Here is a 56,786-nt window from a genome sequence, read left to right as displayed (position 1 = left end):
GGACAAGGCGCTGGCCGACGGCGCGGCGACGCCCGCGGGCGAGCTGCCGCCCCTGTGGGACGGCGCCGCCGGCCCGCGGATCGCCCGGGTCGTGGCCGCGTGGCTCAAGGGGGACAACCTGTCTCCGGCCGCGCAGGGCACTCGGGGCGAATAACCCCACAAACCCGGACAAGGGGTACGGCGCAGCCGTACCATCGACTGACCCCGCGAAGCGATAGGCGAGCACCATGGCCGAAACCCCAGAAGAGCCGACCTACCAGCGGCTCGGTCCCGTCAACTGGCTCCCGGAGGAGCGCAAGCTCATCGAGCGCTACGAGGCCGACATCAGGGAGCTGCGGCGACGGCTGGAGATCGCCGAGGCCAAGGCCGCCTACGCCGGATGGAAGCTGGAGGCCACGCAGGCCAAGCGGACGTTCAAGCTGGGCGAGGCCCTCGGCGCCAAGAGCCCGGGGCAGATCATCAAGGCCGTCCGCTCGCACGACAAGGCGCCTAAGGCGCCCGAGCAGGCGGTGACCGAGATCATCGAGCAGGCGGGCAAGCGCCCGCCGCTGGTCGACGTGCCCGCGATCAAGTGGCCGGCGGGCCCGGTGAACCGCCCCGACCTGCGCGTGGCCGTGATCCTGGACGACTTCTCCCGGATGGCCTTCCGCTACGAGTGGGACCAGATCGAGTTCGGACTCAAGGACTGGCCGGAGATCTTCGCCGAGAAGCGGCCCGACCTGCTGTTCTGCGAGTCGGCCTGGCACGGCAACCAGGGCCGCTGGCGCTACCAGATGACCGGCACCAACGCTCCCAAGGACCCGCTGCGGGACCTGGTGGCCTGGTGCAAGCAGGAGGGCATCCCCACGGTCTTCTGGAACAAGGAGGACCCGCCGAACTTCGACTTCTTCATCGACACGGCCAAGCTGTTCGACTACGTGTTCACCTGCGACGGCGACATGCTGCCGAAATATCGGGAAACACTGGGACACGACCGGGTGGACGTGCTGCAGTTCGCCGCCCAGCCCCGCGTGCACAACCCGATCCAGCAGAAGCAGGGCCGCCTGCACGACGTGGTCTTCGCCGGCATGTACTTCCGCGACAAGCACCCCGAGCGCCGCGAGCAGATGGAGACCGTCCTCGACCCGGTACGCGAGCTGGGCCTGCACATCTTCGCCCGCAACGGCGAGGTGGACGAGAAGTACGCCTGGCCGGAGAAGTACCGCCCGCACATCGTCGGCGAACTCCCCTACGACCAGATGCTGGCCGCGTACCGCATGTACAAGGTCTTCCTCAACGTCAACTCCGTGCTCGACTCCCCGACCATGTGCGCGCGCCGCGTCTTCGAGCTGTCGGCCTGCTCCACCCCGGTCGTCACCGGCTGGTCACGCGCGATCGAGGAGACGTTCGGCGAGCTGATCCCGATCGCCCGCGAGCCGATCGAGTCCTACAACCAGGTGCTGCACCTCATCAACAGCCCCGAGCTGCGCGCCCGCATGGGCCACCTGGCCATGCGGGAGGTGTTCGACAAGCACCTGTTCTCCCACCGCGTCGACCAGCTGCTGCGGCTGCTGGGCCGCCCGGTCAGCGCCCGGGAGCGCTCGATCTCGGTCGTGCTGCCCACCAACCGCGCCTCGCAGATCGAGCACGCGATCTCCTCGGTGGCCAAGCAGATCCACCGCCCGCTGCAGCTCGTGATGGTGCTGCACGGCCTCGACATCGACCCCGTCGTCGTGGCCGACAAGGCGCGCATGGCGGGCATCAGTGACGTGACCGTGCTGCCGGCCGCCGCTGAGCTGTCGCTCGGCGCGTGCATGAACCTCGGCATCGCGGCCGCCGAGGGCGAGCTGATCGCCAAGATGGACGACGACAACCTGTACGGCGAGCACTACCTGTCCGACCTGGCCCGCGCCTTCGACTACACCGACGCCCAGCTCGTCGGCAAGGGCGCGCACTACAGCTACTTCGAGGGCTCCAACACCACGATGCTCCGCCTGCCCGGCCTGGAGCACCGCTACTCCTTCCTCGTCCAGGGCGGCACGTTCCTGGGCAAGGCCGAGATGTTCCGCGCCTACCCCTTCGCCGACATCACCCGCGGCGAGGACACCCACCTGGTCCGCCGCCTGAAGGAGGACGGCGTCAAGATCTACTCGGCCGACCGCTTCAACTTCGTCTACTGGCGCAGCGCCGACGCCAGCATGCACACCTGGCAGGCCGACCACATCAAGCTGACCCGCAACGCCCAGTTCTCCTTCGTCGGCCACCCCGGCCCGCACGTGCTCATCTGAGTCATCTGAGCACCTGGCGGATCATCACCGCCAGGCAGAACACCCCGAGCACCAGCCCCCACACCACGTCGGTGACGTAGTGCATGCCCCGGTAGAGCCGGGAGGCCGCCACGATCAGCGGCAGCCCGGCGCCCATCGCCCACACCAGCCCGGACAGCACCCGGTGCCCGTGCAGATGGATCGCCAGCAGGACGGCCAGGCCGCCGTAGAAGCAGACGGCGGCGCTGACGTGCCCGGACGGCCAGCTGCTCGTCGGCGGCGCGGCGTCCAGGCGCGCCACCGGCGGACGGCTCCTGGCCACGAGCGCGCTGGTCGCCAGGAACACCAGCGACTGCGACCAGACGGCCGCGACCAGGAACACCGACTCCCGCCAGCGCTCCGTCGCCAGCCGGAACCCGATCACCGCCAGCGCGGTGAGCACCACGATGACCGGGGTGTCGGACAGGCTGCTGCCGATGCGGGTGGCCTGATCCAGGAGCGGCACGCGCTCGGCGGCGATGTCCGCCATGACGCCGGGCTCGGCCCAGTCGGAACGCTCGACCAGTTCCCCCAGCGCGAACGTCGCCGCCGTCATCAGCGACAGCCACACGACGGCCGGCCATAACCGGGTTACCACGTCACGCACGTCGCACCCCCTCCGGTTCCACGCCTTCGACCAGCGGCTCGGCGGGCTCCTTCCCCATGTCGCGGCGCCAGCCCTCGAACGCCGCCGTCGTGGCGGCGACCACCAGCAGGCCGAGCAGCACCCCGCCCACCGCATCACTGACCCAGTGCACGCCGAGCGCCACGCGCGTGGCGGCCACCGACACCGCGAGGAACGCCCCGATCCCCCACGCCAGCGCCTTGCCCGCCCCGCGCAGCCGAGGCAGGAGCAGCAGCACGAGTACCCCGGCGCCGAGCGTGGCGGTCAGCGCGTGCCCGGAGGGGAACGCCTCGCCGGGCGCGGTCGAGACCGGGTCGGGCAGCTCCGGCCTGATCCGGCCGATGACGATCTTCAGCAGCAGGCCGAGCACCCCGCCCGCGGTGATCGTGACCATCGCCCAGACCGCCGGCCGGGTGGCGCCCCGCCAGGCCAGCCACGCCGCGGCCGTGATCACCGCCAGCCGCCACGGCCAGGGACCGAACACGTCCGTCCAGGTCAGCATCCACCGGGTCAGCTCCGGGTTGGCCGTGGCGACGGCGTGCAGGCCGTACGCGGTGGCTCGGTCGAGGTGCCACAGCGGCGGGAAGGCCGCCTCGACCAGCAGGGCCAGCGCGGCGAAGAGCGCACCCGCGCAGAGGGCGACGACGACGGCGAGCGTGAGCCTGAGACCGAGCCGGGGCATCAGAAGTCCTTGGTACGGCGCAGCCGCGGCGGCCGGCCGTCCGGATCGACGACGAGACGGTAGAGGGGCATCGCCAGCGCCTTGCTCACCCGCCCCAGATCGGGACGGCCATGGCGGCGCAGGCGGCCCGGCGGGCGCGGGCCGCGCCGGTCGTTCTCGTGCCAGGCGTCCAGACGCGCGGCGGACTCGGCGAACGCGTCGAAGGCCGCCTTCGGATCGCACAGGTCGAGCACGTCGTCCTCGTCGCGGTCCAGATGCTCGGCGGCCAGCGTGAGGCGCAGGTCGCGGGCGAAACGCCGCGCGCCGGCGGGCGGGCGCGGGTCGTGCTCCTCGTCGACCACCGCGCAGCTCAGCTCGGAGTCGAACGTCCAGGAGCGCAGGTTGACGTTGTCGGAGCCGATCGTGGCCCAGACGTCGTCCACCACGCAGACCTTCGCGTGCACGTAGACGGGCGTGCTCTCGTGGTTTTCCAGGTCGTAGACGGCGATGCGGCCGTCCCCCGCGCGCGTCAGCCGGTCCAGCGCCTCCGCGCGGCCGATCAGGCTGGCCGGGCCGGCCAGCCAGCCGTCCTGGTCGGGGTGGCGCGGCACCACGATGATCATGTGAAGGCCGGGTTCGCGCTCCAGCGCCTCGGCGAACGGTTCGATGACCTCCGTGGACCACAGGTACTGGTCCTCCAGGTAGACCAGCGAACGCGCGCGGGCCAGGACCTTGAGGTAGGCCCGCGCCACGCTACGCTCGCCCTCCGGCGCGAACGGCAGGGCGTTGCGCAGATGCGGGTAGGTCCGCAGCAGTTGCACCGCGTGGGTGCCCGCGGGCTCCGGCGGCGGGCCCGGCTCGGGCAGCGGGGGCGCGTTGTCCATGCTGCTCAGGCGGTCGCGCAGGCGCCTGAGCGGGTGGCGGGTCTCCGGCGCCGGATCCTCCCAGCGCTCGCAGAAGACCTTCTCCACCTCGGCCACCGCCGGGCCGCTGATCGCCGCCTGGGCGTCGTGCCAGGGCGGGCGCGCGCCGTACGCGCCGGGCATCGGGGTGGCCTGCGGGTCGCCCCGGTGGGTGGCGTCGTCGCGGCGGCTGTGGCACAGGTCGATGCCGCCGACGAAGGCCACGTCCCGTCGCGGGTCGCGGTCGTGGCGCAGGATGACGAACTTCTGGTGGTGGGAGCCGCCGTGCCGTACGCGGGTGTCGAGAAGGCACTGGCCGCCGGCGGCCTCGACCCGCTCGCCCAGGTGGCGGTTCTCCTCGGCGCTGAAGCGCAGGAAGTCCAGGTGCGAACGCCAGATGAGACCCCGGACCAGCGCGCCCCTCTCCGCCGCCGCGGCCATCGCGCTCGCGATGGCCGGCCCGTCCTCGGCCAGGCGCTCGTCCGGGTCGCCACGCCAGTCGGCGAACAGCAGCAGGTCGTCGCGGCCCAGGGCGGCCAGGCGGTCCCGGAGTTCGGCGAAGTAGGTGGCGCCGTGGATGAGCGGGCGGACGAGGTTGCCCCGGGTCCAGGCTCCGAGCTTGGTCCCGGGGTTCCCGCGTTCGTCCTCGGTGAGGAACCAGTCGTCGAGTCTCATGTCCGGCGCCAGCGCGACTCCCCGAAGCAGTAGCCGGCGAACAGCAGCAGCCCGAGCGCGACCACCACGAGCAGCCACGGGCCGGCCGGGGTCTTGGCGAAGGCCCTGAGCGTGCCGTCGATGCCGCTGACCTTGTCGGGGTCGAAGGTGAGCGCCGCCTGGACCACGAAGATCCCGGCCAGTCCGGCGATCAGTCCGCGGGCGACGTATCCGGCGAAGCCCAGGCGGTCCATGACCTTGCGGGCGCGCGGCGGCATCCGGCCGATGTCCAGTTCCTCGCGGAACTTCTTCTTGACACCCTGGTACACCCAGTACGCGCCCAGCGCGACCAACCCGAGCCCGATGGCGGTGACGATGACCGCCCCGGCGGGCAGCGCGAGCAGGTCGCCGGTGACGTCCTGCGACTTCTTGTCCTCCGACTTCGCGCTCCCGGACAGCAGCACGGTCAGCAGCGTGAAGACGATGAACACGTACACCGCCACCCTGCCTGCCGACTCGGCGCGGTCCAGGGCCTTCCTGCTGCCGAAGAACACCTCCGACAACTGCCAGAGCGCCAGCGCGGCGAAGCCGACGACCATGATCCATAGGATCACGGCCCCGAAGGGCAGGTCGGCCATCATGCCGATGGCGCCATTCTTGTCGGCCTCCCGGTCGCCGTCGCCCAGTGCGATCTGGACGGCGAGCACTCCGATCAGGCCATAGAGCACGCCACGGCAGGCGAGCCCGATGCGGGCCAGCCGTACCATGGCGGGACTGTCGGCCGCTTGGCGGGCCGCGGCCTCTGCCTGGCTCACCGTTCCTCCTGAGGGTCGTTGAGACCCCCAAGTGCCCGGAAAAATCCCGCTTAGACCTCGTTGACGGCCTCCGCCGCGTGCCAGCTCGCCAGAAACCTCAGCGCCTCCTCGGTACGCGAGCCCGGTTCGGCCAGGTAGGTGACCAGAACCTGGTCGCCCTGCTCGCCCGGCCGCAGGCTGTCGTAGTCGAGCACCAGTTCGCCGGCGAGCGGGTGGTCAAGGATGTTGCGCCCGGCCGAGCGCTCCCGGACCTCGTGCTCGGCCCACAGGCGGCGGAAGTCCGCGCTCCTGACCGACAGCTCGCCCACCAGCGCGGCCAGCTCCCGGTCGCCGGGATGGCGGCCCGCGTCCAGCCGCAGGAACGCCACCGTCTCGCGGGCCTTGTGCTCCCAGTCGCGGAACAGGGTCCTGGTGTGCTCGTCGAGGAAGACCAGGCGGGCGCAGTTCAACGGGCCGTCCGGCGGAGTGGGCCGATTCCAGAACAGCAGGGCGGCCAGCCGGTTGCAGGCCAGCATGTCGGTCCTGCGGCCCATGACGAAGGCGGGGATGTCGGGCATGGAGTCGAGCACCCGCCTGAGTGTGGGACGAACCCGCTCCACCGGGGCCTTCACCGCCTTGCCGCTCGCCGGACGGGCGAGGTCGTGCAGGTGGGCGCGTTCGATGTCGTCCAGGCCGAGCACGCGGGCCACGGCGTTCAGCACCTCGGCGGAGACGTTGCCCGCCCGCCCCTGCTCCAGCCGGACGTAGTACGGCACGCTGACCCCGGCGAGCACTGCGACCTCTTCCCTGCGCAGCCCGGCCACCCGGCGGCGCTCGCCGTACGTGGGCAGGCCGGCGTCGGAGGGCCGCACCCTGGCGCGGCGCGATCGCAGGAACTCCCCGAGGTCATTGGCCATGACCCCATTGTCGGACATTTCCCCGCGCGGCGCCTGACCCTGCGAGTACCACCCTCGGCGCTGTCCTGGTTACCCCATCGGCGTCCTCCCAGGATGAGAGCCATGGACAACCGCATCGCCGTCGTCACCGGCGCCTCATCGGGCATCGGCGCCGCCGTAGCCGTCGAACTCGCCGAGCGGGGCGCCCGGGTCGCGCTCGTGGCCCGCAGGAAGGAGCGCGTCGAAGCGCTCCGCGACCAGATCGGCGACCGGGCCCTCGCCGTGGCCGCCGACGTGAGCGACCCCGCCGAGGTCGAGGCCGCCAGGAGCCGCATCGCCGAAGAACTGGGCCGGGCCGACCTCGTCGTCAACGCCGCCGGAATCCTCCTCCCCGGCCTGCTCGACACACCGGGACCGGATACGCCTCTGGAGTGGCGGCGCCAGCTCGACGTGAACGTCGCCGGTCTGCTCCACGTCTTCCGCGCGTTCCTGCCCGACCTCCAGGCCGCCGCCGACGCGGGCAGGCCCGCCGACCTGGTGAACATCTCCTCGATCGCGGCCGCCAGGATCGAGCCGGGCGCGGCGGTCTACGCGGCCACCAAGGCCGCGGTCAGCCACCTGTCACGAAATTTCCGGAACGAGCTGGCACCCAGGAACATCCGCGTCACCAACCTCGAACCCGGCGTCGTCGTCACCGAACTGCTGTCCGCCTCCGAGCTGGGAACGGCCTGGCTGGAGGACATGAAGACGAAGATCGACCCGCTGGCCGCCGCCGACCTGGCGGAGGTCGTGGCCTTCGCGGTCAGCCGCCCGATCCACGTGAGCCTCCCGGAGATCACCGTGGTGCCGACCCGCCAGGTGTAGATCTTCTATGTACATGCATATTCTGTATGTGCATGTACAATGGGGTTCCGCACGGAGGGAGGCGCCTGATGGCGACGGACGACGACGACATGTGGGTGGGCGTGATCCGCCTGCACGCCAGGGTCGAACACGAGGTGGCCGCCGCCCTGCAGAAGCACGGCCTCGGCCTGTCGGAGTACCGGGCGCTGTGCCACCTGTCGCTCGCCGACGGCGGCTCCCTGCGCATGCAGGAACTGTCCGACCTGCTGGGCCTCAACCAGAGCTCGGTGACGCGCCTGGTGGGCCGCCTGGAGAACAGCGGCCTGAGCCGCCGCGACTTCTGCGACCAGGACCGGCGGGGCGTCTACACCCTCATCACCGACGAGGGCCGCGCCAGGAAGGACGGCGCCGCCCCGACCTACGAGGAAACCCTCACCGCCGCCCTGGACAGAGCCGCCAAGGAGGGCCTGGCCGACACCGTCACCGCCCTGCGCGCCTCCATGCACCGCACCACCTGAGCTCCCGGGGCGTCAGGAGACGGGCCTGATCGAGCGCAGTTCGGCGAGCAGATCCCTGACCACCGAAGATCCGCCCAGCTCGCGGGTGGTCACGTACCCCACCCGCCGCAGCGGCGCCCCCTCCCCGAGCTCCGCCGTGGCCACGTTCGGCGGCGCCCCCACGGCCGACAGCCGGGGCACGATGGCCGCCCCCAGCCCGTGCCCGACCATCGACATCGCCACCCCGTCGTCCTCGACCGTGATGTCGCCGGGCGGGATCCACGCCTGCGCCGCCAGCCACCGCCTGGTCTCGCCGGAGCAGTTCTCGTGCCAGTCGATCATCGGCAGCGCGCGCGGGTCCGGGTGCCCCGACGGATGGGCCAGCACGTACGGCTCCGCGTACAGCTCCTTGCCGACCAGGCCGTCCACGTACACCGGCAGCGACACCACCCCTACGTCCGCGCGCCCGTCGGCGACCTCCCCCGCGATCCCCCGCCCGAGGTCGGGCACGATCCGCACGTCCACGGTCACCCGCGGGTGCCGCCGCCCGAACCGCACCAGCACCCCGGGCAGGAGATGGAAGGCCGCGCTTCTGAAGGCGGCCAGCCGGATGGTCCCGGTGGCCTCGCCGTGGGCCGCGGTGTGGGTGTCGGTCCGCATGACCTCCATGAGCCGCAGGATGCGCCGCGCGTGGCCGACCGCCGCCGACCCCGCCGCGGTGGCCGTGGCCCCGCCGCGCCCGCGCCGGAACAGCACCGCGCCCATCTTCCGCTCGGCCGCGCGCAGGGCGTGCGAGACCGCCGACTGCGTGAGGCCGAGCCGCACGCCTGCCCCCGACACGCTGCCCTCGCCGTCCACGGCGACGAGCACGCGGAGCTCGGCCGCGCTCAGATCGTTCACGGCGGCGACAACATATGAAGGACGTTCATACATTCCGCCACTCCCGCGAACACCACCTGCTGGCTACGCGGACGGCCCTCTCCTAACGTCGAGGCCATGAGAGCGATGCGTGCGGAACGGCGTGGCGGACCCGAGGTGCTGACCCTGGCCGAGATCCCCGACCCGGTGCCGGGCCCCGGCCAGACTTTGGTGGACGTCGAGGCGGCGGGCGTGAACTTCGCCGACCTCGGCCGGCTGAGCGGCAGCTACCAGCCACCCGAGCTGCCGTTCGTGCCGGGCGGCGAGGTGGTGGGCCGTACGCCGGACGGACGCCGGGTGCTCGCCTTCGCCGGCGCCGCGTTCGCGTCGAAGGCGCTGGTGACGGAGCGGGTGGAGATCCCCGACGACATGGAGGCGGGCGCCGCGCTGGCCCTGCTGGTGCAGGGGCTGACCGCCTGGCACCTCCTGCGTACGGCCGCGCGGCTGGTGCCCGGCGAGAGCGTCGTGGTCAACGCGGCGGCCGGCGGAGTGGGCCACCTGACGGTCCAGCTGGCCAAGGAGTTCGGCGCCGGCCGGGTGATCGGCACGGCGTCCACGAAGGAGAAGCGCGAGCTGGTCATGGGGTTCGGCGCGGACGCGGCCGTCGACGGCGAGGCGGACGGCTACGCCGACCGGGTGCTCGCGGCCAACGACGGCGGCCCGGTGGACATGGTCCTGGACGCGGTGGGCGGCCCGGTCTTCGACGCGGCGCTCGGCGCGCTGGCCCCGTTCGGCCGCCTGATCGCGTACGGGACGTCGAGCGGCGTGGACCCGTCGCCGATCGATCCCGGCCGGCTGGCCCAGCACAACGTCTCGGTGGGCGGCTACTGGCTCGGCGCCCATCTCCGCCTGCCCGGGAGCACCGCCGCGCGACCTCTGCCCGAGCTGATCGCCCTGACCGCCGCCGGCCGCCTGCGACCGCTGACCGGCGGGGAGTACGAGCTGGAGCGGGCCGGGCAGGCGCTGGCCGACCTGGCGGCCCGCCGTACCGTGGGGAAGGTGGTTCTCAGGCCGTGATCCTGGCCAGCTTCTCGTCGGCCAGGCGGGCGAGCTCGTTCAGCCCCTCCTTCTTCACCTTGGTGCCGATGACCAGCAGGCTGGTGACCACGCCCTTCCTGGCGATCACCATCGCGGAGATCTGGGCGGCCTTGCCGTCGCTGACCGCGGTGGTGACGAAGGCGTGCGAGCGTTCGCCGCGCGCGGGCATCTTGAGCGTGACGGTCCTGTAGGTGACCTTGGCGCCGGCGACCTCGGCCCGGTACTTCGCGCACCGCGCGGGCACCGGCTCCGGGAAGGTGTCGGTGGCCACGATGGCCTGGGTGATGGAGCCGTCCTTGGAGGAGTAGGCGACGACGGCCGCGGGCGCTCCGCCCAGCTCGGCCGGGTCGAGCTGCCCGACCCCGGCGCAGTCCGGCTCGGACACCTTGGCCTCCTTGAGGGCGGCCATGCCCTGCTTGGTGGCCTTGAGCGAGCCGTACGCGCCGGTCTCGGGGCCGTAGGCGACGCTCATGCCGTTCGGCGCGGACAGCAGCCCCGCGCCGAGCCTGGCCGCGTCGACGGGCTTCTTCGCGGAAGGGGAAGGGCCGGCGGCCTGCCCGCTGGAGCAGCCGACGCTGACCGCCATGATGAGAAATATTCCGGAAAAAGCCTTGTGCATGAATTCCCCAATTCGCATCAGCGGCATTTTTCATCACGCTAGACGAATCGGAGCACGCGTTTTCCGACGTTGACGGAACGCCCCGCCTTTACGGTTTCACGGGCTTTTGTGGTTTTTCTTCGCTTCCATTGGGCGTCGCTCCGTTGAGAATGGCGCGGGCCAGCCCCAGCCCGGTGCCGCCCAGCGTGAGCGCCTTGGCCAGGAGCTCCTCGACGCCCTGCGCGCCGTTGAGCACCACCATGTGGTCCACGTTGCCGAACGCCTGGGCGCCCGCCTGCACCACCTCCGGCCAGCGCTCGGCCAGCTGCTGGGCGATGACGGCCTCCTGGTTGTCGGCGAGCGCCTCGGCGCGCGCCCTGATGGCCGCCGCCTCCGCCAGGCCCTTGGCCTGCTCGGCCTCCGCCTCGGCCAGGCCCAGCGCCCTGGCCGCCTCGGCCTGGGCCAGGCCGCGCGCCTTGGCCGCCGCGGCCTCCGCCTCGCCGGCGACCCTGGTGGCCGCGCCCGCGGCCTCTCCGCGCAGCCGTACCGACTCCGCGTCCGCCGCGGCGGCCTGCTTGACCTGGGAGGCCTGGGCCACGGCGCGCAGCTCGGTCTCCCTGGCCTCGGCCTCGGCCTGGGCGATGCGGGCGTCGCGTTCGGCCTGGGAGAGCGTGACCGTCTCGTACGCCTTGGCGTCGGCGGGCTTGCGTACCTTCGACTGCAGACGCTGCTCGGACAGCTGGGCCTCCAGCTCGGCGGCCCTGGTCTCCTGGACGACCACCTCCTGGCGGGCGCTCGCCTCCGACAGCGGCCCCGCCTGGCGGGAGGTCGCCTGGGCGCGGTCGATCTCGGCCTGGTAGGAGGCCTGCTTGATCTGGGCGTCGCGCCAGGCCGCCGCCTTGTTGGCCGCGGCGACCTGCTCGGCCTCGGTGGCCTCCTGGTCGCGCTGCGCCTCGGCGATGCGGGCGCTGGCGGCGATCTTGGCGGCGTGCGGCTTGCCGAGGTTGGCGATGTAGCCGGTCTCGTCGTCGATCTCCTGGATCTGCAGCGAGTCGACGATCAGGCCCAGCTTGCTCATCTCGTCTGCGGCCGAGGCCCTGGTCTCGCTGGTCAGGCGCTCGCGGTTGAGGATGAGGTCCTCGACGGTGAGGCCGCCGATGATCGAGCGCAGGTGGCCGGTGAACAGCTCGTGGATCGCGCCCGTCATGAAGTCCTGCTGGTCGAGGAAGCGCCGGGCGGCGTTGGCGATGGAGGTGAGGTCATCGCCGACCTTGTAGATGACCACGCCCCTGATGTGGACGGGGATGCCCTGCTGGGTGACGCAGGAGACCTGGAGGTTGGCGGATCTGGTGTCGAGGCGCAGGCGCCTGGCGGTCTGGAAGCCGGGCAGCACCGCCGTACCCTTGCCGGTGATGATCTTGAAGCCTAACGAGTCGAGAGCGTCGCCGCGGCGACGGGCGCCGAGGCCCGAGATGATCAGCGCCTCGTTCGGCTCCGCGACCCGCCAGACGGCCTTGAACAGCAGGATGATGACGACGACTGCGACGAGGATCCCCCCGCCGGCGATGAAGAACTCAGGGGACATCGGGCCTCCCTAGACCAGTGCGCGAGCCACGTAGACCGTGCGCGGCGGGAAGTACTCCACCACCACCACGATCGTCCCGACCGGGAATTCCTCGTCGGCCACGCTCGGATGGGCGTAGAAGGCCTCGACGCCGCCCCTTACCTGGACCATCACCTCGCCGACCAGACCCGGGCCGATCCTCCCCGTGACCCGTCCCTGCTTGCCGACCATCGGTCTCCCCCCGTCGGTGATATTCCGGACGGTACTCCAATCAGGCATTCGCGGTAATAGGCGACGCAAAATGTTCCTCCAGGGGCTGCGCGCCTTAGAGCGGTATTTACCGCCCGTAGTGATGATCGCGCCCATGAGTGACATCAACCCCCGCAGGGCACACGAGCTCGGGATGGGACGGCGCATATCGCGCCGGGACTTCTTCGACGGCGTGGCGATGGCCGCGGGGGTGGCGGCGCTCGGCGCCGCGGCGGGCTGCGGGCCGCGTTCCGGTGAACCGGGCGTCATCGGCACCCCCGAGCTCCAGGTCCCGACCGACGTGAAGTTCCCGCCCACGCTCACCGGCCTGCAGGGCAACACCGCGCAGGCGCTCAGCGTGCCGCACGCCCTGCGCGACGACCGCTTCTGGGAGTACGCCGGCACGCCCGAGTTCACCGGCGAGAACTACGACCTCGTTGTGGTCGGCGGCGGCATCAGCGGAGTCAGCGCCGCCTTCGAATGGCTGCGGGCCAACCCCAGTGCGCGCATCCTCATCCTGGACAACCACGACGAGATCGGCGGCCACGCGCGCCGCAACGAGTTCACCCCGCAGGCCCGCAAGGGCCCGCTCATCGGCTACGGCGGCTCGCAGTCGATCGAGGCCCCCTCCGTCTGGACGCCCGAGGGCAAGAACCTCCTGCGGCAGCTCGGCGTCAAGGTCGAGAAGTTCGAGAAGTACTTCGACCAGAAGCTCTACACCAACCTCAAGATGTACGACAGCGTCATGTGCGACCGGGAGACCTTCCCGGTGGAGCGGCTGGTCAAGTACACGCCGGGGATCAAGGCCGAGGAGTGGATCGCCCAGCTCCCGGTGGCCGCGCAGGCGAAGAAGGACCTGCTGCGCCTGTACAAGAACCCGCCCGACTGGTTCCCCGGCATGTCGCAGGCCGAGAAGGAACGCAGGCTCGCCGACCTGACGTACTCGCGGTTCCTGCTGGAGGTGTGCAAGGTCCACCCGGACGCGGAGCTGTTCCTGCGCACGCAGTCCAGCGACGAATGGGCCTACAGCACGCAGGCCTTCGGGGCGATCGACGCCTGGGGCAGCGCGGAGGAGTGGGACTTCCCCGGCTTCCAGGGCTTGAAGCTCGACGCCGGCAAACCCTCCAAGTTCAACTCCCCCAGCATGATCAAGGAATGGGACGCCGACGACGCGTACATCTACCACTTCCCCGAGGGCAACCAGGCGCTCGTGAGGATGATGGTCGGCCGGATGATCCCCGGCTTCGCCAGCGCGACCGGCATGGACGACATCACCACCGCCTCCTTCGACTACGGCAAGCTCGACCTGCCCTCGAACCGGGTGCGCTTCCGGCTGTCCAGCCCGGTGGTGACGGCGTCCAACGACGGCGACCCCGACACCGCGACCACCGCCACCGTGGGCTACTTCGACGGCCACCAGATCAAGACCGTGCGCGCCGGCGCCGTCGTCATGGCCTGCTGGAACATGGTCATCCCCTACCTGGTCCCGTCGCTGCCGCCCGCGCAGAAGCAGGCCATGCACCAGGCGGTCAAGATGCCGCTGCTCTACGCGATGGTGCAGCTGCGCAACTGGGAGGCCTGGCGGAAGGTCGGCATCAACCACACCAGGTGGACCGGCGCCTACTGGTGCGTCTCCGAGCTCGACTACCCGGTCAGCATGCCCGGCTACGAGTGCCCGAAGGACCCCTCCCAGCCGATCAACGTGCACATGATCGCCACGCCGTGCGTGTCGACGATGGGCCCGGGCGAGGGCGCGATCGCCGGCCGCCACAACCTGCTCAAGACGGACTTCTCCTTCTTCGAGTACACGATCCGCGACCAGTTGGCCAGGCTCCTCGGCGCCGGCGGCTTCGACCCCGGCAAGGACATCGAGGCGATCACCGTCAACCGCTGGGGCCACGGCTACGCCCCCGAGTACTGCCGCCCCTGGAACGCCTTCTACCCCGAGGGTCCCTTCCCCGCCGAGACCGCGCGCAGGCGGCACGGCCGGATCGCGATCGCCAACTCCGACTCGATCCCGGCCGCCTACGCCGACGCCGCCGTCACCGCCGCCTACCGAGCCGTCGCGGAGCTGTCCACATGAGACCCTGGCTGAAGATCTTCCTCATCGGGCTGGCGCTGTGGGCCGCGTCCGTCCTGGTCACGATCTGGACGGAGAACTCCAACCTCCTCCCCACCGTGGTGCTGCTCGGCAGCTTCCTGGTGCCGGTGACGTTCGTGGTCTGGGCCTACACGCGGGAGCGCTCGTCGGAGGTGACCGTCGAGCTGCTGTTCAAGGCGTTCGTGATCGGCGGCGTCCTCGGTGTGCTCGGCGCCTCGATCCTGGAGAGCTACCTCCAGCCGTCGCTGGTCATGTACGCCGGCGTCGGCCTCATCGAGGAGGGCGTCAAGCTGGCGGCCCTGATGCTGCTGACCCGCGGCCTGCGCCGGCACGACGTCTGGGACGGCGTCGTGCTCGGCGCCACGGTCGGCTTCGGCTTCGCCGCCTTCGAGAGCGCCGGATACGCCTTCAACGCGTTGTTCACCCGCGAGGGCATCTCGGTGGCACAGCTGGTGGAGACCGAGATCCTGCGGGGCGTGCTCGCGCCCGTCGGCCACGGCCTGTGGACCGCGATCGTCGGTGGCGTGCTGTTCTCGGCGGGCGGCAGGCTGGCCGGCAAGGTGATCCTGGCGTACCTGGGCGTCTCCCTTCTCCACGCGCTCTGGGACTCGATGAGCGGGCTGGCGATCGCGATCACGCTGCTGCTGACCGGGCAGCCGTGGCAGTTCCAGCTGATCCGCATCGGGAAGGTGCCCGGCGTCACCGACGGGCAGATCCATCTCTACACGGTGCTGAACTGGGGCGGGCTGATCGTCATCTCGGCCCTCGCGTTGCTCTGGCTGCGCTCGATCAGCCGCCGAGAGCGCTGAGGCTGGCCGTCCAGAGCCGCTCGGCCAGGTCGTGGTCGGCCCTGCCGCGGGCCGGCTTCTCCTTGACGTAGTAGCGGCCCGGCTCGCCCGCGGACGTGGCCAGGTGGACCAGCGTGCGCGCGCCCGTCGCCGGCGGCTTGGCCATGCCGGGGACCGCCAGGTAGAGGCGCATCAGCAGCGTGTCGCCGGCGAAGCCGGTGCGGATGACGCCCGGGTGGAAGCAGGTCGCGTGCACCCCGCGGGCGGCCAGCGCCTGGGTGAAGAGCATGTTGGCCTGCTTGGTGTCGCCGTACTGCATCCACGCGTTCCACCGGCGCCGCTCCCTGCTGAGGTCGCCGGGATCCAGGCGGCCGGTGCCGGCCGCCATGGACGTCGTCGTGACCACCTTGTCAACCCGGTCGGTCAGAGAATGGGTCAACAGGAACGGCGCGAGATGGTTGACCTGAACCATCAGCTCATGGCCGTCTCCTGTCACTTGACGCCGCTTGCTGAGCACCCCGGCGTTGTTGGCCAGCACGTCGATGCGCTCGTAGCGCTCGCGCAGCACCCCGGCCAGCCGCCGCACGTCGTCGAGCGCGGCGAAATCGCAGGTCAGGACCTCGGCCTTGGGGCCGGTCAACCCGTCGGCCACGGCCTTGAGCCGGGCCGCGTCGCGGCCCACGAGCACGACCTCGTGCCCGAGGGCCGACAGCCGCCCTGCCGCGGCGGCTCCGATCCCGGCACTGGCCCCAGTTATCACGGTAATCATCGTGTTCCTCCCACTGCGCCGGAACCTTATTAGGTGCTAGTCTCCTGTGCGATCTTCCGGAGGTGTATTTACACAAAGTGTGGATATACGCCTCGACCCCGAGGTTGGAACATGGGCTCCCGAAACCGGTCAATTCGGTTCAAGATCTTCTTATTGCTGCTGCTCCCCCTGCTGTCTTTGAGCGCGCTCTGGGGGTTCGTCCTCAACCTCACCGTCGGTGACGGACAGAACCTTCTTCGGGCCAACACCCTGTACCAGACGATCGGCGTGACCTCCACCGATCTAGGGCTCCAGCTTCAGTCGGAACGTACGCGCTCCGTCGCCGCGGCCACCACGCGCAAGCTCACCGAGGACCTGGGCGAGCAGCGGGCCCGCACCGACACCTCCGTCAGCCGGTTCCAGAAGGCCGCCGTGGAAGCCGGCGACGCCGTCACCGAGGAGATGCGCCCCACCCTCGACGCCCTCAACACCGAACTCGCCCGGCTGGGGTCCATCCGCAGCGACATCGACACCGGCAACAGCTCCCGGCTGAGCGGCATGAACGAGTACAACCGGGTGCTGGACGCGCTGTTCCGCCTCTACGACCACCTCGTCACCGTGCCCGACCTCGCCCTGTTCCAGCAGGCCTCCTCCCTGCAGTCCATGGGCAACGCCCGCGAGCTCATCGCCAGGGAACAGGCTCTCGTCGGCGGCGCCGTGATCAGCGGTGACCTCAGCCCAGCCGAGGTCACCGCCATGACCGAGTACGTGGCCTCCCGCAAGTTCATGCACGCGCGCGGGCTGGCCGGGCTCGACGTGTCGCTGCGGCAGCCGTACGAGGAGGTGTTCGGCGGGGAGGCGTTCCTGAACTTCAGCGCCGCCGAGCTGAGCGTGGTCAAGACCGGCCGACCCCCGGACAACGCCGACGAGTGGAACACCGCGGTCACCAAGCTCGCCGACCAGCTCGACAAGATCGGCGCCTCCGCCACCGGGGTCATCGCCGAGCGCGCCACCGACGGCGCCACCGCGATCATCGTGCGCATCGCGCTCGCCGGCGGCGTCGGGCTCGTCGCCGTCATCGCCTCCATCCTCATCTCCGTGCGCTTCGGCCGCCGCCTCGCCGCCGAGCTCGCCGGCCTGCGCACCGCCGCCCTCGACCTGGCAGAGGTACGGCTCCCGCGCCTGGTCCAAAGGCTGCGCGACGGCGACGAGATCGACGTGAAGAAGGAGGCCAAGCCGCTCAAGGTCAGCGGCTCGGCCGAGATCACCGACGTCGCCAGCGCCTTCGGCTCGGTGCAGCGCACCGCGGTGGAGGCCGCCGTCGGCCAGGCGACCGTCCGCCAGGGCGTCAGCCAGGTCTTCCTCAACCTCGCCCGGCGCAAGCAGGGCCTGCTCCACCGCCAGCTCTCCCTGCTGGACGCCATGCAGCGCCGTACACACGACCCCGACCGGCTCGATGAGCTGTTCCGCCTCGACCACCTGACCACCCGCATGCGCCGGCACGCGGAGGGCCTGATCATCCTGTCGGGCGCCGCCCCCGGCCGCGCCTGGCGCAAGCCGGTGCCGGTGCTCGACATCGTGCGCGCCGCCATCGCCGAGGTCGAGGACTACGCGCGGATCAACGTCGAGGCCATGCCCGGCGCCGCCCTCGACGGCGGCGCCGCGGCCGACCTCACCCACCTCGTGGCCGAGCTGGTCGAGAACGCCAGCATCTACTCCTCGCCGGAGACCGCCGTGCAGGTGCGCGGCGACCTGGTCAGCAACGGCTACGTGCTGGAGGTCGAGGACCGCGGGCTCGGCCTCAGCCCCCAGGAGTACGCCGAGATCAACGCCCGGCTGGCCGACCCGCCCGAGTTCGACCTGGCCGACAGCGACCGGCTCGGACTGTTCGTCGTGGCGAGGCTGGCAGAGCGCCACGGGCTGCAGGTGACGCTGCGCGCCTCCCCCTTCAGCGGCACCACCGCGATCGTGCTCATCCCGAAGCGGCTCGTCACCGAGCGGGAGGCGCTGCCTCCCGCGCCGGACGAGGAGCCGATCGAGCTGCCGAGCCGTTCGAGCAAGAGGCCCAAACCACTCGCCGTGGTGGGCCAGCCGAACGACGGCCTGCCCAGGCGGGTACGGCAGGCCAACCTGCCCGCCCAGCTCAGCAAGCCGCCGGATCCACCGCCGCCGCCCACAACTGAACGCTCTCCCGACGAGGTACGCGACCTATTCTCCGCGTTCCAGCGGGGAACCCAGCGCGCCCGAGAAGAAGCAGACAACGAGGGGGACGACTCATGAGCACGCCCATCACGAACACCGGGGAGCTCAACTGGCTCCTCGACGACCTGGCGACCAGGGTCGCAGCCGTCAGGCAGGCCGTGATCCTGTCCACCGACGGCCTCGCGGTCGGCCACTCCAAGGGCCTGACCCGCGAGGACGCCGAGCATCTGGCCGCCGTGGCGTCGGGTTTCCACAGCCTGGCCCGCGGCACCGGCCGCCACTTCGAGGGTGGCGACGTGCGCCAGACCATCGTGGAGATGGAGCAGGCGTTCCTGTTCGTCACCGCCGCCGGCCAGGGCACCTGCCTGGCCGTGATGGCCGAGGCGAACGTGGACGTCGGCCACATCGCCTACGAGATGGCGATGCTGGTCAAACGGGTCGGGCAGCACATCACGACCAACCCCCGATCGGGCCTGTCATGACGATGTGGATGGACGACGAGGCCGGGCCGCTGGTCCGTCCTTACGCTCTGACCCGGGGCAGGACGCGGTCCGCCTCGGGTGAGACGCTCGACCTGATCGCCATGGTGAGCTCCGTGGGCGATCCGCCGGGCGGTCTCGGCCCCGAGCAACTCGCCATCCTGCGGGCAGCGCGCTCGCCGATCTCGGTCGCCGACGTCGCCGTCGAGCTCGACCTGCCGGTCGGCGTCGTCCGCGTGCTGCTGAGCGACCTGCACGACCACGGACTCATCTCGGTGACCGCTCCCAACGCGGCGGGGCCGCGGCCCAGTGAGCGACTTCTCAAGGAAGTGATCAATGGACTCCGAGCTCTCTGACGACCCCGTAGCGCTCAAGATCCTCATCGCGGGCGGCTTCGGCGTCGGCAAGACCACCTTGGTCGGCTCGATCAGCGAGATCAAGCCGCTGCGGACCGAGGAGGTGCTGTCCGACATCGGCATCGGGGTGGACGACCTCGACGGGGTCGAGACCAAGACGACCACCACCGTTGCCATGGACTTCGGGCGCATCACGATCAGGGAGGGACTGGTCGTCTACCTGTTCGGCACGCCCGGCCAGGAGCGGTTCTGGTTCATGTGGGACGAGCTCTCCCACGGCGCCCTGGGCGCGGTCGTCATCGCCGACACCCGGCGGCTGACCGACTGCTTCCCCTCGGTGGACTACTTCGAGCAGCGCGGCACGCCGTTCGTGGTCGCCGTCAACTGCTTCGACGGCGCCTCCAGGCACAGCGTCGAGGACGTGCGCGTCGCGCTGGACCTGGACGACGACGTGCCGGTGCTGCTCTGTGACGTGCGGCGGCGGGCGTCCGCCAAGGAGGTCATGGTCTCCCTGGTGGAGCACTCTCTGCGCACGCTGACCGCCGCCGGCTAGAGGTGCGGCGGTCCGGTGTACGGGAAGCCGGGCAGCAGGTCGGTGTGCGGCCCGATCCCGTCCCCCTGGATCTGGCCGTTGCTGACCAGCTGCAGGCGGATGTCGGTGACGTCGTCGTCGAGCCGCCTGCCGTTCGGGTAGCGGGCGGGCTTGGAGCGGTCGAAGCGCAGCACGTCGGGCAGGACCGCCTCCAGGGCCTTGGCGGCCTCTTCTGAGGTGTAGCCGCCGGTGTGCTCCAGGACCTTGACCCACGTGTCCCGATATTTCCGGACGTCGTCCACGGGCTCGCCGGCGTTGTACGCGTCCTTGGCGTCCTCGGCGTTGAAATACGCCGTGAGCGACGGATGGGCGCCCCGGTCCACCGAGACCCACCGCCCGTCCCGTTCGACGACCACGCGGCCCCACAGGCCGATCAGCGGCTCTTCTCCGAGCACCCGGTCGGGCATCTCCATCGCGATGCTGATCACGTTGTTGCCGGCCATGGTGTCGTTGCCGGTCCACGTGAAGTCGTTGCCGATGCCTTCGAGGTCGGCGAAGAACGGGTCGCTGCGCAGGCCCACCGAGAGCGTGAGCCAGCCCTCCCTGACGATGATCGGGTCGGGGCCGAAGCTCACGTCCACGTCGCGGACGACCACCTCGCCGCTCGCGTGGTGCTCCCCGGCCCGCTCGCCGGTGGCGTGGTAGAGGGTGACCTTCTGGCCGCCCTGGGCGTCCGGCTCCGAGAAGACGAAGCTGAACGCCACGTCGGGCCGGTTGTCCCCGTCGGTGTCCACGTTGAGCCGGTAGACGGCACCCGGGTACGGGTGGGGCCCTGCCGACGGGTCGAAGCCGAAGGAGTTCACATCCATGATCAACACGGTGTGCTCCCGCCGGTCCGGCGACTGGAACGCGAACAGGTCAGTGAGGTCGAGACGGGCGTCCCCCGCGGGCGGGCGCAGGTTGGGGCCGCTCAGATGATGTGACATGCCCCGCTCGTTCCCGGGCGCGCCTCTGGGTTATCCCAGGATTCCTACAAGGCCTTGAGGCCGCTGATGACCTCTCTGAGCAGGTTCTCCGTCGGAGAGCCCACCTTGCCGAGCGGCTGGCGTACCTGGACCAGCCCGTAGTCGATCAGATCGCCCAGCAGCACCCGCACCACGCCGACCGGCAGGCCCAGTTCTGCCGCGACCTCGGCCACCGGCGCGCCCCGCCGCTGGGAGATCTGACCCAGAAGCCTGCGGTGCTGCGTGCTCAGCTCCGCCTGCGCGGGCGCGGGCAGCCCGGTCGCCGCCACGGTCGCCAGCAGGTCGAGAGCCGCCGAAGAGGAACGCGTGCGGCCGCGGGCCACCGCGTACGGCCGCACCACCGGCCCGGCCTCCTCATCCACCCACTCGTCCTCGCGACTCACGATTCAGATCCCCCATCCTTCTCGCTGTCCTGGCGTCCGCGCTGCCAGCCTGACTGCAGCGAGGAGAGCAGCGCCCTCGTCTCCTCGGGCGAGCGTTCCTCTGTCTGTTCCTGCTTTACCCGTTGCGGAAGGTTTGCCTGCCTCGTACGGCGGGGCAGTTCCGCGTTCTTGGTCGTGGTCCGCGTACGGCGCGGCAACCCGGTCTCGGTCGTGCGCACCACCGAGACGGAGACCGACTCCAGCTCCGGCGGCGCGTCGGCCACCGTGGGCAGCGGCTCGATCAGCACCGACGGCAGGAGCACGATCGCCGTCGTGCCGCCGTAGGGAGAGGGCTTGAGCGTGACCACCGCGCCGTGCCTGGCCGCGAGCATGCCCACGACCGCGAAGCCGAGCCGCTCGGTCTGCGACGGGTCGAACTCCTGCGGCCTGGCCAGCCGCTCGTTCACCGCCGACCTGGCCTCCTCGGACATGCCCAGGCCGCGGTCCTCGATCTCGACGGCGAAGCCCCTGCCGACCAGTTCGCCGCGGACCGAGACCTCGTTGCCCGGGGAGGAGAAGGCGGCGCCGTTCTCCATCAGCTCGGCGAACAGGTGCATGAGGTCGGCGACCGCGGCTCCGGCTACGCCGCACTCGGGCATCGGGTAGACGCGGACCCGGGTGTACTCCTCGACCTGGGCCGCGGCTCCGCTCAGGACGTCCTCGACCGGGATCGTGGAGCGCCATCTGCGGCCGGCCGTACCGCCGGACAGGAGCACGAGGCCCTCGGCGTGGCGGCGCATGCGGGTGGTCAGGTGGTCGAGGCGGAAGAGGCGCTCCAGCGCCTCCGGCTCCTCGGTCTGGCTCTGCATCTCATCCAGCAGCTTGAGCTGGCGCTGGACGAGCGACTGGCTGCGGCGGGCCAGGTTGCGCAGTGCCTCGGCGATGCCCTGGCGGAGCCTGGCCTGCTCGACGGCGGCGTCGATCGCGGTGCTCTGCACGCTGTCGAAGGCGGCGGCCAGGTCGACCACCTCGCTGGTGGACCCCGCCTGCACCGCGACGGGCGGCGCCTCGGCGACCAGGTCGACGTTCTCGCCCTTGCGCAGGCGGCCGACGAGTTCGGGCAGCCTCAGCTCGGCCAGTTCCAGAGCGCCGCGGCGCAGCGTGGCCAGTTCGCGGGTGATCCGGCGGCCGACCCGGACGGAGACGATGATCGAGAAGATCACGGCCACCAGGCCGAGCGCGCCCGCGGCGACGGCCCGCAGGATGATGGCGTAGCCGGCGGGCTCCATGCGGGCCAGCAGCGCCTCGCCGTTCTTCCAGACGGCTTCGTCGTAGCCCTTGAGCACCGGTTCTGCGACGCCGCGCCAGAGCTCGACGTCGCTCTTGCCGCCCGCGAGGTAGCCGGTGACCATGCGGTCCAGGACCGTCGTGTCGACCTTCTGGAACAGCACCCGCAGCCCGGGTTCGAGGTCGGCCATCGCCCTGGGGTACTGGTAGGCCCTGGCGCCGTCGAGGCGGGCCAGCAGCCGGCGGTCGGCCTCCGACGGGGCGCCCGCGGCGGCGACGATCAGCGCGTGCTCGCGGTTGAGCAGCTCGCGCACCTGGTCGGCGCCGATGAGGCCGCGGGCCTGCTGGTAGAGCTGCAGGTCGGTGCCCAGGGCGAACGCGGCGTACAGCCGGTGTACGGCGTCGGAGATCTCACCGTAGGCGGCGATCAGCTCGGCCGGGGTCGCGGAGCCGGCGTCGACCAGCCGCCGGGCGTCGGCGAGGTCGCCGACGGCCGTGAGGGTCTCGTTGAGCTGGCGGGCCATGTCGCGGTTCAGGGCGCCGACGGTGTCGGGGGACGAGGCCTGGTCGGTGAAGGTCTTGCGGGCCTTGTCGGTCCTGGCCCTGCTCGCGGCCAGCGCCGCGGGGTCGCTCTGGCTTCCGGCCACCTTCTCGGCCGAGGCGAGCCGTTCCTGCTGGAGAGCGCTGACCAGACCGTCGGCGTGGTCGATCGCGCCGCGCCACAAGGTGTCGATCTTCAGCAGGTTGAGGGCGTCTCCGGAGGTGGTCCCGGCGGCGAATCCCCAGAGTCCCACGAGGGAGACCAAGGGGATCACGAGCAGCGCCGAGATCTTGAATCGGATGGATCTGCCCGATGCCATGACACCTGCTCCCGGTTAGAAGATCGCGGGAGAGGATAGCACCGAAGTAGTAGGTGATTATGATCAATTCGTGAGAAACTTGTGATATGTCAGGATTTGGACACGCTTTGCCCAGGCCAGCCTGACCAACCACGCGGCCAGAACCCCGAGCACCGCGACCTCCGCGCCCAGCAGCACGCGCTCCACGAGCCCGATCAGCACCCGGTCGCCGGGCATCGCCACGTACGCGATCGCCAGCACGCCCAGCCCGCCCGCCAGGGCCAGCCACTCCATGGTCCGCGCGATCGGCTTCCACCGGGCGTCGGCCGTGAACCTCGGCACGAGCAGCGCGGCCGCCGCCGGCAGGCTGACGAACGCCGCGACCGAGACGTAGCGGTGGATCATCGCCGTCGTGGTCATGTCCATCCCGATGGGCGTGGTCGGCACCACCGCGGCGACGATCAGCGCTCCCGACCACACCCCCAGCAGCCACTGCGGCAGTCCCTTGATCGGCGCCCCCGCCGCCCGGAGCCCCGCCAGCAGCACGAACGACCCCAGCCCCAGAATCGCCATCCCCAGCTCCGTGACGCCCCCGCGGTCGGCCACGGCGTACTCGCTGACGGTCGCGTTCATCGGGTCCAGATACGGGTCGGGCACGATCTGGCCCACGACGACGGCGATCACCGAGAAGGTGATCGCCAAGAACGCGATGTGGGGATAGAACCTCTTTACTGCGGCCATATTCCAAGCCTGCCCCGCACCGGCCGGCGCGGGCATCGGGCCGTACCCCTGACCTGACCCTGATCCCGTCTCAGGGGTTCCCGGGGGTCAGCGGTCGCGGTCGTCAGGGCCGCCTTCGATGAGGTGGTCCAGAACGCGCTCGATGGCCTCTCCCACCGGGCGCAGAACGGTGGTCGCCGCGTTGACCAGCGGCGCCACGATCTCGGTCAGTTCGTCGAACAGGTCGGGCTCTTTGGTCTCCGGAGGCGCCCAGCGCATCGAGTCGGCGCTCATCGCCTCCCAGTCGTCGACCACCCCGTCGATGACGTCGACGATGTGCTCAGGGTCGCTCTGCATGACCTACTCCCGGGCGGGTCAGTCTCTTATGGCCACGGTAACCCGGAAATCGGCAAGTTCGCGGAAAGTGTCCGTACCGTCCTGGGAACCTGGCCGCGCCTCTAGGCGGGGATGGAGACGCCCACGCCGCCGCGGGTCTGCCCGCCGTACCGCTCGATGTCCTTGGCGAGGTCGAGCGGGCGGATGCCGGAGCGGGCGGCGATCACCTCGTCGGTGATGAGCGCGGCGGGCAGCAGCCAGGAGACCTCGAACTCCAGCCCGTCGGGGTCCTTGGCGTAGAGCGCCTTGGTGGTGGAGTGGTCGGAGGCGCCCGCGAGCGCGCCGAGCTCGCTCAGGTTGGCCGCGATGCGCCGCAGCTCGTCGAGCGTGTCGACCTCCCAGGCCAGGTGGTAGAGCCCGACGGAGGTACGCCCCGCGGTCGTGGGACCGGCCTGCGCGCCCATCTGGAACAGCCCGAGATCGTGGTCGTTGGTCGAGCCCGGAGCCTGCATGAAGGCGGCGCCCGGCATCTCCATGACGATCTCGAAGCCGAGCGCGTCGCGGTAGAAGGCGACGCTGCGCTCGACGTCGCGGACGTAGAGCACCGCGTGGTTGAGCCGCTGGACCGGCATAACGATCCCTCCTCGGAAATTTGAACTCTCAAGCAACATACCCCGACTTATTTGAGAGTTCAAGTAAACTGGCCGGCATGACCCGATGGCTCGACGACGAAGAGCAGCGCATCTGGCGCAACTTCCTGGCCACGACCCAGCTCGTCAACGAGCGCCTGGACCGCCAGCTCCAGCGCGACGCCGGAATGCCGCACACCTATTACATGATCTTGGTGGCCCTGTCGGAGGCGGAGGGCCGCTCCATGCGCATGACCGACCTCGCCCACCGGGCCCAGTCCTCGCAGAGCCGCCTGTCCCACGCCGTGGCCCGCCTGGAGGAGCGCGGCTGGATCCGCCGCGCCCCCTGCGCCGACGACCGCCGCGGCAACATCGCCGTCCTCACCGAGGACGGCTTCGCCGCCCTGGCCGCCGCCGCCCCCGGCCACGTCGAAGAGGTACGGCAGAGCCTGTTCGACGCCCTCACCCCCGCCCAGCTACGCGCCCTCGACGAGATCTGTACGGCGGTGCGGAGCAAAACTGTCGGCGGCTCGTCGTAGCGTGACCCCGGGGAAAATCTGTCGACGATGAGACGGGGTCGCATGCACAACACGGACGCAGCGCTGTTCCAGGCCGTTCACGGCCTCGCCGGCAGCCTGGCGGGCCAGCCGGTGCCGGTGGTGATGGAGGCGCTGCTGCGGCAGTTGCCCAAGGCTCCCGGCCTGGAGGTCTCGGAGATCCGCAGGATCGCCGAGGAGATCAGCGTGGGACGTGATCCCTCGGGCCTGTGAGACCCGCGGGGCATGCGGCCGACCGGATCCCCGGTCGGCCTTTGCTCGTTCGTGAACGGGAGTTTGCCACCCCCTGAAACGGGGCATATCGGGGCCAATCTCTGCGCTCTAATCTCATCCGTGGGAGCTGATCAGCGTGGGAGAAGGCGCGGGGGACATCATGCCCGGCGAGCGCGAGTGGCCTGGGCCGCTCGACGTCCAGGGTCTCCTCGAATCCGGATGGCGTCCCACGCCGTTCCGGCAGTTCATCGTCAAGCTCCACAGCCGCTGCAACCTGGCCTGCGACTACTGCTACGTCTACGAGATGGCCGACCAGGGCTGGCGCAGCCAGCCGAGGCGGATGGCCAAGGCCACCATCGACCGCGTGGCCGCCCGCATCGCCGAGCACGCCGCCGGTCACGGCCTGAGCGGGGTCGAGGTCATCCTGCACGGCGGGGAGCCGCTGCTGGCCGGCGTCGAGCACACCCGCTACGCGGTCACCGCGCTGCGCGCCGCCCTCGGTGAGACCGAACTGGTTCTCCGGGTGCAGACCAACGGCGTCCTGATCGACGAGGCGTTCCTGGAGTTGTTCGCCGAGCACGAGGTCTACGTCGGCGTCAGCCTCGACGGCGACGCCGAGGGACACGACCTCCACCGCCGCCGCGCCTCGGGCCGCGGCACCTATGACGAGGTGCGCACCGGCCTCGAACGCCTGGCCGACCCCGCCTACCGGCACCTGTTCAGCGGCCTGCTGTGCACGCTCGAACTGGCCAACGACCCGGTCAAGACCTACGAGGCGCTGATCGAGTTCCAGCCGCCGATGGTGGACTTCCTGCTGCCGCACGGCAACTGGGAGAGCCCGCCACCCGGCTGGTCGGACACGGCCACGCCCTACGGCGACTACCTGTCCGCCGTCTTCGACCGCTGGTACGCCGCGCCGGAGCGGGAGACCCAGATCCGGCTGTTCACCGAGATCATCCGGCTGCTGTGCGGCAGGACCTCGCGCAGCGAGGCCATCGGGCTCTCACCGGTGGCCGTGGTCGTGGTCGAGACCAGCGGCGCCGTCGAACAGGTGGACACGCTCAAGTCCGCCTACGACGGGGCCGCGGGCACCCTGCTCCACGTACTCAAGGACTCCTTCGACGCGGTCCTGACCCTTCCGGCGATCGCGGCGCGGCAGATCGGCATGCGCGCCATGTCCGGCGCGTGCCTGTCGTGCGACCTCGTCCGGGTGTGCGGCGGCGGGCTCTACCCGCACCGGTACCGGCCCGGCAGCGGATTCCGCAATCCGTCGGTCTACTGCCAGGACCTGTACCGGCTGATCTCCCACATCCGGCGGGTGATGGTCGAGGACGTGTCGCTGCTGTCGCAGCCCCGCGCCTAGATCGGCGGCGGGTCGAAGTCGCAGTCGAGATGCCGGCCCTCCATCGCCACGACCGCGTCGCGGTGGTCGAGTCCCAGCGTGTCCCGGTAGCGGTCCATGGTCTCGGCCGACAGCGCCTCGGCCTTCTCCGTCTGGCCCGACTGCGCGAGGTCCACGACCAGGTTCGCCGCGGCGGCCAGGGTCGTGGGATGGTCCTCGCCCAGCAGGCGGCGCAGCCGTTCGAGGGCGTCGGCGCCCAGCTTGCAGGCCTCCTTGAGCTCACCGAGCATGGCGAGGTCGCTGGCGAGATTGACGGCCACCGTGAGCGTGAAGTGGTGGTCGCGCCCGACCCGCTGGTCCAGGCCCTCCATGGCGCGCTCGTTGAGCCGGCGGGCCTCCAGCGGCTCGCCGCGCACCCGGTACATCAGCGCCACGTTGCTGGCGCAGCCGTAGTTGTAGGGATGCTCGGGGCCGTACAGCTTGGGGTAGCGCTGCATCGTGTCGTTGGCCAGGTCGAACGACTCCTGGATGAAGTTGTTCACGCGCAGCGCGTTGGACAGGCACGTCGCCGCGGCCAGGGTGCCGGGGTGGTCGAGGCCGTACAGGCGCACGTAGCGCGCGTGGACGTCCTGGGCCAGCTCCAGGGCCCGCTCGTGCTCGCCGTAGCGGTGCAGGGCGATCGACAGGTCCTTCTGCGTCAGCAGGACGCGCGGGTGGTCGGCGTCCAGCAGTTCGCGGCCGAAGGCCAGGGCGTCCTCGCCGAGGTCGCAGGCCTCGCTGTAGTAGCCGCACAGCCGGACCGCCCGGCCGAGACCGGCCCACAGGTTGAGCTGCGTGATCCGGTTGACCGCGTTGCCGCCGGAGCGCAGGGCCTCCTCCAGCAGCGTCCGCGAGCCCAGGTAGTCACTGGTCAGGCCGTAGTCGAGCGCCAGGTTGTTGACCGCGCGCAGCGTGCTCACGTGGTCGGGCCCGAACACCTTGCGGTGCAGGCGCACGGACTCGGTGTCGTGGTCGCGCGCCTCCGGGAAGAGCCCCTGGGCACGCAGGTCCGCGCCGATGCCGTTGAGCAGCACCAGGCTGTCGGGGTGCTCCACACCCACGTTCGCCTGGATCTTCGCCAGCGTCGCGGTGTTGAGCTGGTGGGCCTCGGTGTACTGGCCCATGCTGCGCAGCAGGTCGCCCTGCACACGCCGGGCCCGCAGCACGTAGAGGTCGTCGGGGCCGAACTCGTCGGTCCACTTCTGCAGGAACGTGTCGAGGTGGTCGCGCAGCCCCTGGTGGTTTCCCGAGGCGTTCAGGTAGGTGAAGACGTTGAGCGCGAAGCCCCGCACGTCGTCGCGGACGCTGTCGGCCAGCCGAGCCGGTTCGAGGTGGGCGAGCAGCGCGTCGTACGTCGTCCAGTCCGTCGGGTTGTCCGGCGACTCCGGCGCCGCGCCCACCAGCAGGGAGTGCACCTCCGAGCGGATCTCCTCCTGGGTCTCCGGCTCCAGTTCCTCGCGCAGCAGCGCCTGGATCAGCCGGTGGACCTGGAGCGTGGTGGGCCTGGACGGCTCCGACTCGATGCGCACCAGCGCGTACTTGCCCAGGCGCCGGATGGCGGTGCCCAGCCGGATCGGGTCGGCCAGCAGGTCGGCGATGACCGGGCGGACCGGGCCGTCGACCGAGACGAAGATCGAGCGCGGGATCGGCTCGGGACCGAAGAAGGCGCAGCAGCGCAGCAGCTCCATCGCCTCGGGCAGGTTGTCCTTGAGCTCGTTCACCGACAGGCTCCACGCCGCCGTCATCGGCAGCGGGTACTCGCTCGGCTTGCCCTCGCCCAGCAGGATCGCGGTGCGCTCGGTCAGCATGCGCAGATAGTCGTCGGCCGACATGCCGGTCTCGGTCTGCAGGGCCGCCGCCTGCTCCAGCGCCAGCGGCAGGTCCCCGAGCGCGCCGGCCAGCCGGTCGGCGTCCTTCTCCGTGATCGAGCGGCGCATGCGCTTGATGAAGAACTCCACGCTCTCCGGACGCGGGAAGACGTCCACGGCCACCGTCTCGTACAGGCTGGCCCAGCGGTGGTTGCGCGAGGTGATCAGGACGTTGCCCGCGCCCTGGGGGAGGATGTCGTTGATGTCCTCCGGCTCGTCGGCGTTGTCGAAGATCAACAGCCATCGGTCGTACGGCTTGCCGCTGCGCAACGTGTCGAGCACGGAGTTGGCGGCCTCCTCGATGCCCGTCGTGGTCGGGTCGGGCAGGCCCAGCTTCGGCGCGAGCTGTGCCAGCGTGGACCGGACCAGGCCGGGCTGGTCGGAGGGGATCCACCAGACGACGTCGTACTCGCCGCGGAAGCGATAGGCGTACTCGATCGCGATCTGGGTCTTGCCGACACCGCCGAAGCCCTGGAGGGCGTGCGGGACCACGGCCGTGGTCTTCTTCGTGATGCTGGAGCGCAAGCTGCCCATGAGCTCGTCGCGCCCGGTGAAGTTCGTGTTGCGCGGGGGGACTTTCCAAACCTCAGGAAAGCCGCCGGTCGCCCCCCGCATGATGGGACGTTCCGAATCGGTCACGCGCTCCGCCCTCCCGTCCGCAGAGAATGGACAAGCAAGGAAACGATAGCCGCAACACCGGCGTGCGGACAGGCTCAGTGGCGGCCCTATCCGCACATTCGGCGTCGCACAAAAGGCCTTGCGTTTGTGAAGGGTATACCGCGGCCCGCGAATGTGATACATGCCAGTTGAGAACATTCACCGGAACGGCCGCGCCGGGCAGGAAGGAGTGTGATCCGGGCGGCGACACAGCAGGCCGTATGCAGGCGTCGATAGGGGAATGTCCGTGCGACCACAGCTTGCCGAGCACCGCAGCGATTTCGTCGATCTTTCCCTGCTCTCCCATCCCGACCTGGACCGACTCGGGGACACGGTCCTCGCGCAGGCCCTACGTGAGCTGCTCGAACCTGATCTCGAAGAAGGGGAGGGCTTCGCGCGCTTCGACAACAGCACCGCTCTCTAGCGGATCTCGAAGCACCAAAGTCGTCGGACGTGCATGCCTAATAGGCGATTTCGGCCACCCCAATCGAGCTCTTTCGAAATCGAGGAATTGCCGTATTATTGCGGAGCCCCTTGATGGGCGCGCCGCGACGGCGAGCGGGTTTCGGTCTCGCCACAATCGGCAGTATCGTCGCCAGGCGACCGCGGCGCGATCTCAAGGCGGTTGATCCGTACCGTCCTCCATGAGCGAGGTCTGGCTAATGACAGCTTTCTCAGCGGTTCCCGCAGCTCCGCGCGGACCATTCATCGGAGCGCGGCCTTTCGAAGCCCACGATGAGATGCTGTTATTCGGACGAGCGGAAGAGGTCCGAAAACTAACCCGGACATGGCAGCAGCGCCGGCTGACGATCCTCCATTCCGACGCCGGCGCGGGAAAGACCTCGCTGCTGCGCGCGGGCGTTGTGCCGGCCCTGAAGGCGGGCAACGCCCACGTGCTCCCCATCGGCCTGACCGCGCCCACGCGCGTGTGGCCCGTCGCCGCCCTGCCCGACCACAACAGGTACGTGCTCGCCCTGCTGTCGTCCTGGCACGCCGCCAACGCCCACACCCACGTCCCGGGCCTGTCCATCGACGACTTCCTGCAACGCCGCGAGGAGGTCGACCGGCAGGGCCGCCCCGCGCCGACGCTGGCCGCCATCGACCAGGTCGAGCTGTTCCTGCGCCCGGCCGGCGACAACGAGCACGAACGCTGCGCCTTCCTCAACGAACTCCTCGCCACCGCCGCCAAGCGGCCCCGCCTGCGGCTGCTGCTGTCGGTGCGCACCGACTACCTCGACGAGCTTCTGCGCGTGGTGAAGGGCTTCGAGGACCTGCAGTACGAGGAGTTCGCGCTCAGCCCCTTCACCCCGGAGGCCGCCGCCGAGATCGTCCGCCGCTCGATCGAGAGCTCCGGCTACCGCCCCGCCCCCTCCCGCACCCGCGAACTGCTCGACGAGCTCCGCACGATCAGAGACGCCATGGGCCGGCCGCACCGCCCCGTGTCCACCGTCGACCCGATGCTGCTCCAGGTCACCGGCACCCGCCTGTGGAGCCGTCCGCCCGGCCAGGACCACCCCATCGCGCGGATGGAGGACGAGGTCGACGCCGCCCTGACCGAGTACTGCTCGGCCACGCTCGCCTCGATCGCCGCCGACTTCGAGCTGCTGCCCGCCGCCTTCCACGCGTGGCTGCACCAGACGGTCGTGTCCGGCGTCGCCCGCAAGCTCGGCTCGTCGGAGCGCATCACCGCCGCCGTCGTGCGCTCCCTGGAGGACCGCCACCTCATCAGGGCCCCGCAGAAGTACGGCCTGCGCATGTACATCCTGCGCCACCCGAGGCTCATGGCCCCCCTCAGGCGGCTGGACCCCGGCCTGTGGCCCCGCCCCGCCCCCGGCACCGCCGACCGGCTGCGCGCCGCCATGGAGGCCGCCTTCGACGGCGAGCCGGAACGCGCCAGGAGCCTCGCCCGCAAGGCCGCCGACGCCTGCTCCCCCGACGAACTGCGGGCCGGCGCGGCCATCGAGTCGCTGCTCGGCAGCATCGCCTACGAGCAGCACCGGCTCAACGAAGCCGCCGGCCACTACCTGCGCGCCTGCGAGCTCTACGAGGCGCTGCGCGACAACACCGCGGTGGGCTGGCTGCTGGCCGCGGCCGGCCGGGTCGCGCTCGACCAAGGCAGGCAGCGCCAGGCCACCGGCATGTTACGCGCCGCCGTCGAGCGGGTCCCCCATGACGTCACCCTGCAGACCAGCCTCGGGCAGAACTTCTGGATGGCCGGAGAGCCGCAGGCGGCGCTGGCCGTACTCAACAACGTGATCAACCGCGAGGGCAACGTGCCCGAGGCCAGGCGCACCCGCGGCGAGATGCTGGCCGACCTGGGCGACGCGGAGTCGGCGCTGCGCGACATCGGGCAGGCGAGCAGCCGCTGGCCGCAGCCCTCAGCCCGCGCGGCCAGGGCGCTGGCGCTGGCGACGCTGTCACGTACGGAGGAGGCCGACCGGGAGCTGGCCGGCGCGGTCGCCGACGCCGGCGACAACGGCCCGGTCTATCTGCGCGCGGCCAGGGTCCGCATGATCTCCGGCGACCCCTCCGACGCGGCCAGGTACGCCGAGCTCGCGATCCTGGCGACCCATCCTCCGCTGCCGCCGCATCAGCACGGCACGGCCAGGCGCCTGTCGGAGGAGCCCTGAACCAGCTCGTCATGGTCGCCGTCATCACCGCGTGCGCCGCCGTATTCGGCGCGTTGACCGGCTCGCTCACCGCGGTCCTCACCGAGCGGACCCGCTCGCGGCACACCCGGCTCGCCGCGGCCGAGCAGCGGGCCGACGACCGGCGCGACGCCCGCGATCGCGAGCTCAGGGAGACCTTCGCCACCGCAGCGGAGGCCGTGATGAACCTGGCCCTGAACGTCGAGTACGCGCAGCAGCTCCGCCGCGGCGGCACGACGCGCTTCGACCCCGCCGATCTCGCCAAGCAGGTCTGGCAGGTCAGGCATGACACCGTCGCCGCCAAGACCGCGATGGCCAGGCTGCGGCCGCTGTGCCCGCGGGCGTGCCACGCGCGGATCGAGGCCCTCGGTGAGTCGCTCAGCTGGGCCGCGGCGCACGGCGAGCTCGAAAGCCCCAAAGGGATCACGCAGCCGGTCCGCTCCCGCCTGGAGAACGAGCTCTACGCACTCAGCGACGCGATCTTTCCACAGCCCGGCCCGCAGGCGGATCCGGACGAGCAGCCCCCAGGCGAGCGAGCCGTATGACACCGTCAGCGCCATCAGCAGGATGACACTGGCGACCATGATGACCGCCATCTTGGTGCCGAGCCCCGCGATCACGTACCCGGCGGCCAGCGCCCCGAGCGGCACCGCCCCGCCGGAGAAGAACCGGCTGACGCTGACCACCCGCGCGTGCAGGTGGACCGGCACCTCCCTGGCGTAGTGGATCAACAGCGCCACGTTGAGGCAGGCCCCGGTGAACCCGATCCCGCCCCAGGCCAGCGGCAGCAGGACGGCGACGTAGAGCACCGAGCCGTGGTCGCTGACCGCCAGCGCCGCGCTCAGGAACAACCACGCCCACACGCAGATGACGATCACCCTGCGCGGCTCTCGCCCGCTCAGAAGCCGCGGCGCGACCAGCGACCCGAGCACCCCGCCGAACCCGGAGGCGGCGATCAGCACCCCGGTCAGCCAGTACGGCAGGGCCTGCGCGTGAGCCAGCAGCACCAGAGAAAGTCCGACAATCTGGAAGAAAAAATTAGCAAGAGCGCAAACAATCACCACAAGGAACAGGAACGCATCACTACGCAGAAAGCTGACGCCTTCCCTCAAATCACTCGTCATGGCGGATCGATGCGTCACCGGTGGCTTGAATGCCTTCTTGTCCATTTTCAGGAGGAAGAAAGCCGAAAGGGCGGAGGAGACCGCATCGAGGAGAAACGGCAGCCCATGCATCAGATCGAACAGCAGCCCGCCGAACGGCCGCCCCAGCAGTCCCGCCCCGTGGATGCGCGCCTCGTTGCGCGACATCGCCTTCGGCAGGCTCTCCTCCGGCACGAGCCTCGGCACCACCGCCAGTTCCGCCGTGGAGTAGAACACCGCGCAGACACCCTGCGCCCCGGCGACCAGCGGAAGCAGAAGGGTCACATCGCCTTGGCTGAACACACCCACGACCAGCACCGACGCCAGCGCCATCTGCAGGAACGCGCTGATCACCATGATCGCCCGGCGGTTGGACCGGTCGACGATCACCCCGGCGGGGAGGTAGAGCAGCAGGCGCGGCAGCGTTCCCGCGGCCGTGACCCAGCCGGCGAAGACCGGCGACCCGGTCTGCGCGAGCGCGAGCAGCGGAGCCGCCAGGGTGGCGTTGACGGTGCCGAACTGAGAGAAGGCCGAGCCGGTCCAGAGCAGCCGGAAATCACGTTTCCAGGCGGAGTCACGAGCGGTGCCGGACTGTACGCCTCTGGTGCTGTCGGCCACCTCAATCCCCGCTCCAGGTGCAAAACGCCACATTTGCCGTAAAAGTGCCCCTGGAGCGTGATTACGCAGCGGCCCAAAGACGTAGCGCCCCGATAGACGGGCGTCAATCTACTGTATTCCCGGAGCCCTTGGGAACTGGTCTCTCCCCCTGGCAAACCCCTTTCATCAGATTGGGAACTGCTCCCTACCCCGGGTAAACCCCTTCCACCAGAGCGGCAAACTCCTCCGGCGACATGACCCGCACGCCCAGCGATTCGGCCTTGGTCCGCTTCGACCCGGCCTTCTCCCCCGCCACCAGCAACGACGTCTTGGCCGAGACGCTCGACGACGACTTGCCGCCCGCGCGTTCGATCAGCTCGTTCATCTGGTTGCGCGACAGCGACTCCAGGACCCCGGACATCGCCCCGGTCACCACCACCGTCATACCGGACAGCGGCCCCTGCTCGCCCTGGGTCTCCTCCGCGCCCTCTTGCGCGGCGGCGCCGGGCGGGGTGGCGCCGGGCTCGGTCATGTTGACGCCCGCCTGGACCAGCTTGTCGATCAGCGGCGCGAGCTCCAGGAGCTCGGCCACCACGACCGGCGCCTTCTCCGGGCCGATGCCCTCGACCTGCTGGATCGCCTCGGCGTCGGCGGCGCGGATGGCCTCCATCGTGGCGAAGTGGCGGGCGATGCGGCGGCTCATCGAGCGGCCCGTGCCGCGTACGCCCAGCGCGCAGAACACGCGGCTCAGCGGCCTGGCCTTGGCCTGCTCGATCGCGGCCAGGAGGTTGTCGGTGCTGGTCTCGCCCATCCGCTCCAGGCCGAGCACCTGCTCGCGGGTCAGGAAGAACAGGTCGGCGAAGTCGGTGATGAAACCGGCGTCGAGCAGCTGCTGGATGCGCTGCTCGGCCAGCGTCTCGATGTCGAGCTGGTCGCGGCCGGCGGCGTACTGGATGGAGGCGATCGCGCGGCAGGCGCGGCCCCGCACGCACCGCCAGCGCTCCTGCGAGGCGTCGATCGCGTCGCCGCACGACGGGCAGACCTCCGGGATGGCGATCGGCTGCTCCTCGCCGGTGCGCAGGTGCACGACCGGGGCCTCGACGCGCGGGATCACGTCGCCCGCCTTGTAGACGACGACCGAGTCGCCGAGCATCAGTCCGCGGCGGGCGATGTCGGCCGGGTTGTGGAGGGTGGCGTAGGTGACGATGGAGCCGTCGAGCTCGACCGGCTCCAGCACGGCGCGGGGCGCGATGATGCCGGTGCGCCCGGTGTTCCACTCCACGGCGATCAGCTTGGTGATCTTCTCGGTGGCGGGCAGCTTGTAGGCGATGGCCCAGCGCGGGGCGCGCGAGCTGAAGCCCGCCGCCGCCTGGTCATCGGCCAGGTCGCACTTGATCACGATGCCGTCGATGCCGAAGGGCAGCTCGGCGCGGGCCGCGGCGATCTGCTCGACGCGCTCCTGGACCCGCTCCAGGCTGTGGGCGACGACGCCGGCGACCGGGGTGGCGGCCGTGGTCTGGACGCCCTGGGCGGCCACCCACTCCATGACCTGGCTGTGCGGCAGCTCTCGCAGGCGGACGGCCAGCTCGGAGGTGTCGTCGGGCGTCGGGAGCGCGCCGTAGCCGAAGAACGTCAGCTCGCAGGTGTAGGGACGGTCCTGGGCGCGCAGGGTGCCGGCGGCGGCGCTGCGCGGGTTGGCGAAGGTGGTGCCGTCGTGGGCCTGGCGCTTGGCGCAGGCGTCGTCGAACTGGGCGGCGGTCATCATGACCTCGCCGCGCAGCTCGACCGTGACCGGCTCGGCCAGCCGCTCGGGCAGCCCGACGATGGTGCCGGCGGCGTGGCTGACGTCCTCGCCCGCCGTGCCGTCGCCGCGGGTGATGAGCTGGACCAGGCGGCCCCTGCGATAGCGGGCGGCGATCGCCAGGCCGTCGAGCTTGGGCTCCACGCTCCACTCCGCGACCGGCCTGCCGATCCTGCGCTCGACCGAGGCGGCCCACTCGGCCAGCTGCTCGGCGCCGAAGACGTTGTCGAGGCTGAGCATGGGCACGCTGTGCGGCACGTCGCCGACCACGGCGCCGCCCGCCACCTTGCCCGTGGGCGAGTCGGCCAGCACCTCCTCGGGATGCTCCTCCTCGTAGGCCACGATGCCGCGCAGCAGCCGGTCGTAGGAGTCGTCGTCGAGCGTGGAGGTGCCGTCGGCGTAGTAGGCCGCGGAGGCGTCGAGTGCCAGCTGCACCGCCTCCGCGTAGGCGGCGTGGTCGGCGATGAGGGTGAGGGGAGGCGCGTCGCTCATAGGTTCATCATGCCGGTCGCCACCGACATTTCCGCGCTCTGAGCTGCTCAGACCCTCCGTTCCACATGCAGCAGGTACTCCTTGCGGTTGAGCGGGTTGTGGTCGGTCCGCTCGCGCTCGGGCGGCGCGCCGGAGACCTCGTGGTGGCGCTCGAAGGAGCTCTCCAGCACTCCCTCGCCGCGGGTGAGCACGGGCAGTTGCTGCTGCAGCTCGTGCACGTTGGCCGCGGGGATCTCTCCCTCGATCACGCCCTCGCCCTGCGTCCTGGGTACGGCCCGCAACCGCGCCAGCAACGGCAGCACCGGCCCCAGCGCGTCGGCCGGGATCTCCAGCCGGAAGCGGTGCAGCGGCTCGCACACCCGCGTGCCCGCCCGCCTGAGCGCGCTCATCAGCACCAGCGGCGTCAGCCCCCTGAAGTCGGCCCCGGTGCTCGACATGCTCTTGTCGAAGCCCTGGTGCGCGTGGCTCTGGCGCGGGTAGTAGCCGGAGTGCGTCATCGTGACCGTGCAGTCCACGACCTGCCACCCGCGCAACCCCTGCCGGAGCGTCTCGTGGACGGTGTCCTCGACCGCCTTGAAGAAGGCGTACGGCATGTCGCCCAGCGAGATCCCCAGCCGGAACTCCACCCCGCTGCCGACCGGCGCCGGATCCACGCGCAGCCCGACCGTGGCCAGGAAGGGGTTGGGGTCCTTGGCGATGAACTCGACCGCCGAGCCGGTGCCGGAAGGGCGTTCGACGCAGATGGTGGTGGTCTCGCGGAAGGTGACCGCGAGGCCGAACTCGTCGGCCAGCGTGGCCTCGATGACCTCCTTCTGCACCTCGCCGTAGAGGGACAGGAAGATCTCCTGCCGCAGGTCGTCCTGGCGCAGGTTGATCAGCGGGTCCTGCTCGGCGAGCTGGGCGAGCGCGGCGCGCAGGGCGCCCTTCTCCGACGGGCGCGCGGGGATGACGACCGTCTCCAGGGAGGGCGGGGCGAAGTGGTGGGCGTCCGCGCCGGGCGCCGCCTCGCCGATGCGGTCGCCGATCCTGATGTCGTCCAGGCCCCAGAGCTTGGCGATCTGGCCGGCGCGCGCCTCCTGCCTGGGGATCGCCGCGCCGCTTTCGAAGGCGGCGATGGCGGTCACCTTGCCCTCCTGCCCGGTGCGGAAAGGCAGCTTGTCGCGTACGCGCACGGCGCCGGTGAACAGCCGGGCGTAGGCGATCTTCTCGCCCGCCGGGCCGCGTTCGATCTTGAAGACGGTGCCGGAGACCGGGGCGTCCGCCGCGCCTTCGGCGGCCGGGAGGAGTTCCCGGATGCCGTCGCTCAGCTCCGCGACACCGGCGCCGGTGATGGCCGAGCCGAAGAAGACCGGGTGGACCAGGGCGCCGGCGGTCTGGGCCGCCAGCTCGCGGCGCAGGCGGTCCTCCGGGACGGCGTCGGCCACGTACGCGGCCAGCAGCGCCTCGTCGTTGTCGGCCAGCACGTCGGCTCCGCCGTACGCGCGATGGAAGGAGGCGGCGGGCGTGCCGAGGTCGCGCGCGGTCCCGAGCGGGATGGCGGCGGGGGTGAGCCGTTCGGTGATCTGGCGCAGGACGGCGTCGGTCCGGGCGCCGCGGCGGTCGATCTTGTTGACGAACAGGATCGTCGGGATGCGCAGGCGCTTGAGCGTGCGCATGAGCACGCGGGTCTGGGCCTGCACGCCCTCCACGCCGGAGATCACCAGCACGGCGCCGTCGAGCACGCTCAGAACCCGCTCCACCTCGGCGATGAAGTCGGGGTGGCCGGGGGTGTCGATCAGGTTGACGGTGACGTCGCCGATCGCGAAGGACACGACCGCGGACTTGATCGTGATGCCGCGGCGGCGTTCGAGAGCGAGCGAGTCGGTCTGGGTGCTGCCGTCGTCGACGCTGCCGATCTCGTCGATGACCCCGGCGGCGTAGAGCAGCCGCTCGGTCAGGCTGGTCTTACCGGCGTCTACATGCGCCAAGATCCCCAAGTTGAGCATTCTCACGAAGCGTCATGTCCCTAAAAGAGGTGAGATTTACCTTTTGTGGAAACATGTACGCTTCGCGCATCTTGGGGCTCCTCTTCTCATCGACGGAGCTGGGCGGCCGTCCGTCCCCCGAGTAGAGCAGACGGCCGCCCCCGCTCTCAACGCAATTAACCCCCCGCCCTCATGCCGGTCAGCGCCTTGGCCAGGTCGCGCGAGGACAGCCAGAGCTTGTACATGATCGCCACCTCGAAGACCAGCAGCAGCCCCGCCGCGGCCAGCGTGACCGGCACGACCAGCCCCAGCAGCGGCCCCACGATGAACACCGCCATCTGGAACTCGATGCCGCTCATCAGGTGCGTGCGCACCCGGTGGTCGCGCAGCCAGTCGCGCGCCACCATGTACCAGGAGAAGCGGCTGCGGAAGCCGCGTTGCAGGTCGATCAGCTCCTCCGGCTCCACATGGTGCTCCTCGTCGTGCTCTTCGCCCGGACCGCCGATCACCTCGTCGAGCCGGCGGCGCATCGCGCGGCGGACCTTCGCCACCTGGAAGGCGTCGACGTAGCGCAGCATGTCGAGGAAGACCACCAGGATGCCGAGGATCAGGTAGAGATCCTGGCCGGTCAGCCGGTACTGCCCCCACATGAGCGCCATGGAGCAGGCCAGCACCCGGATCCGGTCGAAGACGTAGTCGAGCCAGCCGCCGAAGACCGTCCCGGTCCCCTTGAGCCGAGCGATCTTGCCGTCGACGCAGTCCAGGACGAAGCTCAGGTGGTACAGGACCGCCCCGGCGGCCACCCAGCTCCAGTCGCCCATGACGAAGCAGGCCGCCGACCCCAGCCCGAGCGCGAACGCCGCCCACGTGACCTGGTTCGGGGTGATCGAGGTGCGGTTGGCCGCGGCCACCACCAGCCGCCCCGCCAGCGGATCGACCAGGAACACCGTCCACCACGCGTCGCGCGGCTTGTACGTGCGCTCCCTGACCTCATTCAGCGTGAACACGATCGCTCTCCCAGTCCGGTTCCTCGTCCGTCCAGCCGATCTGCTGGTAGGCGGTGAAGGAGCTGACCTCCACGCTCTGGCCGTCGGCCAGCCGCCCCACGCCCTTGGTCTCGTTGGCCAGAGGGAAGCCGCTGTCCGGATCGACCACGAAACGGGCGTCGCTGACCTGCCCCTCCGGCCGGTTGACCTGGTAGCGAAGCGCCTGTCCCGTACGGCCCAGCGGATCGGTCACCTCTCCCTCCGCCGTCATCCCCGGCAGCGAGGCCATCACCTGGTACGCGGAGGCGCGTACCTCCGGCGAGACCGGCAGCCCGGACAGGATCTCCATGCAGCTCTTGCGCAGCCGGGAATCCAGCTCCCGCGGGCTGACCGCGCCGATCTTCGCCTCCAGGTACGAGCGCAGCGGCGCCGCGCCCGCCGGGATCCTGCTGACCTCGTCCCAGTCGACCGGCTCCTTCGGCGCTCCGCCCACCCGCGCCCCCGGCGCCGACTGCACGGTCTCGCCCGCGCCGATGAAGCCCATGCCGGTGACGTCGTCCGGGTAGCGCCAGCTGACCGGGCCGCCCGCAGCCTGCCAGGCCAGCTTGTCCTTATCCGAGGCCGGCCGGGCGCCCAGGTACTGGTTGAACGACCCGCTCCGCCCGCCCGCCGCCCGGGTCAGCCAGGTCTCGCTGGCCGAGTCGCGGCGCAGCACGTACCGGCGATCGGGGCTGACGATCAGCTTGCCGGTGACCGTGCGCGCCCGCCAGTAGTCGCCGGCCGACGGCGTCCTGGCCATGGCCGTGGCCGCGGCGAGCAGGATCTGCCTGGCGGTCGGCGCGGTGGAGGCGGCGGTCGGGTCGGGAGTCAGCAGGACCAGGTCGTCCGACGGCACGAGGACCGCCACCCCCAGCGCCGTGGCCAGCGCGGCGGCGACCATGCCGGTGCGCATCGGCGTGACCCACCTCCTGGGCCGGCGCGACAACGCGTCGCTCAGGCGCGCGCGGCCCTTGTCGGTCGTCTCCCGGGTGGGGCCTGGAGCGGAGAGCAGATCGCGCACCGCGGTCAGGTCATCATCCATCGGACCCTCCGATCATGGGATTGCTTCCGCCCAGGGCCGCGCGCAACTTCTTGCGGGCCCGGTTGAGGCGGGATCCGACGGTCCCGAAAGGAATGTCGAGCACCTGGGCGACCTCCTCGTAGCTGAGGTCGGCCAGCGCGATGAGGAGCAGCACGTCGCGGTCCCCGTGGGACAGGCGCTCCAGCGCCGACGCGAGCCGCCCCTGTGCGTTCGCGGCGGCGACGCGCGTGGTCACCCTGTCCTCGGGGCCGTCGTCGGCCAATACGTCCACCGGTGCGCGCTGGAAGGCGGATAACCGGCGGGTCTCACTCCTGCGGTGCTGGGCGAGGAGCTTGGTGGCGATCCCGTACAGCCACGGCCGTACAGCTCCGCGGGCGGCGTCGTAGGTCCGCCGCTTGCGGAAGGCGACGAGAAACGTCTCGGCGGCCAGGTCGTCGGCGATGTGCGGGCCGAGCCGGCCGGCGAGATAGCGGTAGATCTCGTCGAAGTACCGGTCGTAGAGCACCGCGAACACGTCCGGGCGGCGCCACGACTGCTCGATGAGTGCCGCGTCATCGACTGTCACAGGCACGTCCGGGGGAGCGGCCATTCGCATGGTGTCCCTTCTTTGGGTTACACCCTGTATTCCGCCGAAGCCCGGATTCGCCTTCACACTTTTTTAACCCGAAATTTTGCCGGATGTCACCCAGTTGCGTACGTGGTACCCAGTAACCTACCCTGACCCTTAACCGCGTACAACGTACTCAGTGAGAGAAGGGGCATCACATGGCGCGAGACATCCAGCGGATCCTGGACTGGGCCGTGGCCGAGGACGGCGTTCCCGGCATCGTCGCCGAAGTCCACGACGCCGATGGGTCGTGGTTCGGCACCGCGGGAGTGGCCGACCTCGCCACCGGGCAGAGGCGTCAGCCCGGTGAGCACCTCCACATCGGCAGTTCCGGCAAGGCCTTCACCGCCGCCACCGTGCTGACCCTGGCGGCCGAAGGCAGGCTGAGCCTCGAAGACCCGGTGAACACCTGGCTGCCCGGCGTCATGGAGGCGGGCGGCTACGACGGCGACAAGATCACCATCCGGCACCTGCTCAACCACACCGGCGGCCTGTTCCTCACCGGCCTCGCACCCGACCTGCAGCACAGCATGGTCACCCAGCCGACCCGCGTCTGGACCACCTCCGAACTGGTGCGGCTCGCGGTGTCCCAGCCGCCGGTCGGCGAGCCGGGCGAGCAGTTCGTCTACGCCAACGGCGGCTACTACCTGGCCGGCGCGATCATCGAGAAGGTCACCGGCGACACCTACGCCGCCGAAGTCGAACGCGCGGTCATCCGGCCGCTCGGCCTGACCCACACCCACGTACGGCCCGCCGACGCCACCGGCTATCCCCACCCGCATCCCACGGCCTACATCACCGGCGCCCTCAAGGACGGCGTCGACCCGGCGACGCTCACCGCGGAGAACTGGGCGTCGATGATCGACCCCGACAAACCGCCCACCGACGTCACCGCGCTCAACACCTCCTGGGGCTGGGCGGCCGGCGGCGTCGTCTCCACCACCGAAGACCTGACCCGCTTCCTCCGGGCGATCGCGACCGGCGGCCTGCTGCCACCGGCTCAGCACCACGAGATGTGGACCATGGTCACCAAAGGCGGCGCCGCCTGGTTGCCGCACGCCCGCTACGGCCTCGGCGTGATCGAGTTCGACAGCGCGGGCATGGACGGCCTGACCGTGCGCGGCGTCAGCGGCACCCTCCCCGGATCCTTCACCCTCGCGCTGAGCACCGACGACGGACAGAGGAGCGTCACCGTCCACACCACCATCGAGCCGAAGACCTTGGACCTTCCCATCAAGATCATCGAGACGATGTACGGCGTCGCCCTGACCTGACCGCCCGCTCGCTGTCGGGGCGGCAGGCCGGCTATCGGGTGGGCAGGGCGGCTATCGGGGCGGCAGGTCGGCGGCGAGGCGGAAGCCGACCGAAGGGGAACGGGTGAGCCCGGCACCGAGCAGGAGCAGCTTGGCCGACACGTCGGCCGCTTGCGGGCCGCCGTCGAAGTACCAGTCGGACCCCTCAGGGACGTAGGCGCTGCCGCCCTTGAGGATGCAGAACCGGGTACGCCCGTCGGTGTGCTCGCTCTCGGTGAGGTTCCACACCAGCGGCCCGCGGCGCTCCAGCAACCCCGCCTCCCCGGCGACCTGCCACTCGTCCTCGGTGGGAAGACGCGCTCCCGCCCAGGCGGCGTACGCGCGCGCGTCCTCCAGATCCACATAGGTGGCGGGCGCGGTGGCGTCGTCCAGATGTCCGGCCAGGAAGCGTTCGGGGCGGACCGGCCGGTAGCCGCTGGAGCGGACGAACTCCGCGTACTCCCCGGCGCTCACCTCCCTGACCGCGATGGCGAACCGCCCGAGCCGGACCGCCCGGCGCAGCGTGCCGGTGTGGTGCAGCCGAGGAGGCAGCGGCTTCCACTCATCGACGTAGGGGGCTTCGCCGTACAGACCGGTCTCCCGCACGCGATGACGGACGGTCAGCTCGTACTCGCCCCCGCCCACCGCCACCATCCCCGCCGGTACGGCTTCGCGGGGCGCGTACGGCTTCGCCACCCGCACAGCGGCCCTGGCGGGAAAGGCGTCATCCTCCGGCTCCTCAACGACCTGCGCCAACGGCACATCGGCATCCGGTGCCGACGGCACATCGACGCCCGGCGGCACCGGCATCACGGCCGCGATGCCGCCCGCCGGTAGCGGGCCGCCGATGTGGACACCGCCGTCCGGGGCGGGGCTGACGGTCAGCGGCGTGCCCGTGGCCAGGTCGATCCAGCGATGGCCGGGCCGATCACCGGTACGCAGCCAGGGGCCGTCGCAGGCCGCGCCCCGGTTGACGACCGTCCACAGCGGCACCCCGTCGTGGACCCAGCGAGAGCCGTACACCGTGGTGCCGGCGACGTGGTCGGCCAGTGGCGTCCAGTCCGGCGAGCCGAACCAGGCGGCGTGAGTCCGATGCACCCGGCGCATACCGCGCAGCACCGCGCGGTCGCGGGCGTTCCAGCCCACCCAGACGCCGAAGACGTTCTCCCAGACGAGGATGCCCGCGCCGTTCAGCCAGGCGGAGTGCAACTCGTCCAGGTGGTCACGGTGCCAGCGCCGCGTGTGATGCGGCAGGTGCCCGCGCTCGAACCACTTGGCGCGCAGTACTCCGGGCACCGGCGAGTCGGCGAACCACTGGGCCCACGACATCTGATGGTCGTGCACGCGGGCCAGCGGGATCCGCGACTCGCCCTCCATGACCAGTCCGGGCCGGATGGCGTCGAGTGCGGCGCGCAGCTCCGGCCGGCCCTCCTTGGAGCTGTCGAGGAAGATGCCGTCGGCGCCGAGCCGCTCGGTGAGGTCCGCGATGTCGGTGGAGGTCTCGCTGGCCCAGGGGTAGTAGCTGAGGTAGACCCGGACGCCGCGCCGCTGGAAGTCCGCGACGACTTCCCGCAACTCGGGAATGTCGCGATAGAAGGCGAACTGGTCTCTGGAGTCGATCCCGATCACCGGGTAGGCGTGCCAGAGCAGGACGCCGTCGTACCCGCCGAAGTCCCGCTCGGCCGCGTCCAGGAAAGCGTCCACGGTGAACGTGCCGCGCGCGTGGTCGTACAGCGTCTCGTCCCACAACCAGGCCACGCACACGCTGAAACGATCACGGTCGGACACCCGGTAGCGCTCGTCCGAGTAGCCGATCCGCTCCCGCGCCTGCTCCCGCCACTGCCCGATCCGCTCGCGCCACACCTCCCACAGCCCCGGATCGCCGGGCGCGGCGAAGATCTTCGCCTCGTCCAGCACCGACAGGTCGCTGCCCTCCGCCAGTGGTACCTCGGCCGGCAGATCGATGGGCCTGGGCAGATACGGGTTGAAACCGGGGGATGTCATGAAGGCTCCCAAACGCCGTAAACGTTTACGGAACACCCTCGCACGACCCCGCGCCCGAAAACAGCCCTCAGGTCCTCCGATATGCCGACGGCATCGTCTCCGACACGTTCCTGACCGCGTTCCGGCGTCGCGGCCGGTGGCCAGCGCTCCCCCGATGGGGCCGATCCGAGCGGTGGGCCGGGCACGGTGCCGGCCCACCCTCGTTCTTCCGCGCGGGCGTCAGGCCGGGCGGCGGTGAGCCGTACCTTGGCCGTGCCCTATGTCGCCGCTACTTCTGGCCGCCGGGACGGGTGTCGAGCGGGTCCAGGTTCTGCTTTTCGGGGTAGCCGGGGGCCTTGTCGAAGCGGACAGTGTTGCCCTCACGGTTGAACCAGCCCTTGAAACGCCAGTTGATGAAGCCGCCGTCGCCGGGGTTCACGAGCGTCTCGGCGGTGTCGAAGATGTAGACGGAGTAGACGTGGGCGGGAGCGACCTTCTTGCGGGTGTCGCGGTTGGTGGCGCCGAGCCCCCAGTGGCACAGCATCAGCTTGGCCGCCGGTTCGTTCTGGACGAGACTGCCGCCCCAGTCGTGCTTCTTGAAGTAGGGGCTGTCGTTGCCCGCGCTGGGTGCGATGGTCTTGCCGTCGTAGGTGAGGCCCTGGTAGAGGACGGCGATGTTCCACCGGCCGCCGGAGGCCTTGTCCGCGGCGGCGACGGCGTCCTCGGTGAGCTTCTCGCGCCGGCCGTCCATTCTGGTCTCATCGACGATCATGGAGATGAGACCGCCGATCGCCTCTCCTGCGGTCATCGCTCCGTTGGAGCCGCCACCGCCCTTGCCGTGCTTGCCGTTGGGGTTCCACTGGTTGGCGGCGGGGTTGACCGGCATGAACGGCGAACGAGCGCGGCCCTCCTGGCACGGGTACTTGTCGTAGTCGGAGGCGGCCGAGGCCGCCGGCGCCGCCACGAGCATCGAGCCCGCGACCGCGACGGCGGCTCCGGCAGCGGCGAGCTTGCTGGTGATCGTCATGAATCGTCTCCCTCGATCGGACACTGACCGGCCAGACCGTAACGACGAGGGATGGACAACTTGTGACTGGAAGATAAATCACCACCACGGGCAGCAGCGGGTACGCCTGATGGGGGAACGACCACGGCCGGCCCGGGAAGCGTTCCGCGTACGACGAGAACACCGTGTCGGGCCGGCGCGGCGCTCAGAAGCCCGGCGGGCGGCGGAATCCGCCGATCACGTCCGCGAGGCACCGCACGAACCGAACCGCGGTGCGGTCGTTCAGGTAGGGCGCGATCACCTGGATGCCGACCGGAAGCCCGTCCCGGGTCGTCCCGACGGGCGCCACCGCCGCGGGCAGGTGGTTGACCGCCGACGGCGCCATCCACGTGAGCATGTCGCGATACGGCCGGTCGGCGCCGTCGACCCGCAGGGTACGGACCGACCAGGTGGGATCGGGCTGCTGGTCGTGCGGGAAGGCGGCCGTGGGGGTCACCGGGCAGAGGAGCACGTCGACGTCGCGGAAGAACTCGGACCAGCGGCGCCGGGAGTGCTGCCGGCGTTCGTCGAGCGCGTGCCACTCACGGAAGCTGACCGTCAGGTCCGACGCGAACCCGCCCGCGGCCCCCTCGGCGGCGGCGAGGTCCACGAGCCCGGCGTACGACTCGTCCGGCTCGACCAGTCCGCTCTGCGCCATCAGCAACGGCTCGTAGAGGGCCATCGTCTCTTCGAGCCCGACCGGTCCCCTGCCCTCGACCACGACGGCGCCCTCGGCCCGCACCGCTTCCACCGTCGCCCGCATGATCGCGACCAGTTCGCCGTCGACGGGGCAGAACGGGTCTTCGAGCCATGCCGCGACCCGAAAGCCCCGTAGAGTGGCCGACCTGGCGGCGGGCAGCTCCAGCCGCCAAGCCGGGGCGCGGTCGTGGTCCGCCCCCGCGAGGATGTCGAGACCCAGGTCGAGGTCGTCGGCGTGCCTGCCGAGCGGGCCGAGCACCGCCATGTCGAAGTCCGCCAGCGTTCCGGGAGCATGCCCCGAGACGCTCCCGTACCTCGGCACGATCCCGAACGACGTGCGCAGCCCGTAGACGCCGCAGAAGTGGGCGGGCACCCGAATCGAGCCCGCCGAGTCGCCGCCGAGCTCCAGCCCGGTCAGCCCAGCGGCGAGCGCCGCGGCGGACCCGCCGGACGAACCGCCGGGTCCGCGGGTCGGGTCCCACGGATTGTTCGTGGTCCCGTAGACCTCGTTGTACGTCTGCCAGTCCCGGGCGTCCGGCGGCATGTTGGACTTGCCGAACACGATCGCCCCCTCGTTCTTGAGGCGCGCGACCGACTCGGCGTCGCTCGTCGAGACATGCTCCCCCCAGCGAGCCGAACCCCCGGTGGTCCGCATGCCCGCGACTTCGAGACTGTCCTTGATCGTCACGGGGACGCCGTGCAGGCGGCCGAGCGGCTCGCCGCGCGAGACCGTGCGGTCGGCCTCCAGCGCCGCTGCCCTCGCGCCCTCCTCGTCCCGGGCGACGATGGCGTTCACCTTCGGATCGAGTCGCTCCACCCGGTCGAGGTAGTGGTCGAGAAGCTCGACGCTCGACACCTCCTTTGCCGCGACGGCGGCGGCGAGCTGGCCTGCGGAGCGAAATGCCAGATCGGTCATGCGAACCTCCGGTAAAGCTTGACCCGCGCCTCCCACATCTCTGCGGGCGACGCAAAATCCCAGCTCAGGGCGGGTCTCGATCGACCTTAGCGGACATAGGGCGCTATATCGTGGTGTGGCTTTTCTCACATTTCGCCACAGTTTTGCCTGAACCTCGGCATCACCGATCGGTGCGGGTCAGGCCCCGATCGGCGCGCCTCTACGGGGGCCGGCTTGGTCTTCCGTGATCAATGGCCCCATTCGGCGCGCGTGGTCACCGTGTCCGGATGGTCGGGGCCCAACGCCCGAGCGCGTAGACCTGAGGGTTGGATCAGGAGCTCAAGATCGCTGAGGGCGCTCGCAGGACCTGGAACGCCCTGGCCGGCGTCGCGGGAGGAGCCGGCCAGGGCGACAGACCGCTTCGGGCGGGGTCCGCACCTCGCAGGCGCGAGTGCGCTGCTCAGCGAGCGGGCGGGTGCTGTCCGCCTACCTGTGGGTCAGGGGTTGCCAGGGTAGATCCTCGGCGCCACGTTCTGGCGGTCGCGATTGTTCCCGGCCGCCCCGAAGGGCGCCTTCACCTGGGTGATGGTGCTGTCGGTGGCCTCGACGTGGTCGTTGAAGACGACCCAGTGAACCGGCGTGTAGGGCGAGGAGGTGAGCGAGCCGGAGTAGCGGAAGCTCGCCTTGTTGGCGGGGAGCATTCCGGCGAGGTTCACCGAGCCGATGCTCCAGCTGTCGCCCAGCGTGGTCGGCACACCGGCGAGGGGATGGTCGTGCGCGTCGGAGGCCGGGACGCTCACGCCGTCGATGAGGACGCCGAGGACCACGGTGGACCCGGATGCGCTGGCATGGACGAAGTGGGCCTCTGCCGGGGCCTGCGCCTGGCCCTGGAACTTGTGCTCGGCGTCGAAGTGGTAGTGAACCTCGGTGAGCTTGTACTTCGTGGTGCCGTACATGATGTGCGGGTCGCTGAGCTGGTCGGGGACGAAGGAGACGTCGTCGTGGTTGTCGACGGAACCGTTGAGGTTCTTGTCGCGGAACCGCATGGTCCCGTCGGCGAAGCCGTAGCTGATGGTGATCGCGGGGGTGGCGGAGCCGCAGTTCTGGGAGCGGTCGATCTCCACGGGGCTCTGGACGTGGCCTGGGGCTCCGGTGCAGACATGCTGGGCCTGCGCGGGCGCTGTGATGAGTGCTGCGGTCGTGGCGACGGCGATCAGTAACTTGGTTAAGCGTGAAAGCATGTAACACCCTTCGTTCGCGGATCATCCCGGACTCGGTGGTGGCACGCGTGCTCTGGCTCCGTCATCGGCGGTGACGACATGCCAGCGGGGGGTATTCTCACGATAAATCATGATTCTCGATCATTCGAGGCTTGCATTTTCCGACGAAACCGTCCCCCGAGCTTCGGCCGCTCGAACTCCCGCGAGGACAGCGGGTGGGTCTTCTCCCGAATCCGGTCCGCGTACCCAACTTCCCCCGCGCTGTCGGCATCCCATGAACCATGGGATTTCGCACGTCACTCGCGGCGCTCACCGGCCTAACGGCGACCACCCTGTGCGATCGAAGACCGCGACGGGAGTGGCGACCTACCAGGTCTCAGGTCGGGGTTCATCGGCAAACTATCCGGAAGTCCACCTCGGACATGTGTTGCGCCCATTCGGCCCGCGTGAGGGTGCGGGCGGGGATGGCGCACACCGCGTCATCGAGATAACGCGGGACGCCCACCTCCCACGTCCACACCGCGCCATCGCTTCCGGCGACCAGCCGCCGCCCGTCCGGACTGAAAGCGACGGAGAACACGTGAGCGGTGTGCCCGGTCAGCGGCGGGCCGATCGGCCCGCGTGTGGCCACGTCCCACAACCGCACCGTCCGGTCACCGCTGCCACTGGCCAGGACCCGGCCATCGGGGCTGAAGGCCACCGAGTACACCTCGGCGGTGTGGCCGGTCAACGGTGCGCCGATCGGCCTGCGCGTGGCCACGTCCCACAACCGCACCGTGCCGTCGCGACCTGCGCTGGCGAGGCTGCGTCCGTCCGGGCTGAAGGCGACCGAGCCGACCTCGGCGGTGTGGCCGGTCAACGGGGGACCGATCAGCTCGCGGGTGGCCACGTCCCACAGCCGCACCACTCCGTCGCCGCCGCTCCCGGCCAGGATCCGCCCGTCCGGGCTGAAGGTCACCGAGAACGTCGTGTCGTCGCCCGGACCACCGAAGGGAGCGCCGACCGGCCGGCGAGAGGCCACGTCCCACAACATCACCGTACCGTCGCTCCGGCCGCTGGCCACGGTACGCCCGTCCGGGCTGAAGTCCACCGAGTACACCTGAGCGGTGTGACCGGTCATGGGGACACCGACAGGCTCGCGCGTGGTCATGTCCCACAACCGAACGGAGTCGTCGTCACCGCTGGCCAGCAGACGTCCGTCCGGGCTGAAGGCCACCGCACGCACATGGTTGTCGTGGCCGCCGAGCATGGTGCTGACCGGCTCGCGAGCCGCCGTGTCCAGCAATCGGACCACGACGCCGTCGGTGCCGCTGGCCAAGGTACGCCCGTCCGGGCTGAAGGCCAGCGAAGACACCTCATCGCTGTGGCCGCTCAAGCGGGTGCGTACCGGCGTCCGGGCGGTCACATCCCACAGGCGCACCGTGCCGTCCGCGCCGCCGCCGGCCAGGCTCCGCCCGTCGGAGCTGAAACGAAGCGAGAACACCTCACCGGCATGGCCGGTCAAGGGGGCGCCGACCGGCCTTTGCGTGGCCACGTTCCACAGCTGCACCGTGCCGTCCGCGCCGGTCGCGAAAGTACGCCCGTCCGAGCTGAAGGCCACCGAGGACACAAAGTCCGCCCCCGGCAGGAAGGGACCGGTCGGTTCGCGGCTGGCCACGTCCCATAACCGCACGCTGCCGCCGCCGCTACCGGCCACGCTGTGCCCGTCCGGGCTGAAGGCCACGGAGTCCACCGAGCCGATGTATCCGCGCATGGGGGCATCGATCGGCTTGCGCGCGGCCACGTTCCACAGCCGCATCGTGTGGTCCTCGCTGCCGCTGACCAGGGTACGCCCGTCCGGGCTGAAGGCCAGCGAGAGCACGGCGTCGCCGTGACCGGTCAAGGTACCGGCCGGCTTGCGGGCGGCCACATCCCACAACCGGATCGTGCCGTCTTCCGTGCCGCCCGCGAGCAGGCGCCCGTCCGGGCTGAAGGCCACGTCCCTCACCCTGTTGCCGCCGCCGCCCATGGGCGTCCCGACCTGTCGGCGGGTGGCCACATCCCACAGCGCCACCGTGCCGTCGCCGGTTGCGCTGGCCAGGAGGCGCCCATCGGGGCTGAAGGCCACCGCGAACACCTCGTTCGTGTGACCGCCGAGAGAGGCGATCGGCCGGCGGGCGGCCACCTCCCACAACCACACCGCGTACCCGTTGCTGCTGGCCAGGAGGCGCCCGTCCGGGCTGAAGGCCACCGATGAGACGATCGCGTTGACTCCGGAGCCATGGGCGGTGAGCACGGCGCGTCCGGGATCGCGCAGGGCGGTGAGCATGCCGGCGCGGGCTTCGTCGGTGGGGCTGATCCGCCATGCCGCCACCGCGAGCAGGGCCGACAGATCGGGATCGGCGCTGAGCAGTTCGCTCTGCGCGGCCAGCCTGCGCGACACGGCGGCGTCACGCTGGCGGCTGGTGTCCTGCTGGGCACGTATGGCCGCGACCGCCGCGACCACGGCCACCACGAGCGACACGGTCAGGATGGAGAGCAGGACCCGGCGGCGGCGGGTGGCCCCGGCCTGCGCCCGCGCCGCCGCGTCGAGGAACTCGTGCGATACGCGCGGCAGCGCCGGATGGCAGCCGGTGTCGGCCTGCCGGCGCGGCATCAACGACCGCACCCCGGCCAGACGCTCGCCCCGATAGAGGTAGGCCGACTTCCTGCCGGAACGATCCCATGCGCGGGCGTCGTCGACGAGCTGGCGGTGGACGGGATGCGCGGCCAGATCCGCTGCCAGCCAGCCGCGTAGCCGAGGCCAAGCGGTCAGCAGGACATCGTGGGCGATCTGCACGGACTCGCCGTCGATCACGATGAGGCGCCGCCTGGCGAAGGTTTCCAGCAACTCCCCGGCCGGCAGCGCGGACCGGGACGCGGCGCGGCGGGCCGGGACTCCGTCGGCGGTGACCACCGTCAGTTCGTCGAACACCTGGCGGGCCGCGACCTGCCCAGCGGCGTCCAGAGCGGTGTACGCCGCCTCGGCGCTGGTGGCCACCGCCTGGGTGACGCCTCCGGTGCGCCCGTACCCGCGGCTGGTCAACCGGTCGTCTTCGCGGTACTCCCACGTGGTCAGCATGGCCTGCGACAGCAGGGGCAGCGCCCCGACGCCGTACCCTCCCCGCGCCGCGCGCAGCTCGGCCAGGATGGTGTCGATCAGGCCGGGCTCGATCTCCAGGCCGGCGGCCTCGGCCGGTCCGGTGATCGCACGCCGCAGATCGCCCTCGCTCATCGGCCCCAGGACGAACGGGCCGTCCCGCAGCGCCGCGGCCAGATGGGCGTCATCGGCGCAGCGGTCGACGAAGTCACCACGCACCGCGATCACCACCACCGCTGCCGGGCTGTCGTCCGGCCCGCAGGGGACGCTCGCCAGGGCGTGCAGCGCGCTGACGAAGGCCGTCCGCTCGGCCGCGGCCTCCGCCTGCCGCTTCTCATCGGCGCTCTGGGCGAAGACCTCCTCGAACTGATCGACGACCAGGACCATCCGGCACGCCGCCACCGCCGCGTCCGGCAGACCGCGACGGCGGGCCTCGGACTCAACCGCCTGACGCGCCAGCAGATGCGCCTGCTCGGGCTGAGCCGCCAGATGCTGCCGTACGGCGGGCGCGTCCAACCCGGCCATCCCGGCGATCAACGTGGCCAGGCGTGACAACGGCGAGCGCGTGGGCCGCTCCAGCAGGTGACGTATCCACCCACGAGCCTGCTCCGACAACTCTCCCCGAGCGATCGCCGGCATCAGTCCGGCGCGCAGCAACGAGGACTTGCCCGCCCCCGAGGGCCCGGTCACCACCAGGATCCCCGCCCCGTCCGACCGGCGCGCGAGGGTGCTGACCAGTTCGGCGGTGGCCATCTCACGCCCGTAGAACACCTCGGCGTCGGCTTCGGTGAAGGCCATCAGTCCCCGGTAGGGGCAGCTCGTCCGCCACCGTTCCGCCTGGCCCGCGCCCAGGTCCGGCCGGCGTACCGATCGGGTACGCCTTTCGATGGCCGCCACCTGCTCCATCAGCAGCCGGATGTCGATGGCCTGCCGGTACTGCAACCCCACCGAGACCTGGAGCTGGGTGCTGTTACGGTCCACGCCGGCGCAGAGGGCTCGTAGCTGAGCGCCCAGATCGATCAGCACGAACCTGAACTCGGTGAACTCTTCGCCCAGTTCGGCCAGGCCCGCGGTCAGCCGGGCCTGCAGTTCCCGATCGCCGCTCGCGATCGCCTCCTCCAGAGCCGCCCGCACCGCGCCGGCGGGCCCCAGGATCCGGGCGATCTCCGCACGCAGTCGCGCGGCAGGCTCTCCATCGGCCCGCAGGACCAACTGGATCTGGCGTTCCAGCTCGTCCTCCAGATCCTCGGACGTGCCGGTCTCCTCCAGCCGAGCCACCGCCGCCTTGATCACGTCGGTCAGCACGTTGCCGCCGACCGCGGTCAGCGCACCGACGGCGGCCGAAGCCACCGCCGCGCCGCCCGCGCCCGAGAGCAGCAGCGGCCCGAACGCGCCCGCCGACAACATCGCGAGAAGCGCCGGCGGAGACCAGCGCCGCGCGCCGCTGCCCGCCGCCCTGACCAGCCGCGCCACCCGGGCTCGTACCCCGGCGCGCATCAGCTCCGCCTGATCGGCCCCCGATTCGGTGCTCACACTGCCACTGTCGCCACCCGCTCGCACCGAATCCCGTCGATCGCGTCAATCGCCACGAACCTGTCACCTTCGCGCTCCAGCGGTCACAGCCGAGAACGCCGGCGGCAAGCGTCCCATCCGCACGTCCGCCACCGGTGGGGGCTGTCCAACCCGCGGCCGCGAAGTCGACGCCGGCGGAAGCCCAGCTAGTGCTCGTACCCGGTGCTAGCCGCCCGGGTACGAGTTCTGCTCAGCCGAAGGTCAGCGAGAAAGGCCTCCGCTAGGAGATGGAAGCCTCAACGAGGACCGTTCCACCGCCGGTCAGGCTCATCTCCATCGAGGCGCTGATGGAGCATTTGAACGCTGAGGTGACCGCGGCGGCCTGGTTGACGCGCACGACCACCGGATCGCCCTCGCGCAGCGCGCGGGCGACCACGGCGAAGGTGGACCGGGCGCGCTCCAGCTTGATCCGCAGCAACCCGCCCTGCTGGGCGGGGTTGAGCTTGAACAGCCTGGCGAGCAGGAGCCGCGGGTCACGGTCGAGCTCGGCCGCCACCTGCCACGCCAGTTCGTCGTCCGCGCAGATCTGGTCCACGATGCGCTGCGCGTCTTCGGTGGTGAGCGGAGTGGAGACGGGGATCTTCATGAGTGTCTCGGTCATGTTCATCTTCCTGTCGAGGAGTTGACATCACCTACTTCGACCGTGAACCCCCTCCGGATGACCCGTACACCGCTCCTCGGCCTGCGCCCGCCTCAGGAGGCGCTGTGTGCCCTGATGGTGTCGGTGATCCAGGAACGGTAGTGGGTCACGTCGGTCCAGATGCCGACTCCTGGCCCGCCCCTGGGGTTGGTGGAGCAGCCGGCTGATCGTCTGCCGGTTGCCTTGAACACAGGTCTCGAGTCGGTCGGGAGGTGCGGGGAGGGGGAGCCTGACGCCTCGCGCGGCGTTTTGCCAGGTCAACATGCCCGCCACGCCAGCCGTAAGCGACCGAGCGGTGACCTCGGCCGGCACACCGTGGCACCCGCCAGGCGCCAGAGCAGCCGTTGTCACAGGTCGGACAAGGGCTCCGGCCGCTTCTAGTGCCCGTGCCGGGCCGCGTTGGCGTGGATGGCGTCCCTGATGTACTGGGTCAGCCCCTCGGCCAGCGGCTCGTAGTTGGCCGCGAACCGGGGGTCGGCCACGTACATGTCGCCGAGCCCGCGGTGGATCTCGAAGGTGCAGTCGTAGCACCAGCGGGTCAGGTACTGCCGGTGTTCCTCGGCCAGGTCCATGGCCCGCGGGCCGTCGGCGGGCGCGCCCGCCTCGTACGCCTCGGCCAGAGCCTGTGCCACGGCCCCGCCCTCCTCGGTGAACCTCACCCAGTCGGCCTTCGTCATGTTCGCCATGCGCGTGCGGGACTGCTCGTACGCCGTGCCGCCTCCCCAGCGCCGCTCCGCCTCCTCGGCGTGGTCCTCGGGGCGGAAGTCCCCGAACACCTCGAAACGCTCCTCTGGCGTCAGGTTGATGCCCATCGTCCGTGCCTCCATCTCCTTCTCGATGGCCGCGGTCAAGTTCTTGAGCCGGTCGATGCGCCGTACGAGCAGTTCGTGCTGGCGCCGCAGGTGCGTCATCGCGCTCGCGTCCGGCCGGTCGAGGATGACCGCGATCTCCTCCAGGGGGAACCCGAGCTCGCGGTAGAACAGCACCTGCTGGAGCCGGTCCAGGTCGGGCTCGGTGTACCCGCGGTACCCTGCCGCCGTGCGCTCACCCGGGCTGAGCAGCCCGATCTCGTCGTAGTGGTGGAGCGCGCGCACGGTGACACCGGCGAGCCTGGCGACCTGGCCGACCGAGTAACTCATGGCAGAAGTCTGCGGCCTCACGCTACGTGAGGGTCAAACGCGTAGCCTGTCCCGCATGCCGTACCGAGTGAGCGTGGTCGTGCGTTACCGCAAGGCGGTGACCTACGGCGTGCACGCGCTGCTGGCCGCGCTCGAGCGCGCGGGCGCGGAGTGCGAGATCCACTTCGGCGCGACCGCGGCGGAGACGGCGGCGCTGGTCGCCGCGAGCGGCGGCGAGCGGGTGCTGGTCCTGTGGTCGTTCTACTCCCCCGACGCCGAGGCGATGGCCGCCGAGCTCGCGGAGGTACGCGCGCTCGGCGACGACCCGCGCGCCCTGCACATCGCCGGCGGCGTCCACGCCACCGCCGAACCCCAGCAGGTCATCGACGCCGGCTGGGACCTGGCCGCGATCGGCGAGGGCGAGTCCACGATCGTGGCGCTGGTGGCGGCGCTGCGCGCGGACACTCCGCTGCGCGAGGTCCCCGGCCTGGCCCTGCGCGACCACGACGGTGTGGCGCTGCGCACCCGCCCGGCCCCGCAGCTCCCGCTGGACGCCTACCCGTCCTTCCCCGACCGGCGCCGCAACTTCGGCCCCGTCGAGATCACCCGCGGCTGCCGCTACACCTGCCGCTTCTGCCAGACGCCCTTCATGTTCGGCGCGCAGTTCCGCCACCGCTCCGTGGAGTCGGTGCGCGAGCACGTCCGGCTGATGACCGCGCACGGCCTGAAGGACGTGCGCTTCATCACCCCCACCTCCCTCTCGTACGGCTCGCCCGGCCCGGACCCCGATCTGGACCGCGTCGAAGAGCTCCTGGACGGCGTCCGCTCCGAGCTACCGGCCCACGGCCGCGTCTTCTTCGGCAGCTTCCCCTCCGAGATCCGCCCCGAGCACGTGACGCCCGAGGCGATGCGCCTGCTGAAGCGGTACGTGGCCAACGACAACATCATCATCGGCGCCCAGTCGGGCTCCGACCGCGTCCTCGACGCCTCCGGCCGCGGCCACGGCGTGGAGCCCGTGCGCGCCGCCGTGCGGATCGCCATGGAGTACGGCTTCCGCCCCAACGTCGACTTCATCTTCGGCATGCCGGGCGAGTCGGCGGCCGACCAGTCCGACTCCCTGAAGCTGGCCGCGGACCTGGCCGCGATGGGCGCCCGCATCCACACGCACACGTTCATGCCGCTGCCCGGCACGCCGTGGCGCGACGCCGAGCCCGCGTTCATCCCGGTCTCCACGATGACCGAGCTCGACCGCCTGGCCCAGCGCGGCGACGCCTACGGCCACTGGCGCAGGCAGGCCGAGCACGCCACCCGCCTGGCGGAGACGGCCAAGTCGTACCCGCGAAGAACACCGCGCCGCCGTACCTGACGAACGTGCTTCACGCGCGACGAGCGGCGGCGATAACGATGCGTCCAACGTGGTGCCTGTGCCTGGCGGACCTACCACGCGCGGGTGAGGGGGTCCGGCGGGCACTCCGCCACCGCGATCCGTTCCGGCGCGGACTTCGAGGTCGAGCTGCCCACGGAGGCCGGCGGTCTCCTGCTGCCGTCCCGCTACTACGCGCCCTGGCGCAATGATCCCCGCCCGTGGGGCGGTCTCTTCCAGGGGCGCGTCAGCGGATTCCGGCGCAGACAGCGCCGCCACGAGCAGGGTCCGGCCGAGCTCACCGAGTTCTACCGGTGGCGGGAGGCCGCGGAAGGGCCACTGTCTTCCCGCTCGAACACACCCACCTCGATGGGCACCGCGACCTCGTCCCAGGCGGGCTCGCGCGAGGTGATGAGCACGTGCCCCGGCCCGGAACGCGGCAGGAACGACCCCACGGTCATTGCGACTTCGCCAAGGCCGTAGGAGGGACTCAGGCCGGACCGGATCAGATGGGCGGCAGGTCGAAGTCGCAGTCCATTCGCGTGTCCTGCGCCAAGGCGAGCTGGGCGTCCGGGTGATCGGCGCCCATGCCCTCGGCATAGCCGCGCTGGGTCTCGGCGTGCAGCGTGTCACCCTCCTCCGTCCGGCCGGAGACGCGTGTGTCGAGGAGCAGCAGCGGGTACTCGCGCGTGAGGATCCTCCGCAGCCTGGTCATGGTCTCCATGCCCAGGGGCCGCGGCCCCTTCGTGCTCGCCCAGCGCGGCATGATCGCCGGCCAGGTTGATGGCGCGGGTCAGGGCATAGTGGTGGTCACGTCCGAGGCACCGGTCGAGGCCGGTCAACGCCCGTTCGTTCGAGCGCTTGGCCGCCTCGGGGTCGCCGCGCAGCCGCTGCAGGATCGCGAGGTTGGTCGCGCAGC

General features: G+C 70.7%; 50 protein-coding genes (1 of these 50 only partly in view). 19 read left to right on the top strand and 31 right to left on the bottom strand.

Translation table 11 applies throughout. From position 1 onward, the window contains the following. Both wecB and ACIBHY_RS20515 read left to right on the top strand, forming a co-directional pair. Positions 1-154 carry the final stretch of a non-hydrolyzing UDP-N-acetylglucosamine 2-epimerase gene (wecB, locus tag ACIBHY_RS20520; protein WP_397247284.1) on the top strand. Its footprint begins 977 nt before the window's first position, so only the last 154 of its 1,131 coding nucleotides appear in the window; the start codon falls outside the window, past its left edge; the stop codon is at positions 152-154. 73 nt (positions 155-227) lie between these two features. Beyond that, the gene (locus ACIBHY_RS20515) at positions 228-2,267 is read left to right on the top strand and encodes a glycosyltransferase (RefSeq protein ID WP_397247282.1); all 2,040 of its coding nucleotides are present in this window, start codon (positions 228-230) and stop codon (positions 2,265-2,267) included. Position 2,268: 1 nt separating this feature from the next. Here the strand turns inward: ACIBHY_RS20515 and ACIBHY_RS20510 are convergent, their stop codons facing one another. Genes ACIBHY_RS20510 through ACIBHY_RS20490 form a run of 5 tightly spaced genes read right to left on the bottom strand, consistent with a single transcriptional unit; the run spans position 2,269 to position 6,838 of the window. Then, complete coding sequence (locus tag ACIBHY_RS20510; RefSeq protein ID WP_397307449.1) at positions 2,269-2,892, bottom strand: phosphatase PAP2 family protein; 624 nt, start codon at positions 2,890-2,892, stop codon at positions 2,269-2,271. After that, a complete protein-coding gene (locus tag ACIBHY_RS20505) occupies positions 2,885-3,592 on the bottom strand; it encodes a phosphatase PAP2 family protein (protein ID WP_397307448.1) in 708 nt (235 codons plus the stop codon). The genes ACIBHY_RS20510 and ACIBHY_RS20505 overlap by 8 nt, the downstream gene beginning before the upstream one ends. Next, the gene (locus tag ACIBHY_RS20500) at positions 3,592-5,148 is read right to left on the bottom strand and encodes a phospholipase D family protein (RefSeq protein WP_397307447.1); all 1,557 of its coding nucleotides are present in this window, start codon (positions 5,146-5,148) and stop codon (positions 3,592-3,594) included. The genes ACIBHY_RS20505 and ACIBHY_RS20500 overlap by 1 nt, the downstream gene beginning before the upstream one ends. Continuing rightward, positions 5,145-5,942 (bottom strand): DUF1206 domain-containing protein, encoded by a 798-nt coding sequence (locus ACIBHY_RS20495; RefSeq protein WP_397307446.1) that lies wholly within the window; start codon positions 5,940-5,942, stop codon positions 5,145-5,147. The genes ACIBHY_RS20500 and ACIBHY_RS20495 overlap by 4 nt, the downstream gene beginning before the upstream one ends. Positions 5,943-5,992: 50 nt before the next feature. Next, positions 5,993-6,838 (bottom strand): helix-turn-helix transcriptional regulator, encoded by an 846-nt coding sequence (locus tag ACIBHY_RS20490; RefSeq protein WP_397307445.1) that lies wholly within the window; start codon positions 6,836-6,838, stop codon positions 5,993-5,995. 102 nt (positions 6,839-6,940) lie between these two features. Here ACIBHY_RS20490 and ACIBHY_RS20485 point away from each other — a divergent pair, with 102 nt between their 5' ends. Both ACIBHY_RS20485 and ACIBHY_RS20480 read left to right on the top strand, forming a co-directional pair. Further along, positions 6,941-7,681 (top strand): SDR family oxidoreductase, encoded by a 741-nt coding sequence (locus ACIBHY_RS20485; protein ID WP_397307444.1) that lies wholly within the window; start codon positions 6,941-6,943, stop codon positions 7,679-7,681. Between the two features lie 68 nt (positions 7,682-7,749). Further along, positions 7,750-8,178, top strand: a complete 429-nt coding sequence (locus ACIBHY_RS20480; RefSeq protein WP_397247269.1) for a MarR family winged helix-turn-helix transcriptional regulator — start codon at positions 7,750-7,752, stop codon at positions 8,176-8,178. A 12-nt stretch (positions 8,179-8,190) separates the two neighbouring features. On the opposite strand, the gene ACIBHY_RS20475 is transcribed toward ACIBHY_RS20480, so the two are convergent. Next, a complete protein-coding gene (locus tag ACIBHY_RS20475; RefSeq protein WP_397247267.1) occupies positions 8,191-9,057 on the bottom strand; it encodes a LysR family transcriptional regulator in 867 nt (288 codons plus the stop codon). Between the two features lie 96 nt (positions 9,058-9,153). On the opposite strand from ACIBHY_RS20475, the gene ACIBHY_RS20470 reads away from it, so the two are divergent. Continuing rightward, positions 9,154-10,092 (top strand): zinc-binding alcohol dehydrogenase family protein, encoded by a 939-nt coding sequence (locus ACIBHY_RS20470; RefSeq protein ID WP_397307443.1) that lies wholly within the window; start codon positions 9,154-9,156, stop codon positions 10,090-10,092. Here ACIBHY_RS20470 and ACIBHY_RS20465 read toward each other — a convergent pair. From ACIBHY_RS20465 to ACIBHY_RS20455, 3 genes are all read right to left on the bottom strand, one after another. Next, a complete protein-coding gene (locus ACIBHY_RS20465) occupies positions 10,082-10,699 on the bottom strand; it encodes a hypothetical protein (RefSeq protein ID WP_397307442.1) in 618 nt (205 codons plus the stop codon). The genes ACIBHY_RS20470 and ACIBHY_RS20465 overlap by 11 nt on opposite strands. A 121-nt stretch (positions 10,700-10,820) precedes the next feature. Continuing rightward, entirely contained in the window at positions 10,821-12,296 is a 1,476-nt protein-coding gene (locus tag ACIBHY_RS20460) for an SPFH domain-containing protein (protein ID WP_397247261.1), read from the bottom strand. Between the two features lie 9 nt (positions 12,297-12,305). Beyond that, complete coding sequence (locus tag ACIBHY_RS20455) at positions 12,306-12,506, bottom strand: hypothetical protein (RefSeq protein WP_379611183.1); 201 nt, start codon at positions 12,504-12,506, stop codon at positions 12,306-12,308. Between the two features lie 133 nt (positions 12,507-12,639). Here ACIBHY_RS20455 and ACIBHY_RS20450 point away from each other — a divergent pair, with 133 nt between their 5' ends. Together ACIBHY_RS20450 and ACIBHY_RS20445 are read left to right on the top strand one after the other, a co-directional pair. After that, positions 12,640-14,607 carry an NAD(P)-binding protein gene (locus tag ACIBHY_RS20450; protein ID WP_397307441.1) on the top strand — a complete coding sequence of 656 codons (1,968 nt, stop codon included), beginning with the start codon at positions 12,640-12,642 and terminating at the stop codon, positions 14,605-14,607. Then, complete coding sequence (locus tag ACIBHY_RS20445; RefSeq protein WP_397307440.1) at positions 14,604-15,434, top strand: PrsW family intramembrane metalloprotease; 831 nt, start codon at positions 14,604-14,606, stop codon at positions 15,432-15,434. Before ACIBHY_RS20450 ends, ACIBHY_RS20445 begins: the two co-directional genes overlap by 4 nt. Here the strand turns inward: ACIBHY_RS20445 and ACIBHY_RS20440 are convergent. Continuing rightward, positions 15,415-16,182, bottom strand: coding sequence for an SDR family NAD(P)-dependent oxidoreductase (locus ACIBHY_RS20440; RefSeq protein WP_397307439.1), 768 nt, complete (start codon positions 16,180-16,182; stop codon positions 15,415-15,417). The two genes, ACIBHY_RS20445 and ACIBHY_RS20440, sit on opposite strands and share 20 nt — an antisense overlap. Positions 16,183-16,335: 153 nt before the next feature. Here ACIBHY_RS20440 and ACIBHY_RS20435 point away from each other — a divergent pair, with 153 nt between their 5' ends. From ACIBHY_RS20435 to ACIBHY_RS20420, 4 genes are read left to right on the top strand one after another with little or no spacing between them, the layout of a single operon-like run. After that, entirely contained in the window at positions 16,336-18,441 is a 2,106-nt protein-coding gene (locus ACIBHY_RS20435) for a nitrate- and nitrite sensing domain-containing protein (RefSeq protein ID WP_397307438.1), read from the top strand. Then, positions 18,438-18,845 (top strand): roadblock/LC7 domain-containing protein, encoded by a 408-nt coding sequence (locus ACIBHY_RS20430; RefSeq protein ID WP_397247251.1) that lies wholly within the window; start codon positions 18,438-18,440, stop codon positions 18,843-18,845. The genes ACIBHY_RS20435 and ACIBHY_RS20430 overlap by 4 nt, the downstream gene beginning before the upstream one ends. Beyond that, positions 18,842-19,198 (top strand): DUF742 domain-containing protein, encoded by a 357-nt coding sequence (locus ACIBHY_RS20425; RefSeq protein ID WP_397247249.1) that lies wholly within the window; start codon positions 18,842-18,844, stop codon positions 19,196-19,198. The genes ACIBHY_RS20430 and ACIBHY_RS20425 overlap by 4 nt, the downstream gene beginning before the upstream one ends. Next, entirely contained in the window at positions 19,179-19,751 is a 573-nt protein-coding gene (locus ACIBHY_RS20420; RefSeq protein ID WP_397247247.1) for a GTP-binding protein, read from the top strand. Before ACIBHY_RS20425 ends, ACIBHY_RS20420 begins: the two co-directional genes overlap by 20 nt. On the opposite strand, the gene ACIBHY_RS20415 is transcribed toward ACIBHY_RS20420, so the two are convergent. The 6 genes from ACIBHY_RS20415 to ACIBHY_RS20390 form a co-directional block, all read right to left on the bottom strand. Beyond that, on the bottom strand, positions 19,748-20,716 hold the full coding sequence (locus ACIBHY_RS20415) for a DUF4331 family protein (protein ID WP_397307437.1): 969 nt from the start codon (positions 20,714-20,716) through the stop codon (positions 19,748-19,750). The two genes, ACIBHY_RS20420 and ACIBHY_RS20415, sit on opposite strands and share 4 nt — an antisense overlap. A 44-nt stretch (positions 20,717-20,760) precedes the next feature. Then, positions 20,761-21,138 (bottom strand): DUF742 domain-containing protein, encoded by a 378-nt coding sequence (locus ACIBHY_RS20410; RefSeq protein ID WP_397247243.1) that lies wholly within the window; start codon positions 21,136-21,138, stop codon positions 20,761-20,763. Further along, positions 21,135-23,264 (bottom strand): nitrate- and nitrite sensing domain-containing protein, encoded by a 2,130-nt coding sequence (locus tag ACIBHY_RS20405; RefSeq protein ID WP_397247241.1) that lies wholly within the window; start codon positions 23,262-23,264, stop codon positions 21,135-21,137. The genes ACIBHY_RS20410 and ACIBHY_RS20405 overlap by 4 nt, the downstream gene beginning before the upstream one ends. 63 nt (positions 23,265-23,327) lie before the next feature. Beyond that, the gene (locus tag ACIBHY_RS20400) at positions 23,328-23,984 is read right to left on the bottom strand and encodes a DUF998 domain-containing protein (RefSeq protein WP_397247239.1); all 657 of its coding nucleotides are present in this window, start codon (positions 23,982-23,984) and stop codon (positions 23,328-23,330) included. Positions 23,985-24,071: 87 nt separating this feature from the next. Beyond that, complete coding sequence (locus tag ACIBHY_RS20395; protein ID WP_397247237.1) at positions 24,072-24,320, bottom strand: hypothetical protein; 249 nt, start codon at positions 24,318-24,320, stop codon at positions 24,072-24,074. Between the two features lie 101 nt (positions 24,321-24,421). After that, entirely contained in the window at positions 24,422-24,931 is a 510-nt protein-coding gene (locus tag ACIBHY_RS20390) for a VOC family protein (protein WP_397307436.1), read from the bottom strand. Positions 24,932-25,008: 77 nt separating this feature from the next. Here ACIBHY_RS20390 and ACIBHY_RS20385 point away from each other — a divergent pair, with 77 nt between their 5' ends. From ACIBHY_RS20385 to ACIBHY_RS20375, 3 genes are all read left to right on the top strand, one after another. Beyond that, positions 25,009-25,467 (top strand): MarR family winged helix-turn-helix transcriptional regulator, encoded by a 459-nt coding sequence (locus ACIBHY_RS20385; protein WP_397307435.1) that lies wholly within the window; start codon positions 25,009-25,011, stop codon positions 25,465-25,467. Between the two features lie 42 nt (positions 25,468-25,509). Then, positions 25,510-25,698, top strand: a complete 189-nt coding sequence (locus ACIBHY_RS20380; RefSeq protein ID WP_397247233.1) for a hypothetical protein — start codon at positions 25,510-25,512, stop codon at positions 25,696-25,698. 136 nt (positions 25,699-25,834) lie between these two features. Beyond that, the gene (locus ACIBHY_RS20375; RefSeq protein ID WP_397247231.1) at positions 25,835-27,061 is read left to right on the top strand and encodes an FxsB family cyclophane-forming radical SAM/SPASM peptide maturase; all 1,227 of its coding nucleotides are present in this window, start codon (positions 25,835-25,837) and stop codon (positions 27,059-27,061) included. Here the strand turns inward: ACIBHY_RS20375 and fxsT are convergent. After that, on the bottom strand, positions 27,058-29,562 hold the full coding sequence (gene fxsT, locus ACIBHY_RS20370) for an FxSxx-COOH system tetratricopeptide repeat protein (protein WP_397247229.1): 2,505 nt from the start codon (positions 29,560-29,562) through the stop codon (positions 27,058-27,060). The two genes, ACIBHY_RS20375 and fxsT, sit on opposite strands and share 4 nt — an antisense overlap. A gap of 289 nt (positions 29,563-29,851) precedes the next feature. On the opposite strand from fxsT, the gene ACIBHY_RS20365 reads away from it, so the two are divergent. After that, on the top strand, positions 29,852-30,028 hold the full coding sequence (locus ACIBHY_RS20365) for a hypothetical protein (protein WP_184958929.1): 177 nt from the start codon (positions 29,852-29,854) through the stop codon (positions 30,026-30,028). A gap of 220 nt (positions 30,029-30,248) precedes the next feature. Next, positions 30,249-32,234, top strand: coding sequence for an ATP-binding protein (locus tag ACIBHY_RS20360; protein ID WP_397307434.1), 1,986 nt, complete (start codon positions 30,249-30,251; stop codon positions 32,232-32,234). On the opposite strand, the gene ACIBHY_RS20355 is transcribed toward ACIBHY_RS20360, so the two are convergent. The 6 genes from ACIBHY_RS20355 to ACIBHY_RS20330 all read right to left on the bottom strand — a co-directional run bounded on the left by ACIBHY_RS20355 (position 32,195) and on the right by ACIBHY_RS20330 (position 40,880). Further along, positions 32,195-34,012, bottom strand: coding sequence for an MFS transporter (locus tag ACIBHY_RS20355; protein ID WP_397307433.1), 1,818 nt, complete (start codon positions 34,010-34,012; stop codon positions 32,195-32,197). The genes ACIBHY_RS20360 and ACIBHY_RS20355 overlap by 40 nt on opposite strands. 184 nt (positions 34,013-34,196) lie before the next feature. Further along, positions 34,197-36,284: an NAD-dependent DNA ligase LigA gene (ligA, locus tag ACIBHY_RS20350; RefSeq protein ID WP_397307432.1), complete on the bottom strand. Its 2,088-nt coding sequence runs from the start codon at positions 36,282-36,284 to the stop codon at positions 34,197-34,199. A gap of 47 nt (positions 36,285-36,331) precedes the next feature. Further along, a complete protein-coding gene (locus ACIBHY_RS20345) occupies positions 36,332-38,269 on the bottom strand; it encodes a GTP-binding protein (RefSeq protein WP_397307431.1) in 1,938 nt (645 codons plus the stop codon). A 155-nt stretch (positions 38,270-38,424) separates the two neighbouring features. Continuing rightward, positions 38,425-39,255 carry a CDP-alcohol phosphatidyltransferase family protein gene (locus tag ACIBHY_RS20340; protein WP_397247219.1) on the bottom strand — a complete coding sequence of 277 codons (831 nt, stop codon included), beginning with the start codon at positions 39,253-39,255 and terminating at the stop codon, positions 38,425-38,427. Further along, entirely contained in the window at positions 39,239-40,315 is a 1,077-nt protein-coding gene (locus ACIBHY_RS20335; RefSeq protein WP_397307430.1) for a CU044_5270 family protein, read from the bottom strand. Before ACIBHY_RS20335 ends, ACIBHY_RS20340 begins: the two co-directional genes overlap by 17 nt. Then, positions 40,308-40,880, bottom strand: coding sequence for an RNA polymerase sigma factor (locus tag ACIBHY_RS20330; RefSeq protein WP_397247215.1), 573 nt, complete (start codon positions 40,878-40,880; stop codon positions 40,308-40,310). The genes ACIBHY_RS20335 and ACIBHY_RS20330 overlap by 8 nt, the downstream gene beginning before the upstream one ends. Before the next feature lie 200 nt (positions 40,881-41,080). Here ACIBHY_RS20330 and ACIBHY_RS20325 point away from each other — a divergent pair, with 200 nt between their 5' ends. Then, on the top strand, positions 41,081-42,196 hold the full coding sequence (locus ACIBHY_RS20325) for a serine hydrolase domain-containing protein (RefSeq protein WP_397307429.1): 1,116 nt from the start codon (positions 41,081-41,083) through the stop codon (positions 42,194-42,196). Between the two features lie 51 nt (positions 42,197-42,247). Here ACIBHY_RS20325 and ACIBHY_RS20320 read toward each other — a convergent pair whose 3' ends face one another. The 7 genes from ACIBHY_RS20320 to ACIBHY_RS20290 form a co-directional block, all read right to left on the bottom strand. Next, on the bottom strand, positions 42,248-44,218 hold the full coding sequence (locus ACIBHY_RS20320; RefSeq protein ID WP_397307428.1) for an SUMF1/EgtB/PvdO family nonheme iron enzyme: 1,971 nt from the start codon (positions 44,216-44,218) through the stop codon (positions 42,248-42,250). Between the two features lie 268 nt (positions 44,219-44,486). Continuing rightward, complete coding sequence (locus ACIBHY_RS20315) at positions 44,487-45,224, bottom strand: hypothetical protein (protein ID WP_397247209.1); 738 nt, start codon at positions 45,222-45,224, stop codon at positions 44,487-44,489. Positions 45,225-45,408: 184 nt separating this feature from the next. Next, a complete protein-coding gene (locus ACIBHY_RS20310; protein ID WP_397307427.1) occupies positions 45,409-46,857 on the bottom strand; it encodes an amidase in 1,449 nt (482 codons plus the stop codon). A gap of 476 nt (positions 46,858-47,333) precedes the next feature. Continuing rightward, positions 47,334-48,077 (bottom strand): carbonic anhydrase family protein, encoded by a 744-nt coding sequence (locus ACIBHY_RS20305; protein WP_397307426.1) that lies wholly within the window; start codon positions 48,075-48,077, stop codon positions 47,334-47,336. 367 nt (positions 48,078-48,444) lie between these two features. Beyond that, positions 48,445-52,707, bottom strand: coding sequence for an AAA family ATPase (locus ACIBHY_RS20300; RefSeq protein ID WP_397307425.1), 4,263 nt, complete (start codon positions 52,705-52,707; stop codon positions 48,445-48,447). A gap of 259 nt (positions 52,708-52,966) precedes the next feature. Continuing rightward, on the bottom strand, positions 52,967-53,347 hold the full coding sequence (locus ACIBHY_RS20295; protein WP_397247199.1) for a hypothetical protein: 381 nt from the start codon (positions 53,345-53,347) through the stop codon (positions 52,967-52,969). 416 nt (positions 53,348-53,763) lie between these two features. Beyond that, positions 53,764-54,525 carry a MerR family transcriptional regulator gene (locus tag ACIBHY_RS20290; RefSeq protein WP_397247197.1) on the bottom strand — a complete coding sequence of 254 codons (762 nt, stop codon included), beginning with the start codon at positions 54,523-54,525 and terminating at the stop codon, positions 53,764-53,766. A gap of 55 nt (positions 54,526-54,580) precedes the next feature. Between ACIBHY_RS20290 and ACIBHY_RS20285 the strand changes: the two genes are divergently transcribed. Both ACIBHY_RS20285 and ACIBHY_RS20280 read left to right on the top strand, forming a co-directional pair. Next, complete coding sequence (locus ACIBHY_RS20285) at positions 54,581-55,870, top strand: TIGR04013 family B12-binding domain/radical SAM domain-containing protein (protein WP_397307424.1); 1,290 nt, start codon at positions 54,581-54,583, stop codon at positions 55,868-55,870. An 84-nt stretch (positions 55,871-55,954) separates the two neighbouring features. Then, positions 55,955-56,350, top strand: coding sequence for a hypothetical protein (locus ACIBHY_RS20280; RefSeq protein ID WP_397247193.1), 396 nt, complete (start codon positions 55,955-55,957; stop codon positions 56,348-56,350). Between the two features lie 22 nt (positions 56,351-56,372). Here the strand turns inward: ACIBHY_RS20280 and ACIBHY_RS20275 are convergent, their stop codons facing one another. After that, complete coding sequence (locus tag ACIBHY_RS20275) at positions 56,373-56,582, bottom strand: hypothetical protein (RefSeq protein WP_397307423.1); 210 nt, start codon at positions 56,580-56,582, stop codon at positions 56,373-56,375. Positions 56,583-56,786 lie beyond the last annotated feature (204 nt).

The sequence above is a fragment of the Nonomuraea sp. NPDC050547 genome, assembly GCF_044457345.1.
GTDB lineage: Bacteria > Actinomycetota > Actinomycetes > Streptosporangiales > Streptosporangiaceae > Nonomuraea.
This window is presented reverse-complemented; position numbering and strand designations above follow the sequence as displayed.

Coding starts and splice junctions, on each gene's coding strand:
- ACIBHY_RS20430 (WP_397247251.1), top strand. CDS start 18,438: ATGAGCACGCCCATCACGAACACCGGGGAGCTCAACTGGCTCCTCGAC.
- ACIBHY_RS20515 (WP_397247282.1), top strand. CDS start 228: ATGGCCGAAACCCCAGAAGAGCCGACCTACCAGCGGCTCGGTCCCGTC.
- ligA (WP_397307432.1), bottom strand. CDS start 36,284: ATGAGCGACGCGCCTCCCCTCACCCTCATCGCCGACCACGCCGCCTAC.
- ACIBHY_RS20325 (WP_397307429.1), top strand. CDS start 41,081: ATGGCGCGAGACATCCAGCGGATCCTGGACTGGGCCGTGGCCGAGGAC.
- ACIBHY_RS20480 (WP_397247269.1), top strand. CDS start 7,750: ATGGCGACGGACGACGACGACATGTGGGTGGGCGTGATCCGCCTGCAC.
- ACIBHY_RS20320 (WP_397307428.1), bottom strand. CDS start 44,218: ATGACATCCCCCGGTTTCAACCCGTATCTGCCCAGGCCCATCGATCTG.
- ACIBHY_RS20335 (WP_397307430.1), bottom strand. CDS start 40,315: ATGGATGATGACCTGACCGCGGTGCGCGATCTGCTCTCCGCTCCAGGC.
- ACIBHY_RS20380 (WP_397247233.1), top strand. CDS start 25,510: ATGCACAACACGGACGCAGCGCTGTTCCAGGCCGTTCACGGCCTCGCC.
- ACIBHY_RS20295 (WP_397247199.1), bottom strand. CDS start 53,347: ATGACCGAGACACTCATGAAGATCCCCGTCTCCACTCCGCTCACCACC.
- ACIBHY_RS20415 (WP_397307437.1), bottom strand. CDS start 20,716: ATGTCACATCATCTGAGCGGCCCCAACCTGCGCCCGCCCGCGGGGGAC.
- ACIBHY_RS20500 (WP_397307447.1), bottom strand. CDS start 5,148: ATGAGACTCGACGACTGGTTCCTCACCGAGGACGAACGCGGGAACCCC.
- ACIBHY_RS20285 (WP_397307424.1), top strand. CDS start 54,581: ATGCCGTACCGAGTGAGCGTGGTCGTGCGTTACCGCAAGGCGGTGACC.
- ACIBHY_RS20425 (WP_397247249.1), top strand. CDS start 18,842: ATGACGATGTGGATGGACGACGAGGCCGGGCCGCTGGTCCGTCCTTAC.
- ACIBHY_RS20345 (WP_397307431.1), bottom strand. CDS start 38,269: ATGCTCAACTTGGGGATCTTGGCGCATGTAGACGCCGGTAAGACCAGC.
- ACIBHY_RS20460 (WP_397247261.1), bottom strand. CDS start 12,296: ATGTCCCCTGAGTTCTTCATCGCCGGCGGGGGGATCCTCGTCGCAGTC.
- ACIBHY_RS20290 (WP_397247197.1), bottom strand. CDS start 54,525: ATGAGTTACTCGGTCGGCCAGGTCGCCAGGCTCGCCGGTGTCACCGTG.
- ACIBHY_RS20400 (WP_397247239.1), bottom strand. CDS start 23,984: ATGGCCGCAGTAAAGAGGTTCTATCCCCACATCGCGTTCTTGGCGATC.
- ACIBHY_RS20315 (WP_397247209.1), bottom strand. CDS start 45,224: ATGACGATCACCAGCAAGCTCGCCGCTGCCGGAGCCGCCGTCGCGGTC.
- ACIBHY_RS20310 (WP_397307427.1), bottom strand. CDS start 46,857: ATGACCGATCTGGCATTTCGCTCCGCAGGCCAGCTCGCCGCCGCCGTC.
- ACIBHY_RS20275 (WP_397307423.1), bottom strand. CDS start 56,582: ATGACCAGGCTGCGGAGGATCCTCACGCGCGAGTACCCGCTGCTGCTC.
- ACIBHY_RS20305 (WP_397307426.1), bottom strand. CDS start 48,077: ATGCTTTCACGCTTAACCAAGTTACTGATCGCCGTCGCCACGACCGCA.
- ACIBHY_RS20445 (WP_397307440.1), top strand. CDS start 14,604: ATGAGACCCTGGCTGAAGATCTTCCTCATCGGGCTGGCGCTGTGGGCC.
- ACIBHY_RS20440 (WP_397307439.1), bottom strand. CDS start 16,182: ATGATTACCGTGATAACTGGGGCCAGTGCCGGGATCGGAGCCGCCGCG.
- ACIBHY_RS20420 (WP_397247247.1), top strand. CDS start 19,179: ATGGACTCCGAGCTCTCTGACGACCCCGTAGCGCTCAAGATCCTCATC.
- ACIBHY_RS20470 (WP_397307443.1), top strand. CDS start 9,154: ATGAGAGCGATGCGTGCGGAACGGCGTGGCGGACCCGAGGTGCTGACC.
- ACIBHY_RS20405 (WP_397247241.1), bottom strand. CDS start 23,264: ATGGCATCGGGCAGATCCATCCGATTCAAGATCTCGGCGCTGCTCGTG.
- ACIBHY_RS20455 (WP_379611183.1), bottom strand. CDS start 12,506: ATGGTCGGCAAGCAGGGACGGGTCACGGGGAGGATCGGCCCGGGTCTG.
- ACIBHY_RS20465 (WP_397307442.1), bottom strand. CDS start 10,699: ATGGCGGTCAGCGTCGGCTGCTCCAGCGGGCAGGCCGCCGGCCCTTCC.
- ACIBHY_RS20505 (WP_397307448.1), bottom strand. CDS start 3,592: ATGCCCCGGCTCGGTCTCAGGCTCACGCTCGCCGTCGTCGTCGCCCTC.
- ACIBHY_RS20450 (WP_397307441.1), top strand. CDS start 12,640: ATGAGTGACATCAACCCCCGCAGGGCACACGAGCTCGGGATGGGACGG.
- ACIBHY_RS20360 (WP_397307434.1), top strand. CDS start 30,249: ATGAGCGAGGTCTGGCTAATGACAGCTTTCTCAGCGGTTCCCGCAGCT.
- ACIBHY_RS20485 (WP_397307444.1), top strand. CDS start 6,941: ATGGACAACCGCATCGCCGTCGTCACCGGCGCCTCATCGGGCATCGGC.
- ACIBHY_RS20395 (WP_397247237.1), bottom strand. CDS start 24,320: ATGCAGAGCGACCCTGAGCACATCGTCGACGTCATCGACGGGGTGGTC.
- ACIBHY_RS20390 (WP_397307436.1), bottom strand. CDS start 24,931: ATGCCGGTCCAGCGGCTCAACCACGCGGTGCTCTACGTCCGCGACGTC.
- fxsT (WP_397247229.1), bottom strand. CDS start 29,562: ATGCGGGGGGCGACCGGCGGCTTTCCTGAGGTTTGGAAAGTCCCCCCG.
- ACIBHY_RS20490 (WP_397307445.1), bottom strand. CDS start 6,838: ATGGCCAATGACCTCGGGGAGTTCCTGCGATCGCGCCGCGCCAGGGTG.
- ACIBHY_RS20385 (WP_397307435.1), top strand. CDS start 25,009: ATGACCCGATGGCTCGACGACGAAGAGCAGCGCATCTGGCGCAACTTC.